Here is a 57,671-nt window from a genome sequence, read left to right as displayed (position 1 = left end):
ATTGCTACCACAAAAAGGATCGTAAAAGGACACTAAAATGATTAAACAACCGGAATCAACAATTGACTGATGATCATGAAGGAAGAAATTATAATTACGGTAAAGGATCAGGATGGAAATATCCATGAGCTGATCTGTCCACTGGAAATGGGGCTAAGCCTGAAAGACATGTGTAAAGCTTATGAGCTGCCTATGGAAGCGATGTGTGGAGGAATGGCGATGTGTGCTACCTGTCACTGTTATATTTTGAATGAAACTTCGGTGCTGCCGGAAAAAGGAGATGTTGAAGAGGCTCTTCTATCTGAACTCTTTACGACTCTGCCTTCCAGCAGGCTGGCTTGCCAAATTCAGCTGACGGCAGCAATGGATGGTCTATCTATAGAAATTGCACACGATTAATTCCCAAAAAATAAAAAAAAGCTGCCTGAGTGATGAACCGATCAATGCTGGCAGCCCAATGTTTTTTTCATTTAAGTTATGTTTAGACGGAGGGATTTCCGAAACCATCAAAGGTTGAAAGAAATCCCTTTTTTGAATCAAATTTCTCAAACTACAATAAGTATGGCTATTACAATAACAGATGACTGCATCAACTGTGGAGCGTGTGAACCTGAATGCCCTAATTCAGCAATCTATGAAGGCGCTGTTGACTGGCGCTGGCAGGATAAAACCAAGCTTTCCGGCAAGGTTATTTTTCCGGATGGGACTGAGGCTGATGCCGGAGCGTATCAACAGGCTTATGCTGATGATGTATATTATATTGTTCCCGGAAAATGCACGGAATGTAAAGGTTTCCATGAAGAACCTCAATGTAAAACCGTATGTCCTGTAGACTGTTGTGTGGACGATCCGGAACATCGGGAAACTGATGATATTTTATTCGGACGGCAGGAGTTTTTACACACTTAAGTGATCTTGGTTTTTAAACAGTACTCCATCAAATATTTTGCAAAAACGATCACAAATTGGTCTCCAAAATCTTTGAGAATATTTTGCTGATGGTTAAAATTAGAAGAGGCGGATTAAAAATCCGCCTCTTCTGTAAAATTTTTGTTCTGGCTTTTCCAAAAACTATTTTGCTTTTACCTCGTTATACATCTTCTGGGTAAATGGAGTTTCCAGCCCCAGTTCTTTCCCGAAATTCAAAACAGCACCGCCCAATAGTTCGAGTTCGTTGTTTTCTTTTGCGGAATTAACATCCAGTTGCAGAGAGGTAGGCGTTTCAAAAGGAAATGCAGACGCTTTTTCAAATGTTTTTTCAATAATATCTTCGTCTAAAGTGATCCCTTTCTTGTCAGCAATCATTTTTATTTCTTTCATGATTTCTGAGGCTTCGTGTTTTTGTTCATCATTATCACATACCGTTCCGATGGAAGAATTATGTTTGGCCGTTACCAATCCGAAACTGGCGATGAAAATATATTTGGTCCAGATGTCTGTCAGAGAATTATCTTTAAACTCAAAGTCAATTTTACTTTCTTTCAGCAGATCTGCAATCCAGTCCACTTCAGCAGAGAAATGCTGAGGGTCTCTGCCTGCAATCATTTTTCCCGCCTTTCCTTTATGCCCTACAATACCTTTTTCCTTGATATGGGAAGCGACATACAGACAGGTGGGAAGTATAACGTTATCAGGAATTATTTTTCTGATTCTTTCATAAATATCGGCACCGTTCATCATGGGAAGCAGCACGGTTTCAGTGCTGATCACCTCTTTGAGCTGTCTGCAAATGTTTTCAAGATCATATTCTTTGACACAGATCAATACTACGTCTGCATTTTTCACATCGCTGATATTCTGCTCTACAGCATCGGGGCGCGTATGATCCACAGGATGTTCGGGTGAGATAAGAACCAGTCCGTTTTCTTTTACCTTGTGATACGTTTCTCCTCTTGCTACGAAACTGACTTTATATTTTTGGGAGGACTCATTTTCCTGGTTGATTTTAAAACCGAAATATCCGCCTACTCCACCCAATCCAACCACAACAACGTGCTTCTTAGTCATAAATTTATTTTTTAACAAAGATGAGATTGAAATTCGATACTATCACTTGACAAATGCGAAGAAATTAGCTGTAAGATTTCAGAGACCAGACCTGAGACTTTTATTGATGTTAGATTCGAGATTCGAGAGCCAAAATGCAAGGCTCAGATTTCAGACTAAGGTTGAGGCAAAGGTTTAGACTGCGATTAAGAATATTTTACACCACGAACCAGCTACCGGTAGCAACAATTTAATTAGCAATGTTATTTTAACCCATAACTCAATACCACTTGTATCTCAAAACCCAAAAACACTCCAACTCTCAAACAATTACGGTTACATTTTATTAATATCCCTTCTGATACGGCTCAATGAACTGTCTTTGATTCCTAAGTAGGACGCAATAATTTTCAAAGGAACGTGCTGGAAAATTTCCGGATGCTTTTTCATCAGATTACAATATCTCGTAGAAGCTTTCTGGCTGGCCATTTCTATCAGCCGGTCGTGAATGCTGTAGTAATTAAGAACAAAAAGAAGCCTGCTGAACTCCCTGAATTCAGGAATATTATGAAAATTGTGCTGTACATTGTCTAGTCCTGTTTCCCAAAAAGAACAGGCCGTTATGGTTTGGTAGGTTTCCTTGGCGGGCTGCTGTCTGAAGAAGGACAGAAAGTCATTGACAAAACAGGGGGCGACATAAATATTAGTCGTGATTTCTTCATTGTCCTCATTCAGAATAAAGGAACGGACGTAGCCTTTTTCCAGAAAAAAAGTTCTGGTACTGACCTCATCTTTATGCAAGACAATTTCGTTCGCTTTGAGCTCGAAGGAACTAAAGGTTTCTGTGATTTTTCCAACTACCTCTTCTTTGATGTCAAATAAAGAATGGAAGTAGTGATTAATTGAAGACTTATTCATGATCATAAAAGGGTCGCAACGAGAATCAAAATTAAGGAAAATCCCGAACACTTTCCTTTATTAATCGGTTTTATCAATAATGACCATCGAAACAATATGCGCAACCGCTTAAAAAAAATGAAGAGATTTGTATTGTTAAACAATTTATCATTTCAAAAATCATCTATATTGAAAACCCAGCCCGTCATTGCAGTTCTTTTCCCCGGAGATATGGGAACCCAGATAGCCAAAGCACTTATACACCATAACTTTAAAGTCATCACTGCGGGAGAAGGAAGGTCGGTGCGAACTTTAGATAATATACGAAATTCAGGAATTACCGATACGCATTCTCTTCAGAATACTGTTGAGCAGGCGGATGTTATTCTTTCGCTTACCAGCCCGGAAGGAAGCCTGACAATGGCGGAACGTATCATTTCATGTTTGAAAACAACCCCCAACCGTCCTCTTTATGTGGATTTAAATTCTAATACTCCTGCCCTTTCATTATCCATGGAAGAATTATTTTCGGACCTGGATGTTCCTTTTGTCAACGGAGCAGTAATGGGAGCTTCCAAGGATGTTCCAGACCATGCTGTTTTGGTTGTGAGTGGTAGATACAGACCTCTTTTTATTAAGTTGTTCTCACCCGTTTTTAAAATTAAGGATGCAGGGGAAAAAACAGAGGCGGCATCAGCATACAAACTTTTGTTTTCGATGGTAAATAAAGGGATGAATGCTCTTTTCTTTGAAACCATGACCGCAGCAGCTCATTTCGGAATTCTGGATGAACTGAATGAAAGTCTTCAGGAATTTCTTCCCGGAACTTATCAGGATCTCATAAAAACAACCCCCACCTATCCGCAGCACATTTTGAGAAGAATTGATGAAATGAAAGGTCTTGCCGATATGCTGAAAAGTGAAAACCTCCCTCATATCATCGCTTCCGGAACCGCTGAAACCTTTGAAAGAGTTTCAAAGTCTGGTATTTTTGAGAATGAAAACCCTGAAGGAGTTATAGAAACCTTACAGAATTTTAAAAAACTATCTGATAAAAAGTAATCAGCGATTTCAATTGATCTAAAATGAATAACAAGTAAAAAAGGAGATCAAGTTCACTTATTTTATCATATTATACCTGAATGTTCGCCTTGGTTATAATTAATTCAGAGCCTCCGTGTTTAAAATTCTTCCCAGCCTTCATTTTGCGGATCATACTTTGCAAATTCCCCGGTATCGGTAAATTCAGAGGCCGTCATTCCTACTTCAAAGATGGAGCTTTCACTCAAACTTGCATTGAAATAAAGGCCTTTATCTGTTAGTAAAGCACTTCCAAAATCTTCATCAGGATGATTGAAATGAAGTCCTGTCTCATCTTCACTTACCAAGTTGTATTTGTATTTTAACAGACGTTCTTTTAATCCTGAAACCTGCCCCTGTGTGAAGGGAATAAGATTTTCTTCACGATCAAAAAAGCTGTCGTCATCGGCGGCTTTCTCTTTTTCTTTCGTTTCAGTACTGAATATCTGGATATTATAGCTCATGAGGGAATGGTATTATAAGTTGGCCAATATAATACTTTTATTGATCCAAAACTTGTCATCCTAAAGAAAGTGGCAAAAACTGTTAAAATACAGCCACCCAACCAGGTCAATCATTAGCATTAATTTATATCTTGTCAGGAAATATCGGGTATGAGGAAGATTCATCATCTTAACTGCGTAAAAATCGTTACGCCTTTCAATAATAATGTAACCGGACACTGTCTTTTAATCGAAGAAGATGCGGGCCTTGTGCTGATTGATACAGGATTGGGAATACAGGACATTGAACATCCGGACGACCGCCTTGGAAACGAGTTGATAAAAGCAGTAGGATTCCAGCTCGATCATCAATTAACAGCTTTTCATCAGATGAAAACACTGGGATTAGATCCTTCTCGGGTAAAGCACTGTGTCATAAGCCATCTGGATCCTGATCATACAGGCGGACTGGCCGATTTTCCTAATGCGAAGGTGCATGTTTCCAAAGAAGAGCTGATGAATTTCAACAGCGGAAATCCCCGCTACCTACCCCAGCATCTGGACCATCATCCTGAAATAGAAGTTTATGGTGTTTCAACTGAGATTTGGTTTGGAATGGAAGCCAGAAGAGTCCCTACTGATTTTGAAACTGAAATACTGTTGATTCCTTTATTTGGACATACTGCAGGACATTGCGGAGTAGCCATACGTTGGGAAGAAAAGTGGATACTTTATGTAGGAGATGCGTATTATATCCGAGCAGAACTGGAAGATGACAATCATCCGGCAGGACATCTTGCGGAGGCTAGAGCAGATCATAATACGTTACGTCTTGAATCGATGGAAAAGATAAAAAAACTGATCAAGGATCATCCTGAAATCAAAATTTTCGGTTATCATGATCACACAGAATTTTCCGGCTGGTAAGAATCTTCACTTCCCTGATCAGGATCTCTTTATTGATTGGCAGTGATGACCCTTTTATAAGTATTAAGGCGGTCTGTTTCTTTGTACATATTGCAGAGAATCAATAATTCATCTGTATGATATTCCGCAGCTTTTTCCCCGAGTCTCGCTGAGATATTTCCGGGAGTGTCTGCAATGATATGGCCGAGGATCTTAAAGAATTCTTCCTCATCTTCACTTCCCAATATTCTCTGTTCAATGGTTTCTGCGGGCAGAAGTGCTTCCGGCGACTGAATATGTCTTGCCTGCAAAAACTGATAAGCCATCCCATAGGCATTATGTTGAGCTGATTTCAAATCTTCTGCTACGGATACGGCAACGGCCACTTGCAGTGAAGGCGCCGGACTGTATTGATTTCTGTCAAATTTGCTTAAATACGTTTCGGTGCTTTCAGTTGCATGATCATTTCTCATAAAATCGGCATACGAATAGCCTAAGCCATGTTGAGCCGCTTCCGTGGCAGATTGAACTCCGGAGCCTAGCCAAAGGATTTCAGGAAGGTGAATGAGATTTGTAGGTTGGGCAATAAGTCCTTCGTAGATTCCTTTTTCTTCTTTGATGTATCGGATGATCTCTTCCAATTTCGTTTCCTGGCTGGCTAAAATTACAGGTCTGTGATTATTCAGTGCGGATACTGCATCTTTTAATCCTCCGGGAGCTTTCCCTAGACCAAGAATAAAACGTCCGGGGTAAAGACTTTCCAGCATTTTGGCCCATTCTGCGATCTTGTAGGCTGAATAATTTTTCATCATGATTCCTCCGGTTCCTACTTTGATGCGCAGGGTTTTGCTTAACACAACGGCAGACAGAATTTCAGGACTTGAACTTCCATAGGCTTCCACTCCATGATGTTCCGAATAAACCACCCTATGAAACCCTGCTTTATCAGCAAATACAGCAAGATCAATACTGTTATTCAATGCCTGTAAAGCACTTCCTCCCTCAATGGCCGGAGACTGATCCAGAATGCCTAATTTCAATTTCATACCAGTAATTTTACCTTAGTGTAAAACTAAAATAATTTATTGAGCTAAAGAGCTATATTTTTTGATGTGAGCGCTTTAATTCTTTCTTTTCTATCTTCAGGATCAATATTTTGCAGATATTAGGCAGCCTCAGCATAGCGCTGGGTTTCATTAAAAATTTAAATAGGTTTTAATGAAACCTTATCATCTTAAGGAATCCTCGTGATCTCATAACAATTTTTTGTAATTTTCTCTTTTGAAATATAAGATTACATTTTTATGGAACACGAATTCTACTGTCAATTCATTAAGCCGGATCCGTCACTGGATCTCTTCGTAGAAAATATCGGAATGTTTCATAACCCTTCTGACAAAGCAAAAGAAGTTGTTGTCATGCCGGATGGAAGAGTTGATCTGTTTTTCATGCAAAATGGAAAGGATGATCCTTTCGCCACTTTTCTCATCGGATTGGAAACTGAACCTGAGCAGAGAACCATTCCATCCGGCACCCTTGCCTTTGTCGTCAGCTTCCGACCTTTAGCCGTTGAATATATTCTGCATACTTCTATTGCAGACCTTCTGAATACAGCACGGGCTCTTCCTGATGATTTTTGGAATCTTTCCGTTAATGACCTTACCCATCTTGACCTATTTGCTAAAAAAATAACACAAAAAATAACGCAACTTTTGCCTGAAACAGTTGATGAAAGAAAACGAAAGCTTTTCGACCTCATCTACTCCTCCAACGGCGAGATGAGCGTGAAGGAACTCTCAGAACGCACAGGCTGGAGCAGCAGGCAGATCAACCGCTACTTCAATCAGCAGTTCGGACTTTCTCTAAAGGCCTATTGCACTATTCTCCGTTTCAGAGAATCATTGAAGCATATCGCAGAGGGCCAATTATTTCCCGAGCTTAATTTTACGGATCAGACTCATTTCATCAAAGAAATAAAAAAATTTTCAGGCGTTCCTCCGAAAGAATTATCCCAAAATAAAAATGACCGATTTATACTATTATCAGTATTGAAACAAAAATAATTTTGCATCAGTAAAATAAATTACGATGTTAACAGATCATCAATCGATAGCAATAATAGGGGGCGGTCCCGGAGGACTGACACTGGCAAGACTTTTACAACTTCGTCACGCAGAGGTAAAAGTATATGAAAGAGATTTTAATCAATATGCAAGAGTACAGGGGTCTCCTCTTGATATGCATGAAGGATCGGGCATGGATGCATTGCGGGCTGCAGATCTGCTGGATGAGTTTAAAAAGAATTACCGTCCCGGTGCAGACAAGACCCTCATCGTTAATGAACAGGCAGTGATCGTATACAGTGATCATGAAACAAAACCTGATGAAGATTTCGGGAATGAACATTTCCGTCCTGAAATAGACCGTGGCCCGTTGAGAAATATGCTGCTGGACTCTTTAGCGCCTGAAACTGTAGTCTGGGACCGCCATTTTATTTCGATGGAAGCCCAAAACAGCGGCTGGCTGCTTCATTTTAAAAACGGATCTTCGGCTTACGCAGATATTGTGATTGCCGCAGATGGAGCCAACTCAAAGATCCGGTCTTATCTTACTGATCTGAAACCAATCTATTCCGGAATTTTAATGCTTGAAGGGAATGTTTCCAACGCCGAAAAAACAGCTCCTCATATCAAAGAACTGATCAGAGACGGTAAAATCATGGCGTTTGGAAATGACAAAAACCTTCTTATGGGCCAGAAAGGAAGTGGTGATCTTGGATTTTATGCCAGTTTCAGGACCGATGAAAACTGGGCAACGAAGAGTGGTCTGGATTTTTCTGACCGAAAACAGATCCTGGAGTGGTTTAAAAAAGAATATTCTGAATGGAGTACGATCTGGTATGAGCTGTTTGAAAATGCCACTGTTCCTTTTATTCCCCGTCCCATTTATTCTATGCCTTTGGATCAGGGATGGGAAACTCAGCCTCATCTGACTTTGCTGGGTGATGCCGCTCATGTAATGCCTCCTTTTGCCGGAGAAGGTGCCAATATGGCGATGCTTGATGCTCTGGAACTCAGCCAATGTCTCACTTCTGACCGTTTCAGCACCCTTCATGAAGCAATTTCCCATTATGAAACTCAGATGCGCCAAAGAGCGGCCAAAGCCACTAAAGAGTCTTTGGAAAATGGGGATAAGATGCATTCTGAAACAGCTTTAGCCACTATGCTTGAATTTTTCAGCAGTCATTAAGTTTCACAGAAAAATAAACTTAAGGTCTTTGTTGACTAGATCGTTTCATCTGAAAAAGTACAGGATATAAGCGTGAGACTCTAACTGAGCTGAAAGTTATGGAATATAAGAGTTAGAGATTTAAAGTTGCTGGTCATCATCTGTTAGTTAAATACAATTGCCGATTCTTAATGATACAATTAATACATTATCAGCTGATGACCGGACTCTTACAAGTTAAAATTAATCATTCATTTACAAAACAAAATTTACCATTGCCCTCTTCTCACATCCATCTCAATCTTACCTAAAAGTCTCACGTCTGAAATCTTATGTCTTATGTCTTAGTATGCCGAAAGATCCAGTTCATCAAAATCTTTAATTTCTGAGAGGGTCAGGAGTTTTCTTGTCTTCAGTTTTTTCCATGAATCTTTAAATACTTCATCGCCACTTTCTGCTTCTTCATTGACGTTGGTTTTATCAAGCTGTTTTCCGGTTAGGAAATTAATGCTGGTTGTACTGTTGACTCTTGGACCTGTATTTGAGCTGTCATCATATCCGATCAGATCAAAATCTGAACTTCCATACCTGAAGGTGTAGGTCCAATAGCCATATCGGCCATGAGCATAATGAATATACAGTTTTCCCTTTTCGGCATAAACATCCAGTTCAGGGGCATAATACACCCCCTCCTTCCTCATTTTCTGAGGAAAAACAGCTGTAGTTTCTGGATGCCAGCTCATAGCCGTTATTTTTCTTAAAAAGAATGATCAGGCCCCGACGGTTACGGTCAAGTTTTCCTCTGTATTCGTCGGTAATGATATTACTGGGATCTACTTTTTTAATGATGAGAATACAATCTTCTGCTCCGTCATTGTTTAGATCTCCAAAAGACTTTTCAAAAACCGTATACCCTTCCGGTACAAAGTCTGCGGGATCTTTTTTAGTTTCAATCACAGGTTCAGCTTTTTCTGCCTCTATAACTCCTGAAGTGCCAGTGGTATTCTTTTCCTTTACTATCTGCTTTTTTTCTTCTTTTGAACAGCTACAGACCAGAATAAGAAGTAAGACAAGCCCATTAAATGTAAGGAAGCGCATTTTTTTCATAAGTAATCAGGTTAATCCATACGGGAAAAACTCAAATGTAAGCATTTCAGAAAATTCGGACAAAATATCTTTGTGAATCAGCTCAATCTAAATCCTGCCCTGAATTCCAAGGGAGCCATTCTTGTTTTCTTTTTAAATAAAGTACTGAAAGACTGGGCATGCTCGAATCCCAAACTGTAGGCAATTTCACCGACTGACAATTCAGTGGCGGAAAGTTTTTCTTTAGCCTTGGTGATCAATTTTTCATGAATGTGCTGCTGGGTATTCATTCCTGTGTGGAACCGTAAAAGATCGCTTAAATAATTAGGAGAAAGATGCATGGCGTCTGCAATAAGATGAACGGTTAAAAGTCCTTTTTCTGAAGACTGTTCCCGATCATAATAATCATTTACAAATTTTTCAAATCTGGCCAGCAGTTGTTGATTGTTGCTTTTCCGGGTAATGAACTGCCGCTCGTAGAAACGGTTGGAATAATTAAGCAAAAGATCAATCTGCGACAGAATAATTTCCTGGGTATGTTTGTCGATATGTTGACATTCCTTATCTATTTTATGAAATATTTCAATAAGGTTCGTTTCTTCATCTTCAGACAAATGCAAAGCTTCATTTACAGCATATGAAAAGAATCCATAACCGGAAATAATATGAGCTAAAGGATGTTTTAATATAAAATCTTCATGAAAGATGAGCAGATATCCCGCCCCACATTCCACAGTATGAAGGTCAAGATACTGCACCTGGTTGGGTGCAGTAAAACTCAGAACTCCTTTGTCATAATCATAGTGCTGCTGACCATATCGTATTTTGCCTGTTGCCTCTCTTTTTAAAGCGACACAGTAAAATCTGTTCACAAAACCCTTCCATACTTCGTCCTCCAGAAATACACTTTCGGATAAATTGATGACGCTTACGAGCGGATGTTTGGGCTCAGGTAATGACAGTAACCGGTGAAAAGCGGAAACAGACTGGATGGTATTCATAGCTTGCGATTTAAAGATTAATCCAAGAGTCCCATGCTGAACTCATCGTACGGAGCACCCGTATCAGTTCCTAAAGGTACAATACTTTCCAGTTTTAAAAGGTCAGCTTCCTGTAAATGAATTTTGGTGGCATCAATATTCTGTTCAACATATTTTCTGCGTTTGGTTCCGGGAATCGGAACGATGCCTTTACTGATGATCCAGGCCAGCGCCAGTTGTGAAGACGTTACGTTCTTTTCTTCAGCCATGCTTTCAATAGCTTTCACCAGCTCAATATTTTTATCAAAATAGGCTTCCTGAAAACGGGGAATCGCTCTTCGGAAGTCATTCTCCGGCAGGTCATTGATGGAACGGATCTGACCTGATAAAAATCCTCTTCCCAGCGGTGAATAAGCAACAAAACCAATTCCCAGCTCCTTCAGTGTTGCCAGAACTCCTTTTTCTTCTGCTGTTCTTTCAAATAAAGAATATTCACTCTGTACAGCGGTTACAGGATGTACAGTATTGGCCCTTCTTACTGTTTCGGAAGATACTTCTGATAAACCGATGTACCCTACTTTTCCTTCTTTGACCAGATCACTCATCGCACCCACGGTTTCTTCAACCGGGGTATTTTTATCAAGGCGGTGCATATAGTAAAGATCGATATAGTCCGTTTTTAAATTTTTAAGGGATCTCTCTACTGCTTTTTTTACATAGTCTTTGGTCCCGTTGATCGCCCAGGTCACCTTATCATGATCATCTATTTCCCATCCGAATTTTGTTGCAATGATATATTGATCCCGGCTATTCCCTATAGCTTTGGCGATCAGCTGTTCATTTTTAAAAGGTCCGTAAAGATCCGCAGTATCGAGAAAGTTACCTCCCAGTTCCAGGGAACGGTGGATGGTAGCAATGACTTCTTTTTCATCTGCTTCGCCATACATATGAGCATCTTCAAAACCTGTCATTCCCATGCATCCCAAACCTATATTGGGGATGATCAAGCCCTGGCTTCCTAATTTTATCTGATTCAAATTCATATCGTTGATTTTTATAGGTACAAAATTCAGAAGAAATGATGAAGCCGGTGTATGCAGAATGATGAATGTTGTATGCAAATCACGGAATTGTATTTTTCGCAGGATAACCGCCCATATTCAAGTAAAAATGATATCAAGACCATGAGAAAAGCTGATCATTTAAAATGAAAAGAATATTCTGATGAAAAGTTTTACATATATTTGAAATCAGACGGAAGTGCTGTTGAACTCCGTGATACAACTTTGTATTCTAACGATAAAAAAATAGACATGAAAAAAGTAACAGGAATTGGAGGTATCCTTTTCAAATCAAAAGATCCCGGTGCCATGAATGAATGGTATAAAACTCATTTGGGTCTTGAAACGAGCCCATACGGAACAAGTTTCGAGTGGCGCGAAAGTGAAGACCCCACCAAAAAAGGACTGACGCAGTGGGCTCCTTTTGCTGAAAATACACAATATTTTGAACCTTCATCCAAAGATTTTATGATCAATTACAGAGTGGAAAATCTGGAGGCATTGGTAGAGGAGCTAAAAAAGGAAAACGTTACAATTCTGGACGAAATTGAAACCTATGATTATGGAAAGTTCCTTCATATTCTGGATCTTGAAGGAAACAAGATTCAGCTGTGGGAACCGATTGGATAGAAAGTTAAAAAATAGAAAGAGCCCGGAATATCCGGGCTCTTTCCTCACAAACGGTACCATGAAAACTGATTTCCATCTCAGAACAGATCAATGATCTGCCTTTGAATGTAAAGCATCTCATTATTGATATTACCACACATCACACCTTTCATCGCTTGATCTGATTATCAGTGCATCCGGATCGTAAGAATTTTTTTAAGAGAATAAAACTATTACTTTCCTGCCAAAATCATATAAAAATAACATACTATTCAGATACTTCCAGAAATTAGAATACTGAATTACAAATAATTAAATTTCAATTATTTTTTTTCCTTTATTTAACATCATTTGATCATTTCCGGAATAAAAACATAGTATTCTCATGAAATAGAATGAAATAAATGAAAATATCATTAGACTTTACCTTTTGAATGAAAACCATCATTAAGCAAAAAAACAGGAACCCCAAAAACCCTGTGAAATAAAAAGCTGCCTGACAAAGCCGGGCAGCTATTCCTAATTTTTACTAACGAACACTATTGAAACATTATCTTTTTCAAAGTTCCTCTATAAAAAATTTACCAGCAAAAATTCGCCTTCTACTTATATACTACTTCGAATATGAAGTATTTAACTCCTAAAAAGTAAAAAAATGATTGATCCGATGTAGTAATTCATCAAATCATCACATCATTATGGAAGGCACAATCTAACCACAGCTTTAAAGCTCTAAAAATCAAAAACATACACAATAACAAGCCAGCTCAACCTTGATTTTTAATATTAAATAGAAATTGATAAATATTGAAAAAATCACGATGTAGTACCTGTGTAGTAGAACGTTTCTTCTCATCTTCTTATAAAAAGTCCAAATTTGAAACTATAAACCACAATTGGTGAAATCGGATTTTCAGTGATGATGGAAAAAAAAATTTCGAGGGCTGTCTGATATGATCAGGCAGTTTTTTTGTTTACAAATGTCTTGTGTTTTGAAAGGTCGGAATACCCTCAACATATCAGATAAGGCTGTCAAAAAACTGATAGGTATCTGTCTCCGTTGGAATATTCAGTTTTTTCCGGAGCCTGTATTTTTTTTGCTGGATAGACCTGGGCTGTACAAAAGTGTAGTTGGCAATCTCCTTGGAAGTAAAATGCAGTTTCAGCATGGCGCAAAACACCAGATCGGAATTTTCAAGATCCGGATTGACGCCCAGTACCTTTTCAATAAAGCCGGGATAAGCCTTCTTAAAAATATCTAAAAACGAGGCATCATTTTTTCTTGCGAGCTCCATCACTTTTTCCTGGCTGGTATTGTATATTTTATTTTCCAGCTCTTTCGTTTCATCTCTAAGCTGTTTTTTTCTGTTTCTCAGCTTTTTTATGATTTTCCAAGCATAGATTCCAAAGAGGACGAAAACCAATGTAGAAACAATGATCATCATCAGAATATTATTTCGATGATTTTTCGCATCTCTTTCCGTTGCTACAATAAACTTGTTCATGTCATCATTGATCGCTTCCAGCAAAGCAGTATCGGACCTGCTCCTCTCATAGGTGTAGGCTTGTAAATACCTGAGGGCTTTTTCTTTATTCCCTTTACGTTCATACAGCGATTTAAGATCTGTATAAATGTATTGGGTATATTGGGCAAAGACAAATTTTGTTTTATTATTGATTTCCAATGCTTTTAACAATGCTTTTTCTGCTTTATCGTACTGCCTGGTGATCAAATAGTATTCTCCCAGAACCGTATTGGCATTAAGAGCCACCCCATCCGTTATTCCTTGCCTGTTGCATGATTCCGCAATAGCAGACAGATAAATCCGGGCTGAGTCCATATTTTTGAATCCATATAAATAAAGATCTCCGATCGCACATTCTGTTCTTCCCGAATGGTCTAATTTTCCGGCTTTACGAAAATAGTCGAGCGCCGGAGCATACTGCTTTTTACGGTAAAAATAATCGCCCCGCTTATAGTAAATCTTAAAGAGAACATCATTCCGGAAAGGAGATTCTTTGGTATTCTCTATATAATTCATCGCTAATGTATTGTACTCAAAAGACTTGTCCAGCCTTTTAAGATAGACTTGAAAATTACCGTAATCATTATTGAATTTGGCTTTATGGATATTATTTTTTGAATCCTTGAGTATTTTGTTTGCTTTACTAAAAAAGAACTCTGCTCTCTTATAATTTTCCAGAGGCATATTGACATTGGCTAAGTTCAGAAAGCATAATGCTTTTCCTTCACTATATCCTATTTTTTCTGCTTTTTCATAATACCTTTTGTTTAGTTTTACGAGAGAATCGTAATCGCCGGAAAGACGGAATTTTTCATTTTGCGTGAGTAAAGGAGAATCAAAATCATTTTCATACTTATTATGAAAATCATTTGTACATGAAGTCAAAATCAAGAGCAAAATGAAGATAAAACAGCGTATCATGTACGTTTTATATTATATTAATTTATATATTTTTCAATGTGAATGAACATTTCAAAGCCTGCTGCTAAATATAAGGCTTATTTATAAATTCATTCATTGGAGTTTTTTCCTACAAGATCAAAGAATTCATAGATATCCTGATCTCCTTCTATATTCAGTTTTTTTCTTATCCTATACTTTTTCTGCTGAATGGATTTATGCTGAACAAAGGTGTAATCTGCAATTTCTTTAGAGGTAAAATGAAGTTTCAATAAGGCACAAAAGGCCAGCTCAGAGTTCTCAAGATCCGGATTGATGATCAGCAGATTTTTGATAAATTCAGGATTCAGTTCTTTAAATTTCATCAGAAATGAAGAATCATTTTTTTGGGCCAGCTCCATGACTTCCAGAAGTTTCTTTTCATAGACGTGGCTTTTCAAAGTATTCGTTTCTGTTTTTAGGCTTTTTTTCTTCTGCTTTAAAAGCTGTATTTCTTTCCGGGCATATAATCCGGATACAGAGAGGGTTACAAAAGAGAGTATTCCCAGGATCCATAAATCATTTTTCCTTTGATCCGCTTCTTTTTTGGCTTCTGATATAAAACGGTCTGTTGTTTTATTGATCGCTGCAAATCGGGATTCATTTAGTCTGTTATCTTCCTGCAGGTACCTGGATAAATAGTCGTATGATTTTTCATCATCTTTTTTCATCGTATACACTTCTGATAAAGCTTTATAGATGTCTTTTATCTGGAAAGAATAGGTCAGTCGGGTTTTGACACTCATCTCCAATGCTTTTTTCAACATTTTTTCGGCCTCGTTACTGTGCCTGATTTCCTTATTGTAGTATCCTATCGTATAGTAAATCCATAATTTTTCAATATCTGGTGTTTTCTGACGATTCATCATCTGTTCTGCTCGCAAAGCATAGATTCCTGCTGAGTCCAGCCCGTCGGTATAGAGGTAATACTGGGCAATCATACAGGTAGAATAAGCTGATTGTTCTAAAGCATTTCCTTTATGAAAATTTTTCAATGAATTTCCCAGCTGGCCTTTCCATGCAAAATAGGTTCCTCTGTTGGTATAAATTCTTGGGAGAAGCTTTTTTTTAAGATCGGAATCCGGCGCTTTTTTTAAAGCATACAATGCTGAATCACTATAAATGATGGCCTTATTATACTGTTTAAGATGGGAATAATAGTGGGCATAGCTGTCATAAAATTTGGCTCGGTGAAAGCTGTTTTCTGAATGTTTAAGACTTTCTCCTGCTTTATCTAAAAGGAGGTGTGCTCTTTCGTAGTTTCCTTCTGTAGAATTCACATTGGCAATATTAAGAAGACAAAGCCCTCTACCTTCTTCATATCCTAACTTTTCTGCTTTTTTAAAATAGGCTCCGTTGAGTTGAACAAGGGCTTCAAAATTACCTGAAGAATTCAATTCATTACTCTGCTCGATCAAAGGCTGATCAAAATCTTTTGTATGACTATAAGGAGAAGTCTGAGTGCATGAAACAATAATAAATAATATAACCATCCGTAGAATACGGACTATCAACTTTTTCATAATACGATGGTGTTCATATATAATTTATCGGTTATTTCCTGTGGTGTATATTGATTTTTGTATGCTGCCTGTAAGTTTTTACTGAACAGGATTAATCAACATTGAATATATTAACGAAATAGTTGTTAGTTTGTTATAAATATACACAAATTACACGATTAAGTTGAATAAAGAACAGAAAAACAGTTCATCCCTTAGAAACATTCTTCTTAATGGTCTTAACTGAAAAAGGCATGAATTCATTTCATTAAAAAGAATGGTTTTATTTCAAAAATATTTTCGCAATTTTAATAATTATAACGAAAAATACTAATTCAAATTTTATTTTATATGAATATTGACTACCGTATTCTCATGCCTCATGAAAGCAGAAATTACAGGATCATCAGGCTTGAAAGTCTGGAAAAATTTCCTGAATCCTTTGGAGCGGATTATCAGGAAGCCCTGAAAATTGAAAAATTCCGGCTGGAAAGTGATATCGACGAACAGAATCATAACAGATTCGTCCTTGGAGCATTTACGAATGAAGACCTGGTTGGAATCTGCGCTTTTGTGATGGATGAAAATGGTCAAGGTCATATCTATCAGATGTACATCAAAGAAAATTTCCAGGGGAAAAATATAGGTTTTGGACTTATTCAGGCGGTTATTGAAGAGGCTCAGAAAAGATTTAAGGGCATCGATATTTTTCTGGAAGTAACCGATAAAAATGAAAAAGCATATCGTCTGTACAGAAAAATAGGATTTAAGGAAGTAACTGGCCAGGCAGGACAAAAAGAAGGCGATGGAAATACACAACTTTCTCTTAATACGAATGATTTTCTCCATCCATAAAATTGCATCTGGTCCATATAACAGAATTTTTTAGCTAGCTTTTCTGATTATAAAAATATCAAGTGACCCGTCTGCCATGACAAACAATATAACGGTTCGGCCAAAATTCGGCTATGTCTTTGGCTGGAATTTAAACTAAAAAGGCTCCAAATTATGATTTGGAGCCTTTAAGCTCTATTGTATTTATAATTTATTGTGTCACTTTAATCATTGCTCTGGTAATCTGATCTTCTTTCTTTTTAGAATAAGTAGAATCAAAAGGCTTCATCACATCAAATAAATATTGGTAAAAAGGAGTGATTTTCTGTATATTCTCCGACTCTTTTACCGCCTTTTCTTTACCCATTTGCTGAAGTGCTGTGATGAAAACATTGAATTTTTTATCAACAGGCTCTATGGATTTAATCAGGTATTCATAAGCTTTCTCGTTCTGTCCCAATTTTTTATAAGCATCCGTAACTGCAGATACCACGAGAGAATATTCCATAGGTTTCACTCTCATCTGTCTTGCCGATTGTTTCTGGAATGCCGGGGAAAGACTCAGGTAATAATCATATTCTTCAAAGATCTCTTTTTTGAGAATTTCAGCCAGCTGAAGTCCTTTCTTCTCCTGACCTGCTATGATATACCCTGTTACCATCGAACTTAATGAACGTGGATCATTGTATTTTTCAGCCGGAATTTCTTTTGAAACAAGATCCAGTATCTCTACCGCTTTTCCTTTTTGTCCGCTTAATGCCAATGCAGAAGCGGCTCTGCTGGCAGTCATTCTATAGCCCATAATATTGGAAGTAGCAGCTTCATCATAATGAATACTGAGATCTTTAAAATTTCCCCATCTGAAGTTTTTCACTACATTATACAGAGCATTGGTATCTACCCTGCCCATGTCACCGTCTGTCCCGGGAGCGGTGTGGATAGGCACCAATTTGTAGCTGAAGCCTTCAAACTGAAGATACTCATCCAGGTAGAAAATATTTTCACTGTCATACACGCCTCCAGATGAAAAGTTAATCGGACGCTTCCAGTCAAAATTAGCGAGCATATCCAGCATCATCAGGTTATTTTTGTAAAGGGTATTTCCTTTATAAGTAATCATGATCTGGTTGACCACATTGGGCAGATCTGCCTGGGTGATGATTCCTGCTTTTAAAGCATTCTCTTTATTCACCGGAAGAATGAATTTGGTCACCGGAAGAATATTGTATTCTGCATATTTTTCTTCACCGAAGTACATTTTCAGAAGTTCATCTTTTTCAGGAGACTTGAACTTTAAAAAGCTCACCGCCTCCTTCAGAGTCAGAGAATCCTGGGTGAGAAATTTTTTGAAGGCCTGGAATTCCGTATCAGGAACGCCCTGCTCTTTTAGCATAGAGAAAAAGCCTTCCCAGTCTTCTTTCTTCATCATGTAGATCTGATCATTCACTCCATCTCTGTAATCATCGTGGGTCAACTGGGTAGGAATACCTGTCGCCTGATAGGTTTTTCTTTTGACCTGATCGATGTACCATGGCGTAGCTAAAAGAGTAAAATTCACCGTTTTCACATCATCGCGGAAGCGTTCGGTCTCCTGGATGGCCCATACGGGAAAAGTATCGTTGTCTCCGTAGATGAAAATAATATCATCTTTCGGCAGTGATTTGAGGAATGAGTATGCATAGTCACGCGCTGCCGATTTTTTGCTGCGGTCATGCGGGGTATAATTCTGGAAGCCCATCATCAAAGGAACGCCTAATAAAATTACGCCTAAAGCGATATTCGCTCCATTAGATTTTACTTTAGACTGAACAAACCATAAGATAGCGCCAGCTCCCATTCCGATCCAGATGGCAAAGGCATAGAAAGAACCCACCATTGCATAATCTCTTTCTCTTACTTCAAAAGGTTTTACTCCTGTATAAAAAACAATCCCTAAACTTGTTAAAACAAACAGTGAAAGTAATGCATAGAATCTTCCAAAGTCTCTGTTTAACTGGAAAAAGAAACCAATTAATCCTAAGATCAATGGCAAAAAGAAGAATGTCACCGTACTATCATTCCTGAACTTCGCAGGTATTTTGTCCTGATTTCCAAGTAAAGCATTGTCAATAAAAGAAATCCCGGAGATCCAGTTTCCTCTCGTATTCTCCATTTTTCCCTCAAGATCGTTCTGTCTTCCCACGAAGTTCCACATCAGGTACCTAACAAAATAATAGCCGTTTTGAAAGGTAATAAAATAGTCCATATTCTGCGCCAGTGAAGGCTTCTGAACATTGATCAGGTTGTATGGCTTCACTTTCAGATAATCGGCTGCGGTGATCGATTGATCTTCATATTTCCCTCTTAATTCCTCAAAGATCTGTTTGGCCTGGGGATTATCTGCCACCTCTTCGTTATCGTAATTAAAGGTAAAATCGGGAGCTCCGTACATTGAAATATAGTTGGCCATGACCTCTTTATCCTGATTGAACATTCTTGGCATCAGACTCACCTGGGATTTACTGAAAACATAACGGAATCGGTCTCCGGTTTTTCTGTAGGTTCCGGTTTTCTCATCCTTTTCAAAGGTTTCTCCTGTTTTTTCAGTCTTAAAACTTCCGTCTTCATTCTTCTCCATTCCGTTTGCATCAAGAAAAGCGGTATAGTTTTGACCGTAGATGGTAGGCCAGTCTCCGTATTGCTCTCTGTTGTAGTAATCCAGCATACCAATCGCGGTATCAGGATCGTTAAGATTCATGGGTGGATTGGCATTGGCTCTTACGGGAATCACCATCCAGCATGAAAAACCGATCATCATATATACAACTGATAATGCGATGGTCTGATATAGTTTTCTTTTGGCTTTTCGGGCATATGTAATGATAAAATAAGAAGCTCCTGTCATCAGAATAAATGCCGCGATCGTTCCGGAGTGGAAAGGAAGCCCAAGTCCGTTCACAAAGAATATTTCCAGTCTTCCGAACATGGTCATGATCAGTGGGAAAATAATTTTGAATACGATAATTAAAATTCCCAGAGTGATCGCGTTTGCCCAGATAAAGCTTTTCCAGGTAAATTTGTAATTTCTGGCATAATAAACCAGACAGACAGCCGGAACTGCCAGCATACACATCATGTGAACTCCAACGGAAAGTCCAAGGATAAAGAAAATAAGGATGATCCATCTTTCGTTATCTGCTGCTTTGTATTCGTTTTCCCATTTGGTAACCAGCCATACCAGCAGTGCAATAAACATGGAAGCCATAGAATACACTTCTCCTTCTACTGCAGAGAACCAAAAGGTATCCGAGAAAGTAAAACATAATGCTCCTATCGCTCCCGCAAAAAGAATAGAGATTTCCTGGTGCTTTGTTATTTCTTCAAAGTCTTTGTTTAAAAGTCTTCTCACAAAATGAGTGATCGTCCAGAACAGAAACAAAATGGTGAAGGCACTGAATAAAGAAGACATTGCATTGATCACAATGGCATAATTCTCTTCATTTCCAAAGGCCAATATACTGGCCACAGAGCCCACAATCTGGAATAATGCTGCTCCGGGAGCGTGGGTTACTTCAAGCTTTACGGCTGAAGAAATGTATTCGCCACAGTCCCAAAAACTGAGAGAATGCTCCATGGTGGAGAAATAAGTAATCAGGGCAATCAGGAACATCACCCATCCTGCAACGGTGTTCCATTTTTTAAAAGACCAGTTCTTCATATACAATGTAATTTCAATACATAGTAAGACAACTAACTTCAGGGAATTATTACATCAACCTGTAAAAAACATCATTTTACTTTAAATTTTTTATTTTTACAGTCTACAATCAATGTATGATTCAGGAAAAGCTTGTTGCCAATCATTCCCTGCATTCCGGAAGTTTTCATCAGAAGATTCTGCATCTTTGAAGTTCCTTCTACATAAGTCACTTCTGAAAGTTGAAGCTTGCTGTTTCCTATTGTTACGGTCTGATCGGCGGTCGCAGAATTCACGGTTAATACATTTCCCCAGGAATTTCCCTTTTCTTTTTTGATGCTCCCGTCCGGCCTTCTGTACTTTTGCCATTCTTCTCTGTTGGTAAGGAGTTCGTAACCACTGGTGCCTGAATCATACAACAGTTTCAGTTTCTCACTGGCAATGGTTCCCGGGAACATGATCTTCCGTTTTTTAAATTCAAATGTTTCAAAACCCTTTTCATCGGTATTTTCTACGAAGGAGCATCTTTCATTTTTAAAATCAAGAATGACAATGCGTTTTTCAAACAAATCGGTTCCGATGGTTCCAATGATATTGTTGGCCACCGTATTTTTAAAATCTACCCTATTTCCATAATTCAACAGTTTGAAATCGGAAGTTACCGTCATATTTCCTAAGCTGAATTGTGCTGACATCGTATTCAGTTTTTCATTAATTCTGATTTTATCGTGAAATTTAGTACGGATGGATTCCAATGATTTTTTATAGAACATAGTAGTTGGAGAACCTGAATCGAGCTGCATAAAAAAAACGTTGTCAATTCCTTTGATCTTCACAGGTAAAAGGACCGCAGCGTGAGAATTCTCTTCAGTATGATCCCAGCCCAGAGTTGTATTTTCTGCAATTCCAGCGACGTTCAGATTATTTTCCGGCGGCGTGAATTTTTGATCAAAATAAAGGTAACCACCAATCAGAGAAAGTGCTATAAATATGGCAGCAGATCCCATCAATTTCTTAAAGATTTTCATATCAAAATTTTCTGCAAGATTCAGCATAATGATCTGATTTTCCTGAAAAAACAATACGACATCTTTACGTCATTAGTATGACTTTAGTTATAAAAAACTGGTTTTCAATTTAATATATAAATCTCCGTTTTTATTGAGACCGATCCCGTTTCTGATAATAATGAATAGTTTCACAGATATAAAAGCGATTAAAAAGACAAGAAAAAGAGGGATTTTTAGAGATAATGCCTTTTGAATAAACGGGCTGGTGATCATTAAAACAGAAACAATACCCGCTAGAATAATTTGAATACTCACCAGATTTCTCCCAAGTTCTTTATTGAAAGGATCTCTGGTTTTATAGGTTAAAATCAAGGGAAATATTACTCCGCCATAGGGAACAATAAGCCCAATGAGAGCCGAGAGATTAATTAATTTTGCCCGGTCAACATTGATGACTTCATCAGTGGCAGAGATCAGGTTTTCAGGTTCTGTTTCTAAAGTCCGGGCAATCGCTTTCAGGGTAAATCCTTTTGGAATATTTCCTGCTTCAATTCGCTGAACGGTTCGCAAAGAAACTCCTGAACTTTCTGCAAGCTCAGTCTGGGTCATATTCTTTTTCTCTCTTAAAACTTTAACCGCATTTTTCATTTCTTAAGGCTATCCATCAGATTTATTCTTTATTTACTTCTTAATTCACCTATTTCTTCTACAAGCTTCGGATACTTGGTATGCAAGTCAGCTCCTCCTTTGGGTTCTCTGCTCATGCTTCTATTCATACCGTCGTAATCGTTTTCAGGGTATAATTCATACACTGTATCTTTGATAATGGATTCTTCATCTTCATGATTCTGGGCATATGCATCATCCGCCACATAAAGCAGTCCTTCTGCCCAGCAGTCTGCTATATCAAAACTGTATTTTCCGCTTACAAATGATTGAATATCCGCCTTTAGATCTTCAAAAAATTCTTTTCCTTTGAGTAACAGCCAGCATCGGAAATAAATAAATCCGTCATCGGAAAGATAATCATCAAAGATATAGACTCCATTTTCCTTTTTAAAATCACATTCAAGAATGATGGAGAGTTCTGCAATTTCAGCGGTATACAATTCCCCTAATTTTTCCTGAAGCGTTTTTTCGAAAAGGATCATTCTTTCTTTGCCAAATCTGGACAAATGATCGGTCAGATTTTCGAGGTGTTCATCAATATCATATTCGCTCCAATGGGCGTTTTTATACTTATTGGATTTTTCGATGGCATCCCAAAAATAAATCTCTGCTTTTTCATTCTCGGAAAGTTCGACCTTTTGGGGAATCTCATCATTTTCATGAATTTCAGTATATCCCTTTTTAATTTTCTGATTGATCAGTTTTTCGGATTCTAGAATACATTCTTTTTCATCTGCATATTCTTTAACTGTTTCCCGGCCTTTGGTTCCGGTTTTTCCAAAAGATATCGTCTGTATTTTCCCGGAGCACTCAATATTCCAGAATTTGTCGGACAGTTCTTTTTGGTTGATAAAGTTTCTTTTCATAGTGGATTGTGATGGTATTTTTATTAAAAGAAAGTGAAACTACGAAAAAACTTTGGAACCGAAAAGAAGGAATGCCCTAAGGATAGAGGTTTTTGATTGATTTTCACTTTATTTCATCTACTCCATTTTAATCTGATCATTGAGAAAAAAATATGGTTCAACCCTAAATTTACTTTTTAAACGTAAAGTTTGAATATCATGATTCGTATTGTAGGAAGGCAAAGAAAAGAATCAATACAATTGATTCGATCAAGCGTATGGATACAGCGTTTGTTTATTCCGTGGTGTAGCCACGCTTCTTTGCTCGACTTGAAGCTATACCGTTACCATTAAAACTTTGCGTTTAAAAATGTTTAACCTATATAGAGGGATTTATCAACCATTTTATTTTTAGCACAAAACAAGGCTTAATCTGGCATGAATAATCCTGTGAATTAATACGTATTATTCAATCCTCCATCCAAAGGAATACTGGTTCCGGTAAGATAAGATGAATATTCTGATGCCAGGAAGGCTGCCAGATGACCATATTCTTCAGTTCTGCCGAGTCTTTTCATTGGAATTTTATTTTCCCTTGCTTTTTTGATTGCTTCCTCTGACTTTCCTGTTTGTTTTGATTCATGGCTGATCAGGTTTTGAATACGCTCGGTATCGAAATATCCTGTTAAGATATTATTGACTGTGATCTGATGCTGTGCCACTTCATTGGATAAGGTTTTCGCCCAGGCAATGACCGCCGATCGAATGGAATTTGAAAGGGATAAATTATTGATGGGTTCTTTGACTGATAAAGAAGAAACATTAATGATACGCCCGTTTTTCTTTTGTATCATGTGAGGTAAGGCAAGCAATGTCGTTTCACAGACTGTTTTAAAAAGGAGATCAAATGCTTTTTGATAATCTTCTGCATTTTTATCGAGCGCTAATCCCGGTTCCGGACCGTTTGTATTGTTGACCAGAATATCTATAGAATGATGACTGAAATAGTGGGAAATAATTTTTTTGTATTCTTCGAAATTGGAAAAATCCGCTACCAGATACTGATGTCTCTGATCAGGATGGACTACGGGTAATGTAGACACCACTTTTTTAAGTTTCGTTTCATTGCGGGCCATTATCGTGACGTTTGCTCCACATTTTGCCAGTTCCAGAGCGATTCCTAAACCTATTCCCTGGGTAGCGGCTCCCACTAAAGCATTTTTTGAAAAAAGCTGAATATTCATATCTTACTATTTATTGCTGATTAATTACAGATAAATGTAGCAAAAAAGCTTTACATTCCAGTCAATGAATGTTTAATAATTACAGAATGATACGTGTTATTTTACTGAGGCAATGCAGGGGGCAAAACTCTTTCCGGTTTCGAAGATAAGGTTCGCAAGAAGGCTTCCAGCTGGGCAATTTCTATATCAGTAAGATCCAGCAACCTTACAAAAGCTGATTTTTCGGAAGACAATGGGATCCCCTGATGAACGGTTGAGCGTTTTTGAGAATGTTCAGGGTTTCCTCTGCTATAAAACTGAATGACTTCCGTGAGGGTCGTCATAGAACCATTGTGCATCCATGGTCCTGTTCTTGTTACCTCACGCAATCCCGGCACACGGAACTTTCCGGCATCTTCCGGTTTTTTGGTCATCAGATAACGACCCAGGTCTTCTTCTTTTGATCCTAATAAAGAAGTTCCAATATTTTCAAACTGATTATTGGAAAAATACCCTGAACTGTGGCAGTTCATACATTGTGCTTTGGTTCGGAAAAGGTGCAGGCCCATAAGCTCATCATCCGTATAAACTTCTGCTTTTCCGTCAATGAACTGGTCAAATTTGGAAGTTCCGCTTCTAACGGTTCTTTCAAAAGCGGCTATTGCTTTGGAAATCCTGTCCTTGGAAACGGTTTTATTGCCAAAAGCTTTTTCAAATAATAATTCGTAGCCTTTTATTTTAGCGATTTTTCCGGCTGCCAGATCGATGTGCCCATTCATTTCTCTTTCATCCCGAATCGGCATTTCGGACTGTTCTTCGAGAGATGCCGCGCGTCCGTCCCAGAATAAAGAGGTGGTATAGGCTACATTCAGAATGCTCATGGCATTGCGAGTACCAATTTGCCTGTCGTGTCCAAAAGAAAAAGTCCTGTTATCACACCATCCTAGCTCCGGATCGTGGCAGGAGGCACAGGCAATCTGGTTGGATTTTGAAAGTCGGGGATCGAAAAAAAGTGTTTTTCCCAGCAATGCTTTGTCTTGGGAATATGGATTATCTGCTGGAAACTGAATTTCAGGAAGATGACCAATTTCGGAAAAGTAGGGTCTGGCATCGGGATCTAAGATCGGTTTAGGCCATGTTGAAGAATCCCCGGAAGAATATAATTTCCTCAATTCGGCAAGAAATGAGGCTTTCTCCCGGATTTCTTTCTGAACACTATTGCTGAAACAGTTATTCAAAAGGGAAACGGTGAGAAATGCAATTAATATCCAGCTTAAGACACTTTTCATGAATTATGAGTTTCCGCAAAAATAGGCAAACTGGCGCAATTCATTTACAACCGCTGATATTTATTTAAATGGTTATTCATGCCTTTATTTGAAAAGCAATAAAATATAAGTCTTCACCAACAAATCAGTGTGCAATCATATTTCAGAAAGGCATGCACTACCATTACAGTTTCAAATAATTTAATCTAAGGATTTATAACTTCCCGTTTTGAATCTCATCATACAATTCCCTGTACGACTCAACCAAAGCATCTAGTGTAAACCCACGGTTTAAACCACTGGTATTTGGCAAAACCCACACTCCGGAACCGCAAAACTCTTCTGCCTGATATCCCCACTTGATTTGTTTCTTTTTAGAAAAAGCCTGGTAGGCGGCTTTTCCAAGAAATACGATATATTTTGGCTGAAAACGGGTTATTTTTGTTTTAAAGAGCTCAAGGGAGTTGTCGAATTCTTCTTTTGAAAGCTCGTCAGCACGGGATGTTGCTCTTGCTACGGCAGTGGTGAGCCCATATCCGAAATCCAAAATACGGGTATCATTCTCCGCCCCGATCTGGTAGGGTGTAAATCCTGCCTGATGCATGACCTTCCAGAAGCGGTTGCTTCTTCCCGAAAAGTGATGTCCCTCTGCTGCAGATTTCAAACCGGGATTGATTCCGCAAAAAACAACGGTAAGGTCTTTGGCCATGATATCTTTTAACATAGGTAATTCAGGATTTTCTTTTGGGAACGGGCTACGGATCAAGTTCTTTACAGCAGCAATATAAATATTAATTTTAAAATATTCAGTAGACATATCTGCATTCCCAGAAATTAACCTCTTAAAAAATTATTAAAAGAATAACTATGGCATGAATATTAATGTATATCCTGTAAATACACCAAGATGGAAAATATGTTACAAAATATCGACCTGATCCATCGGTACTTATCAGTCAGTATTATAGATCAGTTTTGTTTGAATGTTGATTTGGAAGGCGAATATATCTTTACGCAGAACATTATTTCTAAAAAAATAATTATCGCGACAACGTTTACAGATCAGATCCTGTCTCATCCTCAGTTAAAATTATTTCTGTCTGCTTTGATTGCTGAAATCAACAGCGGGAGATGTACCGTAGATCTTCTCCGTCAAAGGATGAGACATTTTGAAGAAATGAGGCAGCAGCCTGTCAGAAGGATTATTTAAAAAGAAATCCCTACCCGTCACAGGTAAGGATCTTTTATAAATTTCGAAAAGCATGGATGCTTTTTACCGTACTTCTGCTATTTTAAATATTTAGCTACTTTATCTTCCAGATCATCCAGATTGAATGGTTTTGCTACATAATCGTCAGCCTGAGCTTCTTCCGCCAATCTCACGATATCATTGTTGGCCGTTACATAAATGACAGGAATAGATCTGAACTCTTCATGACTTTTTAAAAGTTTGGTGGCTTCTACTCCACCGATCTTTGGGATCCAGTTATCCATAAGAATAACATCCGGCTGAAATTTTGAAACTTTTTCCAGTATATCATGAGATGTTTCTGAAATTTCGACCTGATAACCATTCTCTTCGAAAATGATGGTAATTACCTCTAAAATAGTTGTATCATCATCAAAAATCAAAATTTTCTTTGTACTCATATTCGTTCTATTTAAATCTTAAGATTGTTTTTAATTTCTAATTCTATAATTGGTTGATGTAGTCGGCCAGATTATCGGGTTTAATAATCAAATCATAGTCAACTTCTTCTACTGCGTGTCTGGGCATATAATCTACTTCTGCCGTTTCAGGTTCCTGAATCCAGACTTTTCCTTTATTTTTTTTAATAAATCCCAAGCCTTCTACTCCATCAGCATTGGCCCCTGAAAGCAAAACGCCCACCAGGCTTTCCCCATACACTTCCGCTGCAGATTTGAATGTAACATCAATGGAGGGACGGGAATAGTTCATTTTTTCTGAGAAATCCAGCGACATCATCTTTTTATTTTCGAATAATAAGTGATAATCTGCAGGAACTACATAGAGTTTATTATTTTGAATTTCCGTTTTATCATCGATCTCAATCACTTCCATACTCACAAACTGCTGGAGTAAGGTTTGCAGAACGTTCGTTGACGAAGCTTTGCGATGCACCACGAGTAAAATCGGGAAACTGATCTCATTCTTTAATTTTTTAAGCATTTCCAGAATGACCTGCAGACTTCCTGCCGATCCTCCTATCACTACCAATTCGGTCTTTGTGTTTTTTATTTTCATCATCAATGGGTGTTACATATGCTCCGTTTTCTTCCAGATTCTCTGATCCTCAATCTGATGATAATTTTTATCTAATTTCGAAAATCTCAGCGTTTCTTTTGAACCTAAGGCAAGATAGCCCAGATTTTCAAGACTGTTATCAAAAAGCTTGAAAACACGTTCCTGCAATTCCCGGTCAAAATAGATCAGTACATTTCTGCAGATGATGAGCTGAAAACTATTGAAGGAACTGTCTGACACTAAATTATGAGTAGATAATATCAGCTTTTCCTTTAAACTCTTATCAAATTTTACACTGTCATAATTGGCGGTATAATAATCTGAAAAATCTTTTTTCCCTCCAGACAACATATAATTCTCTGAATAGAGCTTCATTTGCTGTAAAGGAAAAACGCCTGAGCGTGCCTTTTCCAAAACCGAAGGATTCAGATCCGTCCCATAAATCAGAGATTTGTGGTAGAGATTGGTTTCTTTGAGCAAAATAGCCATCGAATACGCTTCTTCTCCTGTAGAACACCCCGCCACCCATATTCTGATGAGCGGATAGGTTCCTAATTGTGGTAAAATTTTTTCTCTGAGCGCTTTGAAAAAATGCGGATCACGAAACATTTCGGTTACATTCACTGTAATTTCTTCTACAAAGCGTTTCAGGTATTCCGGATCATTGAGAACGGTATACCTCAGCTCTGCAAAACTGGTAAATCTGTCGATCAGACAAATTCTGTTTACCCGTCGTTTAAAAGAAGCCCTGCTATACTCTGAAAAGTCATACCCATACCTCTCATAAACATCTTTTATCAAGTATTCTACTTCTTCATCTTTTACGATACTTGGTTCCAGCATTTATATGAGTTTTTCAATAGCGATCATTAACAGGTCTACATCTACGGGCTTTGAGACATAGTCCTGAGCTCCTACATCCAGACATTTCTGACGGTCTTCCGGCATAGCCTGAGCTGTGACAGAGATCACAGGAATCTGGCTTATTGACGGTGTATTTCTAATCATCCTGATGGCTTCATAGCCATCCATTTCAGGCATCATCATGTCCATAAGCACGATGTCTATTGTATTTTCTTTTAAAATCTGAATGGCTTCCTGAGCCATTGTACAACTTTCAATCTGATAGCCTCTTGATTTCAGCGTCAGTTTAAGTGCAAATATATTCCGTGGATCATCGTCCACAATCAAAATCTTCTTATTCATCATTTAACTTTCATATAACCAGACACGCAGTAAGGATAACAACTGATCGATATCTACAGGTTTTGAGATATAATCTGACGCTCCTGCTTCTATACATTTTTCACGGTCTCCGATCATGGATTTTGCTGTAATGGCAATGATTGGGAGCCTTGCCAACGCAGGCATTTTTCTGATTTCCTGTATGGTCTCATAGCCATCCATTTCAGGCATCATCATATCCATCAGAATAACGTCTATGTCTTTATGTTCTTTGATCTGTTGCAGGGCATGTTTACCATCCATTGCTACAACAACTTCTACTTTATATTTTTCCAAGGCTTTGGTCAGAGAGAAGATATTCCGTACATCATCATCGGTAATCAATATTTTTTTTCCGCTCAAAACTTCAGTTAAGGAACCTAAAACCTTATTTCTTGCAGTCTCCACAGAATTGTTTTTTTCTTCCACCAAATGTAAGAATAAACCTACTTCATCTAAAATTCTTTCATAAGAATGAGCCGTTTTTACAACAATAGAGTCTGCATACTGCTTGATCTTCAATTCTTCAGATTTGGATAAACTGTGTTCTGTAAAAATGATGATGGGCAGGTTTTCGAGTCCTTCATAGCTTTTAATGGATTCAACGACCTTGTACTCACTGTTTCTTGAGTCTCCGATATCGAGAATGACACAGTCGATATGGTCGGAAGTTAAAGCTTTAACACTGTCTTCCACATTATTTTCTACGGATAAAGAAATGTTGAAATTGCTTAAATAGTAAGATAATGCTTTGGCATGCTTTGCATTATGTTCTACAATCAAAACTTTTTGCGGCGACATTTGAAGCGCATCTTCAATTTTCCTGAAGACGTCTGTCATTTGATCCAGAGCAAGCGGTTTATTAATGAAATCAATAGCACCTTTCATTAAACTTTCTTTTTCAAGCTGCAGGACAGACATCATATGTACCGGAATATGTTTGGTTGCAGAATTGGATTTAAGTTCATCCATCACTTTCCAGCCATCTTTTACAGGTAACTGAACATCTAATAAAATGGCCTGTGGATGGTACTGAACAGCTGCTGACAAAGCATAATCGCCTCTTACTACCACAACTCCCTTATAGTTATTCATCCGGGTATATTTGAGGAGTGCCTTGGCAAAATTGATGTCATCTTCTACAATTAAGATCACTTTATCCTCGGGAGTTATCCCGTCTCTGTCATCATCTACATCCTCAGGAATTTCCAGGGTCTCCAAATGCAGTGCTGTTTTTGCTTCGGCTTCTTCCAGAATATTCTGGATTTCTCCCACATCTTCACGAATGATATCTACCAGGTTCTGGTCGTTCTCAGGCTGAATGGTTTCAGATATCGCTTTTACAGGGATAATCAGACTAAATTCGCTTCCTTCATCCACTTTACTTTTCAGGCTGAGTTCTCCACCAAGTAATCTTGCAATTTCCCGGCTTATGGACAATCCTAATCCGGTACCGCCAAACCTGCGGCGTGTAGAGCCGTCTGCCTGTTGAAATGCTTCAAAAATAATGGCCTGTTTTTCTTCCGGAATTCCTATTCCTGTATCTTTCACACTGAAAACAATGAAATCTTTGTTTCCGGTATCTTTTCTAATATTTAAAGTGATGCTTCCTTCTGTTGTAAACTTGATCGCATTGGATAAAAGATTACGCAATACCTGATCTACGCGAAGTCTATCGGTTTCAATCGTTTTTTCTACTCCTTCTTCTATCTGGATATCAAAATTGATCTTCTTTTCCTGAATAATAGGGTTGAACAGGCTTCTTAAATCTCTGATCACATCATTCACAATAACCTCCTGATATTCAAGCGTCATTTTGCCGGATTCTATTTTGGCAAGATCCAAGATCTCATCAATAAGGGTCAGAAGGCTGCTTCCTGAACTCTGAATCACTTTTGCCGATTCTACCTGATCTTCATTCAGGTTTTCATCCGGGTTTTCTGCCATCAGTCTGGAAAGAAGTAAGATTGAGTTCAGCGGTGTTCTCAGCTCGTGAGACATATTGGCCAGGAATTCAGATTTGTATTTGGTGCTTAAAGCAAGTTCTTCTACTTTTTTCTGAATCTCACCGTTTCTCTGAGCGATCATGTGATTTCTTTCTTCCAGCAGTCTTGAGCGTTCTTCCAGTTCGGCATTGGCCTGCATCAGCTCTTCCTGCTGTACTTTCAGTTCTTCTTCTGAAGCCTGCAATTTTTGGGTCTGGGCTTCCAGTTCTGTATTCAGGTTTTCCAGTTCGGAATGTTGAACCTGTAGTTCTTCTGACTGAGCCTGAGTTTCTTCTAATAACTGCTGCTCTTTTTCACGGCCTTTTGCGGCATTTAAAGCAATTCCGATATTCCGGCTGCATTCAGCAAAATAATCCAGTCTGTCCTGATTAAAATCTGAAGTTGATCCCAGTTCTAATATGCCAATACAGTGACCATCCGCGTGAATCGGAATTAACAATATTCCGTTTATTTTTATTTTGCTGCTTGCAAAACTTACCATAAAATCTTCTTCATGAAGATTGTTGTACACCTGCATTTTTTCATTGGTAAAAGCCTGGCCAACCATTCCTTCTCCCGGTTCGAAAGTTTTTTTCATGGTATTTTCCAGACCGAAAGCGGTACTTAGCTTCAGTGTTCCTTCATCAAAAAGGTATAGCGCGCCATTGATGCATTTTCCGTACTCCACAAGCTGATTTAAAGAGACATTGGATACCTCTTTTACCGATTTATTTCCTACCAGAGATTCATTCAGTAAAGCGAGGCCTTTCTGTCGCCAGTCACTTTTATTGATTTTATCAAAAGATTTCTTCAGAGAATCGGTCATATGGTTTAATGATTCTACCAGGTCGCCAAGATCATCCTGTGAATGATCTACCGCCCTCTGGCTGTAATCCCCATTTGCCACTCTGTTGGCGATCTGCCGAATAGCATTTACACGTCTGCTTATTTCAAGATCTTTAGCACGTAACTCATTTTCCAGTTTTTCTCTGCGGATCAAATCTGCCCTTAGTTTGATATAGAAGAAGATGGTAACAACTACCGCTGCTATGGCAGAAACAATAATAAACATAACGGTAGTTCCGGAGGAACGGTTGAGATCTTTATTTTTAATTTCAAGCTGGGCTTCTTCGTACTGAACAAATTCCCGGACGATTCTACGGCAATTGTCCATATAACTCTTGCTTAGCATAATCTGCTCCTGAGTCATGACCACTCCTTTTCTTCTGTTTTGAACAAACTGCTTTAAATTGCCAATATTGCTGTTCACATTCTTTTCTAAAGCATTTAGGCGTTCCAGCTGATTTTTATCTGAAATACCTAAAGATCTTGCGCGTTCAAAAGCTTTTTTATATTCGTTTAAGCTCCTGTTATAAGGCTCCAGAAAGTTGTCTCTTCCTGTAAGCTGATATCCTCTGTTTCCTGTTTCTGCATCCAGTAAAGCGACAAGAACATCTTTTACGGCAGTTATTGACCGTCTGCTTTTAGACAAACTTTCACGGTGATCCATCTGTCTTTGAATACTGAGATAGGATGCAACTGAGCTGGCAATTAAGATCAGTAAAGATAACCCCACCCCAAACTGAAGATTTCTGATTATTTTCTTTGGCATGTGTCTTAGTTTAATGGTAAAGTGAAATAGAAAGTAGAACCTTCCTCTAGTTTACTGGATACCCCAATGGTTCCGTGATGCTGTTTAATAATTTCTGAACAGATAAACAATCCTATTCCCATTCCCTGAAATTGTAAAGAGGACTCTTCTACCCGGTAAAATTTGCGGAATACAGCATCCTGCTTGAAGTCTGGAATTCCTATTCCGAAGTCGGTAACACTCACTTTTACTTCCTGGTTTTCATCATCTACAAATGCAGTGATAATCACCTGGTTATTTTGAGGAGAATATTTGATGGCATTGGTCAGAAAATTAATCAGGACCTGTTCGATGCGTATTTCATCAAAAGGAATCAGGATTTCAGGATTTATACTCTGTCTTTTTATTTTGACTTTATTTTCGTCATGAGTCTGTATAATGGTTTCAACGGCATTGCTGATCACATTTTCGAGACTGGTAGGCTTTCTGTTGATCTTAAGTTTACCGTTTTCTATTTTAGAAACATCAAGAAGATCCGTAATGAGTGTATTTAATTTTTCTATCTGATCCTGAACTTTCCCCATAAAACCGGCTTCTGCACTTTGCTTATCAAGTTTTAATTTTCGGTCCAGTAGTTGAACATAAGCTTTGATACTGGTTAAAGGAGTCTTGAGCTCGTGGCTTGCAATACTAAGAAATTCATCTTTTTCCTTTTCGACTTTCTTCTGATCGTCCATGTCTGTAAAGGTCCCGACCCAGTTTTTCACTCCATTTCCTTCGTTCACTGGGGTTATCCGTAAAAGATGATAACGGTAATCTCCGGAATCGATATTTTTTATCCGGACCTCCAGCTCCAGGGCTCTGTTCTTTTTTCTGCAGCGTTCAAATTCTTCTCTGATATTAAGGTCGTCAGGATGAACTTCCGGAAAATCGGTATCTGTCTCTGAATATTGGTACCATTTAAGGTTGACAAACTCTATATTTCCTTCTTCATTGAGCGTAAATGCAATCTGTGGCAGCGATTCGAGCATTAACTGAAAGTGATCAATCTGCGACTTCATCGTCACCTGGGATTCTCTTCGTCCCTTGACTTCCAGCTCCAGACTCTGCTGGGTCTTCTTCATCGCAAGACTCTGCTCCTGAAGATTGTAAAAGGTTTTAACTTTAAGCAACAAAATTTCGGGATCTACAGGTTTTGTGACATAATCCTTTCCTCCTGAAGCATAACCACGGGTTATAAATTTTTTCTCAGTATTTACTGCTGATAAAAATATAATGGGCACTTCTTTTGTTTTGCTGTAGTCAGCCAGTGTTTCAGCAACTTCAAATCCATCCATCCCTGGCATTTGCACATCCAAAATAATCAATGCATAATTATTTTTTATGGCTTTGCCTAGTGCTTCTTCTCCTGAGTCGGCTGTATCTACCTGAAAATCTTTAGATTCCAGAAGTTTTTTTAATGAGTAAAGATTACTTTGGTTGTCATCAACAATTAAGATCATAAGGCGAATCAGTACTTGTGGTTTATATATTTTTAGTAGCGCCAAAAATACTCACAAAATTCCGAAAAACATTTATTTTTTCATCATTTTACACCTAGGTACCACACATATACACTTATAAATAAATTTTCAAAATAAATATTCCTAAATATTTTATTATACTTAAAAAAACAATTGATTTACTAAATAATCAACATTTAATCAGGGCACTGTTCGCTTTCAATATGATCTAAGAATGTAAAAACATTAACCATTCTTTCAATAAGTCCCTGATATCTGATAACGGAAAAGCATTGGGCTGTTCATCTATTATAAATTCCGGATAGTCCATTTTCAAATCAATATGCTCTAAAACCATCGAATCATAAGACATCCAGGCCGTATCCGGAGTCGTATTCAGATAGTCATTTATTTCTTTCAAAAGGAATTCGGTACGGGAGATATTTAAATAGTTTAAAAATTGCAGCAGATTGTTTTCGTCTACCATGCCATCCTTGCGGATACACTGGTGACCTACATTCTCACCTGCAGTGACCTTCAGAAATTCAAGTCCGTATTGATCTTTTGTGTTCATGGTTTGTTTTATTTTATATTTCGTTTAAGCTTCCTTTTTATTTTTTGCTTAAAAATAAGAACTGCCTTCAGGATATGAAAGCAGTTTATTTTTATAATGTTTTTAAAACTTTTGCAGCATTTTCATTTTTAGGATTGATTTCCAGAATTTTCCGGTAACTTTCTTTGGCTTTATCTTTCTGTCCGGCCTTCAGATAAGCTTCTCCCAAACTGTCGTAGACATTTTCACTTTTGGGATACAATGCAGTATTTACACGAAATACATCAATGGCTTTTGTGAATTCTTTATCGCCCAGCATTTTGTAGCCTACTCCGTTCAGATACCCTTCTGAGAGAAGATCGTATCCGGCATCTTCCGTTTTGGCTTTCTTATAAGCGTCAAGACCTTTATCGAAACTTCCGCCCAGCACCATTTCCAAAGGTGTTTGATCGTCTGTGCTCATCTGCGCATCCGTAGATTTGATTTTCCCGTTAGAATAAAGCTGTACCCTATCTGTTTTCCCGGTATCGGCATTTTTTACAAATTTCACTGTCAGATCCCAATCCCGAAATGCGTATTTATTTTCCCCAACTTTGAACATTTCTATTGGAGTTTCTGTATTATCAGCAGTCATCAACTTTCCGTTTTCGTTATAGACTTTGGAAAAGCCATATTTTCCATTTCTGTAACGTCCGATATTTTTAAAATCATTCTGATTCAACGGTAATATTTTATGGACAGACCCATTAAATAATGGCCAGTGATAGACTTCTGCTACAGAACGTACAAGTTCTTCTATAAATTCAGGTTTGTTGGTATTTGTTAGTACAACAATTCCATCACCGCTTGTTTTACTGGCTATAAATCTGCTGGAAAACCCCTCATTCCAGCCTCCGTGCTGAAAATACATATGGCCTCTTCTGTCTTCCAGAAAGATTCCCAGCCCCATAAAGGGATCAATAAAGGAAGTCGTAAACTGTTCCGCAGTCTTTTGTGAAATAATGGTATGGCTCTTCCCGCTCAGGGCATTCTGAATATCAATGACAAACTTGGCATAATCTTCCGCTGTAGTCCATAATCCGGCTGCGGCCTGTTCGGGGTACGTATGAGATTTCCCCACAACTTTTACCCCGTCCTGATTATAGGCTGTAGCGGCAAATTGTGACTGAACATCAGATAAAGGTTGTGAAAATGTACTGTTTTTCATGTCGAGTGGCAGAAGTACTTTCTCTTTCATAATGGTTGTAAAATCTTTCCCTTCCAAATCGATAAGCATCTGCTGCAGCACACAGTATCCTCCACCTGCATAACGAAATGGTGTTCCGGGAACTTTATCTACAAAAATAGCGGTGGTATTGGACGGACTCTGACCATTTAACACCTGAATTAAAGTGGGAACAGGCTTTCCTGCCTCATATCCGGGGAATCCGCTTACGGTAAAACCAGCGGTATGACTGACTATATTTTTAAAGGTGACTTTTTTTTCTTTTGTGAATTCATTTTCAGGGACTTTCCAGGATTTCAGGTATGAATTGACATCGGCATCCGGGTTGATTTTTCCGGCCTCCACTTCTGTTAATGCTGCATACGCAGTTACCGGCTTACTCATGGATGCTGCCTGAAAAAGCGTTTTGGAATTGACCGGATTTTTAGATTCTACATCTGCGAAACCGTAGGTCTTGCTCCAGATCACTTTTGAATTTTTGATGACAGCAATGCTAACTCCCGGCACATTGTAATGCTTCATTCTGGATTCGATCGTCCAAGTGGGTTCACCCTGAAAACGGACGGCAGGTATTAATCCTGCTTCTGCTTTGGAAATTTCGTTGTTTAATTGGGATTTTGTCTGTGCAGCCAGTGGAATGGAAGTCATTCCTATGATGATTGCAGCATAAAAGGGAGTTATGGTTCTCATTTATTTGTTGAAAATTAATTGGTCAAAAGTAGTTAAGTTTTAGCTTGTATTGAACAAGTTTATCAGCCTTTTTTAAAATTATAGGACTATTATTTATAAGACAATAATTACCCCTGCTATATTACATCCACACATCCTGTTTCGGATTCATTCCGATGGATTTCAGTACCGTTCTTCCGGATGCATTGATATTATCCGAAAAACTTACGCATGAAAGTTATGATTCACTTGAATCTGCTATTAAAAGCTATGAAGGAGAAATATTGATCCATGCCCGGAAAGCAACATTGGCATCATAAAGGAACGAAATTGACATGCGAAAGCCGGATTTTTCTGGTAAAGAAATAACAGAAAGTAAAATTCTCAGCGCGAAGTCTTCGACTTCGCGCTGAGAATTTCTGAATCATTTAAAGTTTACTTTTTTAGTAATATTCCGGATGCTGTTTTCATGTATCCGGCATCTGATAAATCCTTTAACTGTACCTGAGGCGAAAAGCCTTCTCCGATTTTGGAGTATTCTTTTTTATTCCTGTCTACGATGTTTCCTGTGGTCAAAACAAGAAATGCTCCATCAGAAAGTTTATATTCCTGGTTTCCTGAGGTAAGGCCCATTGTATTCTGCCCGATAACCGTTACGTTCTTCTGACCTGCGAAAGCAACTGTGCAAAATTCGCCTGAACTTGATGTTTTCTTATTGACCATCACTACAATCGGTTTCCTGATCTGCTGAGGAACTTTTTTGATATTAAAATGGTGGGCAATTGGCTTCCCTTCGTAGAGATCTCCTTTTGTATTATACTTAAAAATAGCATACTGCCCTTCTGCATCTATGGTCCCGATTACGTTTTGTTGATCCAGCATCGGTGACAGAGCCGCAAACATGGGATAAAACATTCCTCCTTCATTGTCTCTCAGATCCAATATCCAGCCTTTTGGTTTTTGAGCATTGAGCTCTTCCAGTTTTCTATAAAATGTGTTGACGAACTCATCCCATTCAGCAAAATGATAACAGGCAATACCGGGAAGTCTGATGTAAGCGATCTGGTCTTCAATCATTTTTGATTCAATAACAGGAAATTCCTGTCCAGTAGCTCTGTAGCCAAGAGTATAGGCCTGAACCATTTCTGGTGGGAAAAAATTGGAGTGCGCATCTTTCAGGGCTCCCAGGATATTTTTGATCAACGGATAAGTTTCCCTGATGGTATGAATATTTTCAGCTTTTTTGCGGGAATCTGCATACAGAGAATCCCAGTTGATCCGATGTTTGTTGACAGATTTAGCCTTCATAAGGTCAAGAGCGCTGACTACATAATTTTTAACACTGTCGGTCTGTGCATTGGCATTGATATGAATAAGGATAAGAACACCAGTGATCAGAAAATAAAATCGTTTCATTGTATATTTATCAATTGAGATGGAGTAAAGATAATCTTTTTGACAAATGAGCAGACAATAGATTAATAATTTTCGTAAAACACTCATGACATATAAATTAAATAATCCAATTGAGCTGCTGAGAAACTGATTAATTATTTAAATCTGTCAAAAAATGCCGGGCAGTTCTCTATTGTATCTCCCGGTTTAAAATAATTAATTCTTTATTTTTATTTTCTCCGTCAGCCAGCCCATAAAAGATAACGGCATAGCTATTTTCAGCTGTTTTGTTAATGCCGGAAATAATCAGATTGTCCTTATCTATTACTAAGACTTCATTTGTAAGCAGATTTTTATATCCTTTTTCATCTTTGCTGTACAATAATTCCAGAAGCGTATCATTCTTTATGGTCAGCCAGCCGTTCCCAAATTCTCCGTTGAAACTCATGACAAAAGTATTTTCGGCAATTCTTACGGGTGACCAGGTATTGAAAAATTCACTTCCGATATCTGCAAGATCTTTACTTGAACATTCAAGATCCGGTGATAGGGTTTCAATGGATATTTTTCCGTTTTCTTCGCAAAGCAGGTACGAGTTTTCGTCAAAAGATAAGCAGAGGATTTCCCAAAACCATTCTTTGCCGGAATCGATTGTTCTCTCGCGTTTCACATGTCCCAATTCATCAATCTGCCTGTGCAGCCAACCTTTTTTGTCCTTGGCCAATAAATGAATTTCGCCATTATTCATGAAGATTTTATTGTTTCTCGGAAGGTCAATTTTTATATTGTGTTTCTTTTTAATTCCATCATTTTTAAATTCGATAGAAAGCATTTTGTCGGGTTTGGTTTCCGACCAGATATCCACCTCATAAAAAACTGAAAACTGATGGGTTGTCCCAACAAATTTTCCTGTGAAAGGTCTGTTTCCTTTTGGCAATTCGACAAATGAACGGTTAAAAACAGGAATACTGACTTCTAATTCTTTGTCCGGGTGATAAGGAACCACCGAAACATAATTTTCGTGTCCGGGGCTTACAAATAAAGTTGGCAAAATTCCATCATCTTCGGCAAAACTTTCTTCATTTCCTTGGGTATCAATAATGGTGTAAACCAGTTTATAGGTTCCGTTTTTATCGTAAACATAGTTAGCTAAAAGTGTTTTTTCTCCGAATGAAATATTTCCATGGGTTGAAACTCCACTTTCTGCAACCAATGTTGTCAATATTCCCCATTCCGTTTTTTTAGTGATCGATTGATATCGATTTACTTTATCCGGGTTTTTCATATTTCTGCTATGTCCTGTATTTGTATACTATATGATACTGATTGATGTCTTCTTTACCGGGGTAATTTAGGAATAATTAAATGATTTGAAATATTTTCCTGAAGCCTCTTGTCCTTTCCTACTCAAATTTTAAAACTTCACGACAACTTTTCCGACGGTCCGCCCTGTTTCAATCTGCCGGTGGGCCTCAGCCATTTCGTCAAATTCAAATACATGAGACACATAAGGTTTCAATATCCCAGTTTCCAGCAAAGACGCAATCCTCTTCATATCTGATCCGTCAGAATAGACCGACATAAAATAACAGGCGTGCAGTTTTTTTTCGCAGGCTTTAAGTTCATCTTCTTCGGTATGTCCCGATGGCAAAGTGACAATGGTTCCAAATGGTTTTAATACCTGTACTGATTTTTGAAAGTTTTTACCTCCAATAGATTCAAGGACAAAATCAATATCCCGAAGTACTTCTTCAAAAGAAGTGGTATGGTAGTCCATATGCTCGTCAGCCCCTAGTTTTAAGATGAAATCACGATTGGACATTGAAGATGTTCCGATGACATATGCGCCCATGTATTTTGCAATCTGTACTGCAAAATGCCCTACACCACCTGAAGCAGCATGGATAAGAACCTGATCAGCCGGCCTCAGCTTACCGTAGCTGTTAAATGCCTGCCATGCCGTTAAAGCAGCGAGTGTAGTTGCAGCAGCTTCTATGTGAGTGATATTCTTTGGCTTTAAAGCGAGATGTTCAGCCGGAGCTGCAACATATTCTGCATATGCTTTGCCGTGACCTACGAAATTGACCATTCCAAACACTTCATCACCTATTTGAAATGGTGTGACCCCGCTTCCTGTTTCTACCACTTCTCCGGAAATATCCCACCCTAAAATCAACGGATTATATTTTGCAAGATCTTCTGCCAGCGGTGCCTGACGGCTTCGGACTTTAACATCTACGGGATTAATACTTACCGCTTTCACTTTAATTAGTACTTCACCTGCTTTTATTTCAGGTTTTTCAATGTCTTTGTAAATAAGACTTTCAACCCCTCCAAATTTTTCCAACACAATTACTTTCATAGGATGTATTTATTGTATTTATTTTACAAAAATAGACTGGTAAAATGAATAAAAACAGGTACATTTAAAGCTTATTCAGGTATCTTTACAGGATGGCAAAAGAGTGTTCATATAATTTTTCATAAGAACCGATCAGCTTTTCAACCAGTTTAAACATTCCGTAATCTGTCTTTTGCTGATAAATACGTCTGAGTTTATTTCCGGAGCAGGAGACAGTTTAAGCTCTATTTTCTGGCTTGAATGTTTGATGATCTCAACAATTGCATTTTTATTGATGATAAACTTGCGGTTGATTTTGAAAAACAGCTGTGGGTTCAGCTTATGGATGACGTCTTTGATGGTATCATCATAAATATAGGTCTGATGATCAATCGTTGTGAGAAAAAGGTATTTTCCTGAGGCGAAAAAGTAGGCGGCATTTCCTTCGTCTATTGATTTAAGTTTATTTCCATCCCGTACCATAAAACGTTTCATCACCTCCGGACCGTCGGCCTGGTGTAACGTAGACATCGACTTCAGAACAGGTTCCGGATCATAATTGGTCCGTATGGAGATAAATTTCTGCAATGCCTGATGTAAATCCTCTTCTTCAAAAGGTTTCAGAAGGTAATCTATTGTGAAATGCCTGAAAACCCTCATGGCATATTCATCAAAAGCAGTTATAAAAATGATGGGCGTAAAAAGCTCCACATATTCAAAAATCTCCAGACTCATTCCGTCACCGAGGTGAATATCCATAAAGATAAGATCTGCTGAATGGTTTTCGAAGAAGTCTATGGCCTGTTTTTTTGAACGGAGAACCACCGTCTCAGTCACAGGGACTATGCTTTGTTTATCCAAGAGATCTTTGAGATAATTAACAGCCAGCAACTCATCTTCTATAATGGCAATTTTCATAACATGACAAAAGTACAAAAAAACCGCTAAAACTATTAAGTTCAAGCGGTTTCAGGGGTTGTTAATATGAATGTTTATAAAAGGGGATTATTCTTCTTGGCACTCATTGGGAATTCTATGGTATATCTCACATCATTCTGCTGAAGAATATACTCTGTGCCGTTCACATGATGAATGATTTTTTTCTGATTGGCTCTTCTTAAATCAAACCAACGGTGTCCTTCCAATGCAAATTCTCTGAATCTTTCATCCAATATAAAAGTCATGAATTCTGTAGTATTCATAGAACTGATCTGGTTTTGAACTGCAGTGTATCCTTCCGGAGTGTATCTGTTTTTTAAAACTTTAAGCAATGTATCTTTCGCTTCACTCAGTCTGTTCAGTTTCAGTAATGCTTCAGATTTTATAAAATACATCTCCGCACTTCTGAAAGACACTCTGAAATCTGTGGTTCCTCCTTTGATCACTTTATATTTGCTGCCATTCTTTTCAAAATAAAGCGCAAACCTTTTGTCTGTCGCCGTATTATATTTTGACGTCAGTTCTGCAGAGGCAAAGGAAACATTCTGCACCGCGATGTTGAATGCATTATCCAAAGCCAGAATAGATTCTACTGAAGCATAATGATTAGGTGCAGTAGTCGCCGTATTTAAATTGCTTAAGTCTCCTTTTACGCTCATCACCTGCTCTGAAAAGTTTAAAGCCTTGTTCCAGTCGCCCTGGTAAAGAGCGGTTCTCGCCTGAAATGCTTTCAACGCGACTTTTGAGAATCTGTAATTGATGCCTGATGGCTGCTTCTCCTCTATCATAAGTCCTTCTGCCTTTGCAATATCAGCATTCACCTGGTTATAGACTTCCTGTACTGAAGAGGGTTTCAATACCTGTTCAAGATCAATTTCAAGACTGACCGGCACCCCTCTGTCCGTCGCTGCAGTTGCACTGTTATACGGTTTTCCGTAAAGGTTGACCATATCAAAGTATAAATAAGCACGAAGTGCATAGGCTTCTGCAAGAATCTGTTGTTTTTCAGGAGAATCTGCCATGGTCTTGCTTCCTTCATTGATGATCTGATTCAGGTAAAAATTCACGGAATAAAAACTTACCCACGGAAATTCTGCCGTCGCCTGATCTGTATTTGAATCTTTCCACATCGCAATTTCACGGTAGACATTAAATTCATTTACATTTTCATCGATATTCATCTCATCGGTACGCAGAGCGGTTAAAGATTTATGAACCGGATATTTTGAATAGGCTGATGTAAGTACTTTACGGTAATCTTCCACACTGACCGGAATAATTTTTCCTTCAGGCTGTATATCTAAAAAACGGTCACATCCGATGCTGGAAAGGCTTAGTGCTGCGATCGCAATGATTGTTGTAATTTTTCTCATTTTTCTCAAGTTTTAAAAAGAAACATTAAATCCGACTGTAACTGATTTTGCAATGGGCTGTGCATAGATATTTCCGTAGGTTTCCGGATCAAAGTATCCTTTGTATCCATTACTGAACACAAACAGGTTACGTCCTTCGATGCTCAATCTCAAACTGCTGATTCCCATCGGACTGGTGAACTCTTTAGGGAGTGTATACCCTAAACGAATGCTGCTGATTCTTACATAGCTGATCTCTTTTGCCCAAACATCCAGTAAGCTGTAGGCATTGGAACGGTTATCGGCAAACCACTTATTCGCCATCCATCCAGGATTGCTTTCCATATCAGGACTGGTGATTCCCGGAAGTGTAGTTCCGGCCTCGTAGATATCTTTGGTATAATTTCTTCCTCTGTCCAGATCCATTCCTCTGTAAGATGGCGACCTCATCACTGTCTGCTTGAAGTTGAAAGCCGCAGAAACAGTCATATCAAAGTTGCGTACTTTAAATGTATTGATAATTCCTCCTGTAAATTTAGGATCCCTGTCTCCTACATACGTGAAAAGATTTCTAAGCTCCTCGTTGGATAATTTGGTATCTACAAGCTGACCCGGAAGGAAATCTGCGTACACGTCATACAGTTTGAAAAAATCTTCGGCTGATATTTTTTCATTTCCTTTCCAGAACATTGGATTTCCGTTTGCATCCATTCCTGCAGTTTTCAAAGCAAAAACGGCATTTACAGGAAGCCCTTCTCTTGAAGGAAGTAAGGCATTGTTACGAGGCTGTTCGCTAAGAACGTTGCTCTTGTTGTGGGCAAAGTTAATCGTAGTGCTCCATTTGAAATTTTCTTTGTCGATGTTTCTTGTCGATAAAGCCAGTTCAAAACCTTTATTGGTCAAACTTCCCCAGTTCATCATCGTATATTCAAAACCGGTTTCAAGCGGTGTTTCTTTCATACTGATCATGTCTGTTCCTTTTCTGCTGTAGATATCCGCAGTAAAGCTGATCCGGTTATTTAGCATTCCCAGATCAAGACCAAAGTTGACATTGGTTGTTTTTTCCCAACGCAGTTTATCGTTTGGAGGGCTGATCACGTTGATGATATTCTCTTTAGATCCCGGAAGAATCGTTGCATCATAGTATTCACCGATAAAGAACGGAGATGTATTACGGTCTATATTTCCCTGAAGACCATAAGAAGCTCGTAGTCTAAGGTTAGAAATTGCCGTAAGATTCTTCATGAAGTTTTCTTTCGTTACCAGCCACGAACCTGAAACGGCCCATATCGGAAGGTACTTGTATTTTTTATTAACTCCGAATAAATTGGTCCCGTCATATCTTACACTTCCGAAAAAGGTATATTTCTGGTCAAAAGTATAGGAAGCTGTCGCAAACATGGATGCATATGCATTCTCAACTGGTGGCATTTCGCGGTAGGTTTCGTATCTTCTGTCCGAAGCATCGTTGGAATTCGGGAAAACGATGGCTGTTGCTTTTCTTGTTGTATCGTCATAACCGAAAGCCCTGGTTAATGTCGTATTGTCTTCCGTTTTACGGATTTCTGTTCCGGCCATCAAATCAATTTCATGTCTTGAATTGATTTTTGTGCTGTATGATCCCTGCAATTTCCAGTTGTACTGAAAAAAGTCGTTATCCCAGTTTTGTTTTACGCCACCGTCAGGGAGGAAATAGCGGAATGCCCCATCTTTGTAATAACGGGTTCCTTCTCTCATTTTTCTGGTGAAGTAGGTATTCTGAGCGGCAAATTTCTCTGTCTTGTTGCTGTCATACTGCATCCCGAGCTGAGAAGTAATTTTCAGATCTTTTGTTATTTTATATTCTAAATCGAATATGGCTTTTAAAGAACGGTTCTTCAGGGTATAACTTGTATTTTCTCTTTCTTCCAGGAAATTAAAAGGAATATACCGGTCAGAGAAACCATCAATATCCTGATCATATCTGTAGGTTCCGTCCGGATTGAACGGGCTCAGGTAAGGATTGGCGTTTCTTGAATAATTGATAGGGTTGATGGAGGCATCAGCATCGGTCACAAATGATTCACGCTCACTTTGTGTTCCGAAAACGGAGATTCCTGCACTTAGCTTATCACTTAGTTTATAATTGTTTTTTAAAGTCAGGTTATATCTTTTAAAACCAGTCCCGATGGTTGTTCCCTCTTCATCATAATATCCTAATGAGAAATAATAATCTGAACGGTCGCTTCCTCCTGAAATGCTTACTCCATACTGCTTATTGATCGCGTTTCTGTAAAGAAGTTTCCCCCAATCGGTATTGTTACTTCTTAAACCATCCAACTGCTGACGGGTAAACGTATTCAATGCTCCTAAACCTCCGTTTCTGTAAGCATCCAGCTGTCCGTTTTTCATTAGAATCCTCATCACTTCCCCTTTATCGGCACGATAGGTCAGGTCGGCACGGCTTGCAAGCATTAATTCCAGATCTACTTTTTCAGAAGCATTCAGAAGGTTAAGCTTGTTAAAATCCGGGCGGGATGTCACGAAAGTATCGGCTGAGAAATTGATTCTCATGGTTCCTTTCTTCCCTTTTTTAGTCGTAATAGAGATTACTCCATTGGCCGCTCTGGCTCCGTAAATAGCGGTAGCCGCAGCATCTTTTAAAATGGTGATATCCTCAATATCATTAGGGTTTAAACCTGCAACAGAAAAATTCTGAAGCTGGTCTATATTATCTTTATCACTAAAATTAGGGACATCATTTCCTTCTAACGGAAGACCGTCTACTACCCATAACGGATCCTGCGGACCTGAAAGAGAAGCGGTTCCTCTGATTCTGATCTTTGCCGGACCTCCGGGAGACCCTGTCTGAGGCGTCACCACAACCCCAGCCACCTGTCCCGAAAGCATCTGGTCTACACTGGCTACTCCAGCCTGGTTGATGTTATCCATTTTCACGGTAGCAACGGCGGAAGTCTGCTTTCGCTTTTCAATTTTCTGATATCCGGTAATGATAACTTCCTGGATCTTATTTTTGTCTGATACCTCAGGGATCAGTCTTACGGTATAGTTGGTCTGGCCTTCACTGATCTGAATGACTCTGGACTCATAGCCGGGATAGCTTACCAGCACAGACCTTGTGTCTGCAGGAATTTCCAGGATAAATTTCCCGTTACTGTCGGTTACTGTACCTACCGATACACTTTCAATAATTCCTACCAGGTCGGTCTTTGTAGAAACAGACTGTGTTTCTATCTTTACAGATGCTCCGGAAATCATAGCGGATGTATTTCCGTCTTCTATTTTTCCTGTAATGGTCTTCTTTTCCTGGGCAAATGCAATCTGAGCCGCCAAAAGAGGTAAAAGTACTAGAGTTTTTTTCATAGCTGATTATTTGTTTAAAGCCTCTTCTATCCGGATGATCAAGTCTGCATCATGAGCCCTGGAAGCTTCATCTCCTCTGTTTTTATTTCTATTTAATACGTTCAATATTTTCTGTAGTTCTGCTCTTTTATACGTAGTGACTTCAGATACTCTTTTCATGGATGAATAGTTGATATTCCTCAGACTGTGGTCTTCTTCATGGAAATTACAGATCATCGGAATATTCAGGGTATGCTCTACTTTTAAAGCTTTTACTGCTGTTTTTTCAAATAATTTATTGACGGAAACAATCAGAGCATCTACATAGTTTTTCTGTGTCATCTTTTCGAGAATCGTCAGGCTTCCTTTTTTATTGAAAACAGCGGTTCTCAACTGGTCAAACAGGTCCTCTACGGTATAAATCTGTTCTTTTGAACCTGATACCTCATGTTTTAACTGGTTTTCAATCATTCTGAGGAGTCTGTCATCCATCAGCAGGGAATAAATATTCGCATACTGCATTCCTCTAGCCAATGTGTACGGAGTCTGCTCGAAAGGTCCCATCGGGGAATTTTTCACAGAATACGTTTTCTCCGTAATCGGGTTAAAGAATAACCATTCCGGAAGATTAACTGAATTTTTAATCAGATAATCCACGGCTCTTTTCTGGATTTCGGCAGGTACCGCTTCATAGGCTTTCTTCTTGCTGCCAAAGACGGTATTATCCAGATAGATTCCGCCTACATTCGCCATCACATGACCCGTGTACAGATCCCATTGTCCGATAGCACCCATGTACAGTTTTCCTGCATCAGTATAGGTCTTTCCGTCTTCATACGTCCACTTCAGAAGGTTGTCTATAACGATTCTCAAGTTTTTCATTCCATATTCGCTGGCCTTCATGGCATCATCTCCCAAATCTTCAGACTGCGAACGCGGATCAATAGTTTCCAGATAGCTCTGCTGTTCCCCATAGAAATACAATGGGTCATCTTCATGTTTTTCGATCAGGTCTCTAAGCGCCTTTTTCTCTGATGCTGCATCAGGATACCAACGGTACCCCCATTCTATCGCATGTTTGTCGTAAATACCGATCTTCGGGGTGATGGCAGTAACTCCATCTTCCGGCTGCGCTACGTAGTTGTATCGTGCATAATCCATAATGGAAGGCGCAGTTCCCCCCATTTTATCTGTAAACTCTTTTGAACGGAGAGATTCTACAGGAAAGGCAAAGGAAGATCCCATATTATGTTTCAATCCAAAAGTGTGTCCTACTTCATGGGACGATACAAAACGGATCGCCTCGCCCATATGCTCATCGCTAAATACATTTCCTCTGGCTTTAGGATCTATTGGTCCTGTCTGAATTCTCATCCATTCCTGAAGAGAAGTCATTACGTTGTGCCACCAGATAATATCCGATTCAATGATTTCGCCGCTTCTCGGGTCTACCACTGAAGGTCCCATAGCATTCGATTTTGGTGATGCTACATAGGTGATTACCGAGTATCTTACATCATCAATATCAAAGTCTTTATCGTTCTCATCAGGCATTTTTGCGATCACTGCATTTTTAAAGCCCGCCTTTTCAAAAGCGGCCTGCCAGTCGAAAACTCCTGCAATGATTTTCTCCCGCCACTGGATAGGCGTTGCAGGGTCTATATAATAAATAATGGGCTTTTTGGGTTCTACCAGCTCGCCTCTTAAATACTTTTCTTTATCTTCATCTTTAGGTTCCAGACGCCATCTGGTGATGAACTGTTTTTCATCCATTTTCTGCTGACGGTCGTTGAATGCCCAGTGTTTTTCACTGAAAAAACCGACTCTTGCATCTCCAATTCTGGGCTGCATCGGTACCTGGGAAAGCAATACCAGATTGGTCGTGACTCCAAGGGTTACCGGCAGATCTACTCCTCCTTCATTCACGGATGTGGTCAGCTGGGATTTGACCACCAGGTTCTGAGGAAAGGTTTTTACGCCTTCGATGTAGGAAAGATTGGACTTTACAGATCCTCCAAGCCCTACATTGGCCAGAACATCATTAAAGCTTTTCTGATTTCCGTCAAAAATCTTATTTACTTTAATGGCTACAGACGTAGAATCATTGTTCTGGGCTTCAATATCAAAAACCTCGATCACAGATTCTGAAAAGTTGTCTTTTACAGATCTTGTGATGACATCGTTTTTAGGTGATGATACTTGTGGAACCAATGTTTTCACCCATACTTTTTTGGCTACTGCATCACGGTGAAAAGAAATGACTTTGTTTTCATAGTTCATTCCTTTGTTCAGCCCGGCTTCGTTCACCTGCATCGGTACCTGCGACAGTTTATTGACCACCAAAAACTGACGTCCCATTAAGCTGTCGGGAATTTCAAAATAAACATCGGTCTTCACCTGGATGGTATTGAAAAGTCCTTTTTTGTAGGTTCCTTTTTTAATCAGATCATCAATTTTCTTTGCTTTCTTTGATGAACCCTCCGTTTTTTCCGATTTTTCTTTATCTGTTTTTAATGTGTCTTTTTTCTGTGCGAGTACTGCCGGTGAGGCTAATGCCAATCCTAAGTACAATGCCAGTCTGTAGTTCTTCATTACCATAGTCCGATTCATTCCAAATTATTAGATATCTCAGTTTCAGCTCGCAAAACTATACGTAAAGAAATAATATCAACAGCATTAGGGAGTGAGAGGTAGTTTTTCGGGAGTGAATGGATTTCATTTTTTATTCTAATAATGGTAAAATGCATATGAAATATTCACCATCTACGGAAATATTAACAGAATTCTTTTTAAAATAATCATAAACCTGATTCAAATAGTCAATTCCGAATTTCGCTCCCTGAACATCTTCGTCCGTTTTAGGCTGCCAGGTATTCTTCACTGTAATTCCCTCATCGCCCACGGTGATGAGAATGTCCAGAGGATGATCGATGGTGGCGATATTGTGTTTTATAGCATTTTCCACTACCATCTGAAGAGACAGATACGGAATCCGCTTTTCCAGGCTTTTGGGATGATGAACGATCAGATCAAAGGTCAGCTCTTCATCAAACCGGCTTTTGAGAAGTTCCATATACTGCTGAATGAACTTGATTTCCCGGGCTACAGGGACGATATTTTCCTGTGGAGGTACGATAAGGTATCTGTAGATCCTGGAAAGATTCATGGTAAACCGCTGCGCATTATCTTTATTGATTCCTATGAGCATATAAAGGGAGTTCAATGAATTGAAGAGGAAGTGCGGATTGATATTGTTTTTAAGCTGCTGAAGCTGGTGCAGCGCTTCTACCCTATGCATTTTTTCATTCTCAACCAGCAGCAGGTTTTTTTCGGACTGTACCTTTTCTTTTTCTTTATAGGCCATGTTGGCAGCTCTGTGAAATAAGATAAAAACCGCTACAATAAGGAATAAAGCCGCCAGAAAAATATAGACGGTATACATTTTTGTACTGCTGACACTTTCATCGATCAGGAAATTCACATGGTTTACTACGGCATAGCCATCAAAATTATCTGTTTTCAATGGTTTCACGAAGCGGGTCACTTCCAGATTAAGATACTCGGAAATCCCGATTCCTTCTGTGTAGCCGGGTTTTGTGGTACTGCATAGGGTATCTTTCGGCTGAATATCTGTAAAATCAAAGATATTTCTTCCTAAATATTTCTTTTCCGGATGGGAAATGCAGATGCCTTCTTTGGTGAAAACATAGGCATAATTGTTCAGGCTTTTATCGATATTGGAGAAATATTCGTGAAGGTCGTTCAGGCTCACCGCCGAACCGTAATAGAGTATATTTTTCCTCGGCAGTACCAGTGAGTCGTAGCTTACCCAATAGGTAGTGTCTTTTCGTGTGGTCAGGAAATCTCTGAAATGTCCGGATCTGTTGTTTTCTATTTTGGTATACTTTACGTCTGCTGATTTCTTTGTCTGCATATCGGACAAATTACTGTTGCTCATCGATTTTCCGGAAGCTGCATCATAATACGAATACCAGCTGTAGGGCAACAGGCTTCCTTTCCTGTTCATATTATTCAGGACGGAAGAATATTCTTTGTAGTTTTTCAATCCGTCTTTCTGGATGAGGGCCCGCAACAGGTACTGGTATTCTTCTATATTTCTGAATTCTTTTTCCAGCGTTTCATATTTCTGGAAAAAGGTTTTCTTAGCAAATTCTTCATTGCTTTTCCGGCTGTCGCGGGTAATGAGAAAACTCAGCATCGCAAAGGCAACTACCGCAATGAAACAAGCCGACAAGGCTGCTATATAAATAGATTTCTGGGCGAGTATATGTTTAAAATTAGTCTTCATTTCTTTCCTTCTTCTTCATTATATTTAATGATCAATCTTTAAAATCTTGTCATAAGATTCTTCTTATGCATCTGGTGGATGCATTTTTTTTGGGTGTGATTTTGTAAGGTGTGTTTTTACAGGTTCTTTCTCTTGAAATCAAAGATTCGACGTAGTCAAACAAAAGACCCAAAAGTTCATGGCTGGAATCTTCCCGTTAACAGAATGCTTATTTTTTTTAACGCAAAGTTTGATTCCGATACTGTTTACTATATAAGGTTGCAAAGAGGGAATCAACTGCATGGATTCGATGAAGCGTGTGTTTTATACGTTGCTTCATCAGCCGTTTCACCGCTGTCCTTCCTTTTGTCCAGCTACAAAGCGTTTTAATAAACATTTGCATTAAAACAAATTTTACAACATGCTTTAAAGACAAAATACTTCCCAGATCTCCAGATTTTTGTGATTCCTAACGGATCTTATTTCCAAAAAGTTACATCCTGTGTCCGTGACTTTTTTCCATAAAAAAGTTCCATTAGCTTTCTAATGGAATTAGTTTTTTTCAGCGGAGATATGGAAAATTATTGCCGAGCACTTAATGCCCCTTTTATCTTTTTGCGATACCATTAAAAATAAGTTGCAAATATACCATTAAATATTGAAAGCATCTTGCAGTCATTGTTGCTAAAATCAAATAAAACGACTCCACAGGTCACCACAACCGATCATTACGACCTTTTCCTTCAACTTTCCGGCTTACCTCTCAGCGGAGGCAGCCATTCGCAATGCTTCTTGTCAGTGCTCTTTGATACTATTCCAAAATTACAATCAATTCACTTTTCTTAACATAAATAGCCATTATCATCTCCTAAGGAGAGTTCCCATGTTGTCCATTCCAATGGAATAAGTTATTATTGTCTGAGAAAATAATCTTTTGACCGCATAATTATTCAGATGATCAACATATACCGTAAAACAGCTTTAATTGAAGGTTTTTCCTATCTGATTCTCCTGTTCATTGCCATGCCTTTAAAATACTTTTTAAATATTCCGGAAGGAGTAAAATATTTCGGATGGATCCATGGGGTTTTGTTTCTTGTATTTATGGTAGCCCTCGTAGCCGCCGCAATACAATACAGATGGAGTTTTAAAAGAATTATGCTGTATTTAATAGCTTCTGTACTTCCATTTGTCCCATTGATCCTGGATAAAGGTCTCAAAAAAGAGTATTCTCAAAAAACGAAGTAGACTTCCCCCCCCTATTATTACCTTTTATCAGTCACCATTATTGATCATCATATTGAGTAGCCGTTTTCAGATCCTGAACGCTGCCTGATTTTCGTGACCATTATTTTAGAATTTTTACAGGTCCAGCAATTTAATTCAATATTAAATTCACTAAATAATGACATATATCATTTCTTTATTATTTTTTCACTGTCTGTTGAATATTATATTTGCCGAAAACTTTTAATAATATTATGAAAAAACAAATTTTATTCTGCGTCAGTAGTTTACTGATGCTTTTCATGAGTTCATGTTCTACAGAAGAGCTGAATACGGATGTAACTCCCGGCAGTCCGGAAGCAAAAGCCAATCGTTTATCGGCTTCCAAATTTGCAGGAGACGGAATTTATGATGTCTTAGGGCATGGTTATAATGTTGCCGGTGAATATGCCAATGCTACTGCAGCGGGTTTTAAAGTGATCGATATTGATCGTTTTAAAATAGAACAGGCGAACAGGTTAGTGAGCGAAAACACATTCTCACAGGAGTATGTTGAAGAATATGGTGAAAATGCAGAGTCGTATTCTAAAATGGTTTCTACCAAAGTAAATGTTACTGCGGGTATCCCATTGTTTAAGAAAACACTTTCAGTAGGATTCAATTCAGCAGTGACCACAAACAATAAGTTTGATGCAAAATACATCTACGGAAGTTATAATCTGACGATCAAACAGAAAAGATTAAGATTCAATGCAACAACAGATATGTTGGGAGATTATCTGACTCCTGAGTTTGTTCAGGATCTGCAGACAAAAACTCCACAACAGATTGTACAGGACTACGGAACTCACGTGGCCCTTGATATTTATACAGGTGCTAAACTGGACGTTCTGTTCCAGGCAGAAACAAGAAGCCAAAGCCGTGATCGTGCTGCAAGAATTGGGGTGAAAGTAGGAATGAAAGATATTTTTGATGTAGATGTTACCAATGATGTGAATACTGCTGAATCCTCCATGAACTATTCTAAAAAATTAGCTTATAAAACCAGAGGAGGAGATCCTTCAAAAGGATTGGTAGGAGATCTGAACCTTGATCAGACCAATCCTAAAATTAATATTTCCAACTGGCAGAACAGCTCTAATCCGAGCAATTCAGTTTTGGTAGATTTTGGAAACAACGGATTGGTGATTATTTACGATCTGGTGAAAGATGCGGCTAAAAAAGCTCAGCTTAAAGCTTATGTAGATCAATATCTTATCGACAATAAAGTTTATCTTGAATTCAATACTATTTCAATTTACAGATATTACAACGGATTAGATCATTATTATACAAAAACTCCGGGAAGCTATGGCGGGTATTCTTTTGAAGGGATAGAGTTCAATGCATTTTTATATAAAGCTCCAAACACTGTTCCTATTTACAGATATTATAACGGGAAAGATCACTATTATACAAAAACTCCAGGGTATTACCAGGGGTATGTAGAAGAAGGAATTGAGTTTAACGCATTTGCAACTCAGCAGCCTAACACTGTTCCTATTTACAGATATTGGAATGGTAAAGATCATTATTATTCAAGATCAAGTGTAAGACCGTCCGGTTATGCATCTGAAGGAGTTGAATTCTATGCCTATTAATTAAAATATATTGATATTTTATAAGCAAACCGTCTCATTTTTGGGACGGTTTTTTTGATGCTGTAACGAAGGAGTGTATTAACTTTTTTCCAGCATAATTCAACCATTTGTAAATGTAGTAAATATCTAATTAAAGTGTCTATGAGCCAAGTCACCAACATGCTTAACCAGTTGATTTACAGTTAATTTTACTGATTACTTTGACCATTAATTTGGAATTTAAAAATCGTCAAGAAGCCTAACATATTGTTTTTCCTTTATTTGAAGATTGTGACTCTACCAGACCGGTACATGTCAATTAGAAATAAAAGAGCCTTAGAAAACCTTATTCTAAGACTCTTTTTGCGGAGAGAGGGATTCTATAACCTCTCTTCATCTCTTTATTGATAAGCGTTTCGCGATAGCATTTTCTGAAAGGCCCTTTAAGTAGCCTTATGAAATGACGATATAGGATTGTAATTCCAATAGAATCATCTAATTTTCCAAAAGAGTTTAAAACAGAAATTTTCCCTGAACCACATCCAAAGACACCTTTTGATATGCAAAAGCTCTAATTTTTCATGTAGATTTTAAATTGGACCGTACAATTTTTACTGAGTAACTTAGACATCATAAAGCCATTGTGAGAAACATTATTTATATTTGAAGAACATTAGAAATCATCTATAATTTCAAAAACTATCTCTCATAAAAATGAAAATCATTATCGCAATTTTCCTCTTCATCTCAGGAGTTCTGTTTTCTCAAAATCAAAGATTTACTTATGAATATTCATTCAAGCTGGATTCATTAAATAAAGAAAATGTTGATAAGGAAATTATGAATCTTGATATCACAAAAGATGGTTCTTATTTTTATAGTGCTTTGCTGATTACGCGGGATTCTCTTTTCAAAGCTGAGGTTGAAAAAGGAAAGATTTCAAATTCCATCAGTATTGATTTTCGAAAAATCAAACATCCGAAAGCCAATTTTAGAGTTTCCAAAACCTATCCAAGCTTGGAAACAGTTTATCATACCTCACTTAATGCAAGTAATGTTGCAGTGAAAGAAACGAAAAAAATGAGTTGGACCATTCTTCCGGAAACAAAAAGTGTAGAAGGCTTCAAAGCTCAGAAAGCAACCACTCAATTTGGCGGAAGAAATTGGATGGCGTGGTTTACCAATGACATCCAAATCCAAGACGGACCTTATAAGTTTTGTGGTTTGCCTGGATTAATCTTAACTATCGAAGACGAAGGAAAAACTCATATTTTTAATTTAGTGGGGAGTCAAAAACTGGATGATACCCCTTCTCTTATAGATTCAAAAATGAAAGAGATCTTTATTACAAAGGAAAAATTCAATCAGCTTTGGAATGAATATATGAAAGACCCTGCAAAAAATATTAAAGTAATGCATAGTTCTTCGGAAATGTCGGAAACAATCTTATTTAACTCGAACACGGGAAGCCCAATGACAAAGCAGGAATTAATCAGAAATAAAGAAAATGGTGCGAAAAAATTCTTATCGAAATTCAATAATTTTATAGAGAAAGACCTCTACAATAAGGAATAAAAGTGTAGATGAGATTCTATTTTCACCTATTAGTTATCTCATATTAGTTATCTTATCAAATATTTGCTTTTTCCTGTTTTCTAATGTTCCGCTTACTTCCAGAATTTCATTGCTAAAATCTCCAATCCAGTCTTCTAAAATATCATTTACTTCCTGTCTTAGATTCGGCAAATCAGATTCTTGACACGATATTAAATCCACTTTTTCTATTGGAATAAAAACTAAAAGGTCAATCTCAGCAATTGCCGTGGTCATTTCTTCGTAGAGCGAGGATATATTTTTCTTTTTGCTTACTGCATAAATGTAAGCCAATAAGTCTAATGGACAACGGTCAAAAATCGTATTGCCATCACTATTTTGCAGTTGTTCTACAGAAAAATTGAATTGCTCCATATAATCTTCCAACGTTGGTATCTCTGAAAACAAATATCCTTCTTCCTCAAGTTGTAAGTAAGGCTCATTTATAAATTCATAATCAGGTAAACTTTCAGCAATCTCTTCCGCCAAAGTTGTTTTTCCGACTCTATGGGAACCCGTAAAAGCTATTCGCATAATTAATTAGTTTCTATTATTAATCGGTACTCTTTCAAAAAATATTTGGATGTTTTTTACTTTTCTTTGTGACCTTATACAGCTTGCTAGGCAAAGTAATTCCCTCAACAAATTGGAGGAAATTTTTTATCTTGATATGTCTTGTAATAACATAAAGCCAATATCTTTACATATTAATGAATTGATTACCAGTTATTTGCCAAAAACAAAAGGCAGCTTGGGTTTTTAGCTAAAAAACATACTATTTTTACTCCTCAACGAAGCTCTGGGCTGACTTTACAACGGATATTTTACCACCGATGGAGCACTGGCACGTAGAGTTATCTAATAGTTCTTTTTTACCCTCAATTTCAAAATCAGAGGTATTGTCCCATTTAATTGGTGAAGGAGTACAGGAAGATCTTAAAACACGACACATCCCAAAAGGCTTAATGTTAATATCAGGCTGTTTGTCCTCTTCTGTGGCCTGTGGTTTTCCATCAATGCTCATAAAGGATTGACTGGTTACTGTGAGCGGAGTTGGTGAAGCTCCTTTGTCACATTTTAGCTGGGTGGTATCTGTGATGCATTTTGGCATATTGTCATTTTTTTGAAGTTTTCTTTTTTGTTGTCACTCCAATAAGCTTTCTTATATAATTATTCAACTCCTTAGATTCATAGAAGTCCATACAATGCCAAAAGATATAGTTAGCTTTACTATCCTCAAGATTTTCCGTAATTCCCATTTTATAGTAATCTGAAGTAGTTTCCTCTATATGCTTATCTAACAAATTGAGTTTATTATAGTCTGCATTTTTAATTTGGAACATATAGGATGCTGAATAATCATGACTGATAAATGAAGGGTCAGCACTTTTGTAATTATCTGACAAACACTTATGTAAAGCATATTTTTTAAGAATTACACTTTCAGTTTGTGCTGTTATTATTGTACTAAAAAATACACATAAAGCTGTACTAATCATTTTAATTCCCATACTCTTATTCTATTAGTCTGAACAAAGTCAAGTTCATTTTTTTTATTAATTTTTAAATAAAGCATACTGAAATAATATTTTGCATTTGTAGGGTCATCATGCTGTGCATCTCCAGGATATATTAAATGCCGGGTATCCCATAGGGTGAAGTGTCCAGTTGCATCATCCCATCCAGAAACATCAAATACTATGACACCTTTTGTTTTTCTTAGGTTGGTCCATTCAGCAGGGCTTATTACTTTTTTCATTGCTTTTAATTGTTGCCACTCAGTAGGGTTTACAGAATTTCTTTTTTTATATGCATCGGGCATTTTTATTTGGTCTAACTTAATATCTATTTCAGGTTTACCCAAGTGCTCCGCAAGATACGGACTTAACTCTCTAACTCTTAGCCAATAAGAAAGATTGTTATCTCCACTCATTACTCCACCTTTCGTTCCATAGCCTGAATTGCTTTTAGGTAATTTAAAACCACTTAAATTTAGTCCTCTACTCATCCGTATAGCACAAGAATTTGCCAAATAAGAGTTTAATAATTCCTCATCAGTCTTAAATTTTGGAAAATTGCCACCAATATCACTATATAACTCTTTTGATTTAATAGAGCTGTTAGGGTAATTTTTAATCATATCTCTCCAACTTGGCCTTAAAACCTGAATGGGTCTTGTCTGTTGATTCCCACACGTGGCACAAAAACGTCTTGGTTCCTCAAGTAATACAGGGATAAATTTATTAATATTCATAATAGTATATTTATGTGTTTTCTGCTTCTTCCGTCATAAGCTCAAGAGTGTGTGCTTTTAATGGCTCTTTAAAGATTGCTATCCCATCTTTATCTACTGTCCCTGATAAGGTTAATTCATTTAGTCCCTCTGCTAATGGCTTCCCATCCTCGGATTTTATAGTAACATCAATACTTTCTCCTTCTTCATAGTTTCTTGTCTGAACAATGAGATTCATATCTACAAAAAACTTGGAATCATCCATCAGAGAAGTATTCTCCTCTTCATAAGCCCAATACATTGATGCTATTTGTTTCTCTCTTGTATACTCAAACTCCCCATTTTGAGGTAGTTTGTTCATCTGAGGGGCTTTATACTCAATTTTGTCTTTAGCTGTTAATAATGAGTTTGCTCCATAGACATGCATTCTGTCTTTTGCTCCAAACTCTGTCTGTCCATCGGTGTAACCTATGAATTTTTCTTTACCATAAAGGTCCAGGTGGGCTTTTGCTGATATTTCAGTATTGGTTCCAGCAGAAATAATAGTTCTCTTCCCACT

At 38.1% G+C, this 57,671-nt stretch carries 51 protein-coding genes and 1 pseudogene (1 of these 52 running past the window's edge); 14 read left to right on the top strand and 38 right to left on the bottom strand.

The annotated features are described in order from the left end of the window. The 3 genes from BW964_RS21555 to BW964_RS21545 all read left to right on the top strand — a co-directional run. Nucleotides 1–36, top strand: the 3' portion of a protein-coding gene (locus BW964_RS21555; protein WP_076510550.1) for an NADPH-dependent FMN reductase. 522 nt of this gene lie to the left of the window's left edge; the window shows 36 of its 558 coding nt (coding positions 523–558); its start codon lies beyond the left edge, outside the window; its stop codon occupies nucleotides 34–36. A 39-nt stretch (nucleotides 37–75) separates the two neighbouring features. Next, the gene (locus tag BW964_RS21550) at nucleotides 76–399 is read left to right on the top strand and encodes a 2Fe-2S iron-sulfur cluster-binding protein (protein ID WP_076510601.1); all 324 of its coding nucleotides are present in this window, start codon (nucleotides 76–78) and stop codon (nucleotides 397–399) included. Between the two features lie 162 nt (nucleotides 400–561). Beyond that, the gene (locus tag BW964_RS21545; protein WP_076510548.1) at nucleotides 562–909 is read left to right on the top strand and encodes a 4Fe-4S dicluster domain-containing protein; all 348 of its coding nucleotides are present in this window, start codon (nucleotides 562–564) and stop codon (nucleotides 907–909) included. 162 nt (nucleotides 910–1,071) lie between these two features. On the opposite strand, the gene BW964_RS21540 is transcribed toward BW964_RS21545, so the two are convergent. Together BW964_RS21540 and BW964_RS21535 are read right to left on the bottom strand one after the other, a co-directional pair. Next, nucleotides 1,072–2,007 carry a ketopantoate reductase family protein gene (locus BW964_RS21540; protein ID WP_076510546.1) on the bottom strand — a complete coding sequence of 312 codons (936 nt, stop codon included), beginning with the start codon at nucleotides 2,005–2,007 and terminating at the stop codon, nucleotides 1,072–1,074. A gap of 315 nt (nucleotides 2,008–2,322) precedes the next feature. Next, the gene (locus BW964_RS21535) at nucleotides 2,323–2,904 is read right to left on the bottom strand and encodes a Crp/Fnr family transcriptional regulator (RefSeq protein ID WP_076510599.1); all 582 of its coding nucleotides are present in this window, start codon (nucleotides 2,902–2,904) and stop codon (nucleotides 2,323–2,325) included. Between the two features lie 117 nt (nucleotides 2,905–3,021). Between BW964_RS21535 and BW964_RS21530 the strand changes: the two genes are divergently transcribed. Then, complete coding sequence (locus tag BW964_RS21530) at nucleotides 3,022–3,945, top strand: NAD(P)-dependent oxidoreductase (protein ID WP_165789206.1); 924 nt, start codon at nucleotides 3,022–3,024, stop codon at nucleotides 3,943–3,945. A gap of 119 nt (nucleotides 3,946–4,064) precedes the next feature. Here the strand turns inward: BW964_RS21530 and BW964_RS21525 are convergent, their stop codons facing one another. Then, complete coding sequence (locus BW964_RS21525) at nucleotides 4,065–4,427, bottom strand: hypothetical protein (RefSeq protein ID WP_076510542.1); 363 nt, start codon at nucleotides 4,425–4,427, stop codon at nucleotides 4,065–4,067. A 150-nt stretch (nucleotides 4,428–4,577) separates the two neighbouring features. On the opposite strand from BW964_RS21525, the gene BW964_RS21520 reads away from it, so the two are divergent. Further along, the gene (locus BW964_RS21520; RefSeq protein WP_076510540.1) at nucleotides 4,578–5,333 is read left to right on the top strand and encodes an MBL fold metallo-hydrolase; all 756 of its coding nucleotides are present in this window, start codon (nucleotides 4,578–4,580) and stop codon (nucleotides 5,331–5,333) included. 29 nt (nucleotides 5,334–5,362) lie between these two features. On the opposite strand, the gene BW964_RS21515 is transcribed toward BW964_RS21520, so the two are convergent. Beyond that, nucleotides 5,363–6,358: an MsnO8 family LLM class oxidoreductase gene (locus tag BW964_RS21515; RefSeq protein WP_076510537.1), complete on the bottom strand. Its 996-nt coding sequence runs from the start codon at nucleotides 6,356–6,358 to the stop codon at nucleotides 5,363–5,365. A gap of 258 nt (nucleotides 6,359–6,616) precedes the next feature. On the opposite strand from BW964_RS21515, the gene BW964_RS21510 reads away from it, so the two are divergent. Together BW964_RS21510 and BW964_RS21505 are read left to right on the top strand one after the other, a co-directional pair. Continuing rightward, nucleotides 6,617–7,375 carry a helix-turn-helix domain-containing protein gene (locus BW964_RS21510; RefSeq protein WP_076510534.1) on the top strand — a complete coding sequence of 253 codons (759 nt, stop codon included), beginning with the start codon at nucleotides 6,617–6,619 and terminating at the stop codon, nucleotides 7,373–7,375. Between the two features lie 25 nt (nucleotides 7,376–7,400). Next, the gene (locus BW964_RS21505) at nucleotides 7,401–8,561 is read left to right on the top strand and encodes an FAD-dependent oxidoreductase (protein ID WP_076510532.1); all 1,161 of its coding nucleotides are present in this window, start codon (nucleotides 7,401–7,403) and stop codon (nucleotides 8,559–8,561) included. 323 nt (nucleotides 8,562–8,884) lie between these two features. On the opposite strand, the gene BW964_RS22775 is transcribed toward BW964_RS21505, so the two are convergent. The 4 genes from BW964_RS22775 to BW964_RS21490 form a co-directional block, all read right to left on the bottom strand. Next, nucleotides 8,885–9,241 carry a hypothetical protein gene (locus tag BW964_RS22775; RefSeq protein WP_228432120.1) on the bottom strand — a complete coding sequence of 119 codons (357 nt, stop codon included), beginning with the start codon at nucleotides 9,239–9,241 and terminating at the stop codon, nucleotides 8,885–8,887. Next, nucleotides 9,210–9,647 (bottom strand): hypothetical protein, encoded by a 438-nt coding sequence (locus BW964_RS22770; protein WP_228432118.1) that lies wholly within the window; start codon nucleotides 9,645–9,647, stop codon nucleotides 9,210–9,212. Before BW964_RS22770 ends, BW964_RS22775 begins: the two co-directional genes overlap by 32 nt. Nucleotides 9,648–9,724: 77 nt before the next feature. Beyond that, entirely contained in the window at nucleotides 9,725–10,627 is a 903-nt protein-coding gene (locus BW964_RS21495; RefSeq protein WP_076510530.1) for a helix-turn-helix domain-containing protein, read from the bottom strand. Nucleotides 10,628–10,644: 17 nt separating this feature from the next. Further along, nucleotides 10,645–11,649 carry an aldo/keto reductase gene (locus BW964_RS21490; protein WP_076510528.1) on the bottom strand — a complete coding sequence of 335 codons (1,005 nt, stop codon included), beginning with the start codon at nucleotides 11,647–11,649 and terminating at the stop codon, nucleotides 10,645–10,647. A gap of 270 nt (nucleotides 11,650–11,919) precedes the next feature. Here BW964_RS21490 and BW964_RS21485 point away from each other — a divergent pair, with 270 nt between their 5' ends. Continuing rightward, nucleotides 11,920–12,297 carry a VOC family protein gene (locus BW964_RS21485; protein WP_076510597.1) on the top strand — a complete coding sequence of 126 codons (378 nt, stop codon included), beginning with the start codon at nucleotides 11,920–11,922 and terminating at the stop codon, nucleotides 12,295–12,297. A gap of 998 nt (nucleotides 12,298–13,295) precedes the next feature. Here BW964_RS21485 and BW964_RS22245 read toward each other — a convergent pair. Together BW964_RS22245 and BW964_RS22240 are read right to left on the bottom strand one after the other, a co-directional pair. Continuing rightward, complete coding sequence (locus BW964_RS22245; protein WP_123912009.1) at nucleotides 13,296–14,723, bottom strand: tetratricopeptide repeat protein; 1,428 nt, start codon at nucleotides 14,721–14,723, stop codon at nucleotides 13,296–13,298. 89 nt (nucleotides 14,724–14,812) lie between these two features. Further along, a complete protein-coding gene (locus BW964_RS22240; protein ID WP_123912008.1) occupies nucleotides 14,813–16,264 on the bottom strand; it encodes a tetratricopeptide repeat protein in 1,452 nt (483 codons plus the stop codon). Nucleotides 16,265–16,594: 330 nt separating this feature from the next. Between BW964_RS22240 and BW964_RS21465 the strand changes: the two genes are divergently transcribed. Further along, on the top strand, nucleotides 16,595–17,098 hold the full coding sequence (locus BW964_RS21465; protein WP_084176102.1) for a GNAT family N-acetyltransferase: 504 nt from the start codon (nucleotides 16,595–16,597) through the stop codon (nucleotides 17,096–17,098). A 190-nt stretch (nucleotides 17,099–17,288) separates the two neighbouring features. Here the strand turns inward: BW964_RS21465 and BW964_RS21460 are convergent, their stop codons facing one another. The 7 genes from BW964_RS21460 to mug all read right to left on the bottom strand — a co-directional run bounded on the left by BW964_RS21460 (nucleotide 17,289) and on the right by mug (nucleotide 26,492). Next, a complete protein-coding gene (locus BW964_RS21460; RefSeq protein ID WP_076510523.1) occupies nucleotides 17,289–20,774 on the bottom strand; it encodes a glycosyltransferase family 117 protein in 3,486 nt (1,161 codons plus the stop codon). Between the two features lie 71 nt (nucleotides 20,775–20,845). Continuing rightward, nucleotides 20,846–21,808: a hypothetical protein gene (locus BW964_RS21455; RefSeq protein ID WP_228432116.1), complete on the bottom strand. Its 963-nt coding sequence runs from the start codon at nucleotides 21,806–21,808 to the stop codon at nucleotides 20,846–20,848. A 60-nt stretch (nucleotides 21,809–21,868) separates the two neighbouring features. After that, complete coding sequence (locus BW964_RS21450; protein WP_076510520.1) at nucleotides 21,869–22,411, bottom strand: helix-turn-helix domain-containing protein; 543 nt, start codon at nucleotides 22,409–22,411, stop codon at nucleotides 21,869–21,871. A gap of 29 nt (nucleotides 22,412–22,440) precedes the next feature. Continuing rightward, nucleotides 22,441–23,298 carry a DUF4240 domain-containing protein gene (locus tag BW964_RS21445; RefSeq protein WP_076510517.1) on the bottom strand — a complete coding sequence of 286 codons (858 nt, stop codon included), beginning with the start codon at nucleotides 23,296–23,298 and terminating at the stop codon, nucleotides 22,441–22,443. Between the two features lie 434 nt (nucleotides 23,299–23,732). Then, entirely contained in the window at nucleotides 23,733–24,521 is a 789-nt protein-coding gene (locus BW964_RS21440) for an SDR family oxidoreductase (protein WP_076510514.1), read from the bottom strand. Between the two features lie 101 nt (nucleotides 24,522–24,622). Next, a complete protein-coding gene (locus BW964_RS21435) occupies nucleotides 24,623–25,789 on the bottom strand; it encodes a cytochrome-c peroxidase (RefSeq protein WP_076510511.1) in 1,167 nt (388 codons plus the stop codon). A 193-nt stretch (nucleotides 25,790–25,982) separates the two neighbouring features. Continuing rightward, nucleotides 25,983–26,492, bottom strand: coding sequence for a G/U mismatch-specific DNA glycosylase (mug, locus tag BW964_RS21430; protein WP_076510589.1), 510 nt, complete (start codon nucleotides 26,490–26,492; stop codon nucleotides 25,983–25,985). 183 nt (nucleotides 26,493–26,675) lie between these two features. On the opposite strand from mug, the gene BW964_RS21425 reads away from it, so the two are divergent. Continuing rightward, a complete protein-coding gene (locus tag BW964_RS21425) occupies nucleotides 26,676–26,978 on the top strand; it encodes a hypothetical protein (RefSeq protein WP_123912007.1) in 303 nt (100 codons plus the stop codon). Between the two features lie 77 nt (nucleotides 26,979–27,055). On the opposite strand, the gene BW964_RS21420 is transcribed toward BW964_RS21425, so the two are convergent. From BW964_RS21420 to BW964_RS21385, 8 genes are all read right to left on the bottom strand, one after another. Further along, a complete protein-coding gene (locus BW964_RS21420; protein ID WP_073334882.1) occupies nucleotides 27,056–27,418 on the bottom strand; it encodes a response regulator in 363 nt (120 codons plus the stop codon). A 43-nt stretch (nucleotides 27,419–27,461) separates the two neighbouring features. After that, entirely contained in the window at nucleotides 27,462–28,037 is a 576-nt protein-coding gene (locus BW964_RS21415) for a chemotaxis protein CheB (RefSeq protein ID WP_076510507.1), read from the bottom strand. A 9-nt stretch (nucleotides 28,038–28,046) separates the two neighbouring features. Continuing rightward, nucleotides 28,047–28,877 (bottom strand): CheR family methyltransferase, encoded by an 831-nt coding sequence (locus BW964_RS21410; RefSeq protein ID WP_076510505.1) that lies wholly within the window; start codon nucleotides 28,875–28,877, stop codon nucleotides 28,047–28,049. Then, nucleotides 28,878–29,240 (bottom strand): response regulator, encoded by a 363-nt coding sequence (locus BW964_RS21405; protein WP_084176113.1) that lies wholly within the window; start codon nucleotides 29,238–29,240, stop codon nucleotides 28,878–28,880. A 3-nt stretch (nucleotides 29,241–29,243) separates the two neighbouring features. Continuing rightward, nucleotides 29,244–32,855, bottom strand: coding sequence for a response regulator (locus BW964_RS21400; RefSeq protein WP_076510501.1), 3,612 nt, complete (start codon nucleotides 32,853–32,855; stop codon nucleotides 29,244–29,246). 5 nt (nucleotides 32,856–32,860) lie between these two features. Continuing rightward, a complete protein-coding gene (locus BW964_RS21395) occupies nucleotides 32,861–34,336 on the bottom strand; it encodes a sensor histidine kinase (RefSeq protein ID WP_076510499.1) in 1,476 nt (491 codons plus the stop codon). A gap of 229 nt (nucleotides 34,337–34,565) precedes the next feature. Next, nucleotides 34,566–34,910, bottom strand: coding sequence for a hypothetical protein (locus BW964_RS21390; RefSeq protein ID WP_076510497.1), 345 nt, complete (start codon nucleotides 34,908–34,910; stop codon nucleotides 34,566–34,568). 91 nt (nucleotides 34,911–35,001) lie between these two features. Next, entirely contained in the window at nucleotides 35,002–36,804 is a 1,803-nt protein-coding gene (locus tag BW964_RS21385) for a serine hydrolase domain-containing protein (RefSeq protein ID WP_076510495.1), read from the bottom strand. Between the two features lie 155 nt (nucleotides 36,805–36,959). Between BW964_RS21385 and BW964_RS22650 the strand changes: the two genes are divergently transcribed. After that, nucleotides 36,960–37,103 carry a hypothetical protein gene (locus tag BW964_RS22650; protein ID WP_165789205.1) on the top strand — a complete coding sequence of 48 codons (144 nt, stop codon included), beginning with the start codon at nucleotides 36,960–36,962 and terminating at the stop codon, nucleotides 37,101–37,103. Nucleotides 37,104–37,218: 115 nt separating this feature from the next. On the opposite strand, the gene BW964_RS21380 is transcribed toward BW964_RS22650, so the two are convergent. From BW964_RS21380 to BW964_RS21345, 8 genes are all read right to left on the bottom strand, one after another. After that, on the bottom strand, nucleotides 37,219–38,199 hold the full coding sequence (locus tag BW964_RS21380) for a S41 family peptidase (RefSeq protein ID WP_076510493.1): 981 nt from the start codon (nucleotides 38,197–38,199) through the stop codon (nucleotides 37,219–37,221). Nucleotides 38,200–38,368: 169 nt separating this feature from the next. Further along, on the bottom strand, nucleotides 38,369–39,463 hold the full coding sequence (locus tag BW964_RS21375) for a hypothetical protein (protein WP_076510491.1): 1,095 nt from the start codon (nucleotides 39,461–39,463) through the stop codon (nucleotides 38,369–38,371). 129 nt (nucleotides 39,464–39,592) lie between these two features. After that, on the bottom strand, nucleotides 39,593–40,540 hold the full coding sequence (locus BW964_RS21370) for an NADP-dependent oxidoreductase (RefSeq protein WP_076510489.1): 948 nt from the start codon (nucleotides 40,538–40,540) through the stop codon (nucleotides 39,593–39,595). 132 nt (nucleotides 40,541–40,672) lie between these two features. Next, a complete protein-coding gene (locus BW964_RS21365; RefSeq protein WP_076510487.1) occupies nucleotides 40,673–41,437 on the bottom strand; it encodes a LytR/AlgR family response regulator transcription factor in 765 nt (254 codons plus the stop codon). A 74-nt stretch (nucleotides 41,438–41,511) separates the two neighbouring features. Next, nucleotides 41,512–42,831: a RagB/SusD family nutrient uptake outer membrane protein gene (locus tag BW964_RS21360; RefSeq protein WP_076510485.1), complete on the bottom strand. Its 1,320-nt coding sequence runs from the start codon at nucleotides 42,829–42,831 to the stop codon at nucleotides 41,512–41,514. 12 nt (nucleotides 42,832–42,843) lie between these two features. After that, on the bottom strand, nucleotides 42,844–46,173 hold the full coding sequence (locus tag BW964_RS21355) for a SusC/RagA family TonB-linked outer membrane protein (RefSeq protein WP_076510483.1): 3,330 nt from the start codon (nucleotides 46,171–46,173) through the stop codon (nucleotides 42,844–42,846). Nucleotides 46,174–46,179: 6 nt separating this feature from the next. Further along, a complete protein-coding gene (locus BW964_RS21350) occupies nucleotides 46,180–48,762 on the bottom strand; it encodes a zinc-dependent metalloprotease (protein WP_076510481.1) in 2,583 nt (860 codons plus the stop codon). 112 nt (nucleotides 48,763–48,874) lie between these two features. Then, the gene (locus tag BW964_RS21345; protein WP_076510479.1) at nucleotides 48,875–50,461 is read right to left on the bottom strand and encodes a histidine kinase; all 1,587 of its coding nucleotides are present in this window, start codon (nucleotides 50,459–50,461) and stop codon (nucleotides 48,875–48,877) included. Between the two features lie 933 nt (nucleotides 50,462–51,394). Between BW964_RS21345 and BW964_RS21340 the strand changes: the two genes are divergently transcribed. The 3 genes from BW964_RS21340 to BW964_RS21330 all read left to right on the top strand — a co-directional run bounded on the left by BW964_RS21340 (nucleotide 51,395) and on the right by BW964_RS21330 (nucleotide 54,861). Beyond that, nucleotides 51,395–51,688, top strand: a complete 294-nt coding sequence (locus tag BW964_RS21340; RefSeq protein WP_076510477.1) for a DUF3817 domain-containing protein — start codon at nucleotides 51,395–51,397, stop codon at nucleotides 51,686–51,688. 233 nt (nucleotides 51,689–51,921) lie between these two features. After that, nucleotides 51,922–53,307, top strand: coding sequence for an MAC/perforin domain-containing protein (locus BW964_RS21335; protein ID WP_076510475.1), 1,386 nt, complete (start codon nucleotides 51,922–51,924; stop codon nucleotides 53,305–53,307). 693 nt (nucleotides 53,308–54,000) lie between these two features. Next, complete coding sequence (locus BW964_RS21330; RefSeq protein ID WP_084176096.1) at nucleotides 54,001–54,861, top strand: GLPGLI family protein; 861 nt, start codon at nucleotides 54,001–54,003, stop codon at nucleotides 54,859–54,861. Between the two features lie 33 nt (nucleotides 54,862–54,894). On the opposite strand, the gene BW964_RS21325 is transcribed toward BW964_RS21330, so the two are convergent. The 5 genes and pseudogenes from BW964_RS21325 to BW964_RS22645 form a co-directional block, all read right to left on the bottom strand. Then, on the bottom strand, nucleotides 54,895–55,413 hold the full coding sequence (locus BW964_RS21325) for an AAA family ATPase (protein ID WP_076510471.1): 519 nt from the start codon (nucleotides 55,411–55,413) through the stop codon (nucleotides 54,895–54,897). A gap of 247 nt (nucleotides 55,414–55,660) precedes the next feature. Beyond that, complete coding sequence (locus BW964_RS21320) at nucleotides 55,661–55,990, bottom strand: DUF4280 domain-containing protein (RefSeq protein WP_076510469.1); 330 nt, start codon at nucleotides 55,988–55,990, stop codon at nucleotides 55,661–55,663. A 4-nt stretch (nucleotides 55,991–55,994) separates the two neighbouring features. Next, on the bottom strand, nucleotides 55,995–56,390 hold the full coding sequence (locus BW964_RS21315) for a hypothetical protein (RefSeq protein WP_076510467.1): 396 nt from the start codon (nucleotides 56,388–56,390) through the stop codon (nucleotides 55,995–55,997). Further along, nucleotides 56,375–57,133: a T6SS effector amidase Tae4 family protein gene (locus BW964_RS21310; RefSeq protein ID WP_084176093.1), complete on the bottom strand. Its 759-nt coding sequence runs from the start codon at nucleotides 57,131–57,133 to the stop codon at nucleotides 56,375–56,377. Before BW964_RS21310 ends, BW964_RS21315 begins: the two co-directional genes overlap by 16 nt. A gap of 10 nt (nucleotides 57,134–57,143) precedes the next feature. After that, nucleotides 57,144–57,671 (bottom strand): annotated as a pseudogene (locus tag BW964_RS22645) (type VI secretion system Vgr family protein); the annotation flags it as partial.

It is taken from the genome of Chryseobacterium shigense, assembly GCF_900156575.1.
In the GTDB taxonomy this organism is placed as follows: Bacteria; Bacteroidota; Bacteroidia; order Flavobacteriales; family Weeksellaceae; genus Chryseobacterium; species Chryseobacterium shigense.
Note: the sequence above shows the minus strand (reverse complement) of the source record. Positions and strands in the feature narration are given on the sequence as shown.

Excerpts from the sequence above, each read along its gene's own strand:
- BW964_RS21550 (WP_076510601.1), top strand. The coding sequence starts at position 76 with ATGAAGGAAGAAATTATAATTACGGTAAAGGATCAGGATGGAAATATC.
- BW964_RS21545 (WP_076510548.1), top strand. The coding sequence starts at position 562 with ATGGCTATTACAATAACAGATGACTGCATCAACTGTGGAGCGTGTGAA.
- BW964_RS21540 (WP_076510546.1), bottom strand. The coding sequence starts at position 2,007 with ATGACTAAGAAGCACGTTGTTGTGGTTGGATTGGGTGGAGTAGGCGGA.
- BW964_RS21535 (WP_076510599.1), bottom strand. The coding sequence starts at position 2,904 with ATGAATAAGTCTTCAATTAATCACTACTTCCATTCTTTATTTGACATC.
- BW964_RS21530 (WP_165789206.1), top strand. The coding sequence starts at position 3,022 with ATGAAGAGATTTGTATTGTTAAACAATTTATCATTTCAAAAATCATCT.
- BW964_RS21525 (WP_076510542.1), bottom strand. The coding sequence starts at position 4,427 with ATGAGCTATAATATCCAGATATTCAGTACTGAAACGAAAGAAAAAGAG.
- BW964_RS21520 (WP_076510540.1), top strand. The coding sequence starts at position 4,578 with ATGAGGAAGATTCATCATCTTAACTGCGTAAAAATCGTTACGCCTTTC.
- BW964_RS21515 (WP_076510537.1), bottom strand. The coding sequence starts at position 6,358 with ATGAAATTGAAATTAGGCATTCTGGATCAGTCTCCGGCCATTGAGGGA.
- BW964_RS21510 (WP_076510534.1), top strand. The coding sequence starts at position 6,617 with ATGGAACACGAATTCTACTGTCAATTCATTAAGCCGGATCCGTCACTG.
- BW964_RS21505 (WP_076510532.1), top strand. The coding sequence starts at position 7,401 with ATGTTAACAGATCATCAATCGATAGCAATAATAGGGGGCGGTCCCGGA.
- BW964_RS22775 (WP_228432120.1), bottom strand. The coding sequence starts at position 9,241 with ATGAGGAAGGAGGGGGTGTATTATGCCCCTGAACTGGATGTTTATGCC.
- BW964_RS22770 (WP_228432118.1), bottom strand. The coding sequence starts at position 9,647 with ATGAAAAAAATGCGCTTCCTTACATTTAATGGGCTTGTCTTACTTCTT.
- BW964_RS21495 (WP_076510530.1), bottom strand. The coding sequence starts at position 10,627 with ATGAATACCATCCAGTCTGTTTCCGCTTTTCACCGGTTACTGTCATTA.
- BW964_RS21490 (WP_076510528.1), bottom strand. The coding sequence starts at position 11,649 with ATGAATTTGAATCAGATAAAATTAGGAAGCCAGGGCTTGATCATCCCC.
- BW964_RS21485 (WP_076510597.1), top strand. The coding sequence starts at position 11,920 with ATGAAAAAAGTAACAGGAATTGGAGGTATCCTTTTCAAATCAAAAGAT.
- BW964_RS22245 (WP_123912009.1), bottom strand. The coding sequence starts at position 14,723 with ATGATACGCTGTTTTATCTTCATTTTGCTCTTGATTTTGACTTCATGT.
- BW964_RS22240 (WP_123912008.1), bottom strand. The coding sequence starts at position 16,264 with ATGAAAAAGTTGATAGTCCGTATTCTACGGATGGTTATATTATTTATT.
- BW964_RS21465 (WP_084176102.1), top strand. The coding sequence starts at position 16,595 with ATGAATATTGACTACCGTATTCTCATGCCTCATGAAAGCAGAAATTAC.
- BW964_RS21460 (WP_076510523.1), bottom strand. The coding sequence starts at position 20,774 with ATGAAGAACTGGTCTTTTAAAAAATGGAACACCGTTGCAGGATGGGTG.
- BW964_RS21455 (WP_228432116.1), bottom strand. The coding sequence starts at position 21,808 with ATGCTGAATCTTGCAGAAAATTTTGATATGAAAATCTTTAAGAAATTG.
- BW964_RS21450 (WP_076510520.1), bottom strand. The coding sequence starts at position 22,411 with ATGAAAAATGCGGTTAAAGTTTTAAGAGAGAAAAAGAATATGACCCAG.
- BW964_RS21445 (WP_076510517.1), bottom strand. The coding sequence starts at position 23,298 with ATGAAAAGAAACTTTATCAACCAAAAAGAACTGTCCGACAAATTCTGG.
- BW964_RS21440 (WP_076510514.1), bottom strand. The coding sequence starts at position 24,521 with ATGAATATTCAGCTTTTTTCAAAAAATGCTTTAGTGGGAGCCGCTACC.
- BW964_RS21435 (WP_076510511.1), bottom strand. The coding sequence starts at position 25,789 with ATGAAAAGTGTCTTAAGCTGGATATTAATTGCATTTCTCACCGTTTCC.
- mug (WP_076510589.1), bottom strand. The coding sequence starts at position 26,492 with ATGTTAAAAGATATCATGGCCAAAGACCTTACCGTTGTTTTTTGCGGA.
- BW964_RS21425 (WP_123912007.1), top strand. The coding sequence starts at position 26,676 with ATGGAAAATATGTTACAAAATATCGACCTGATCCATCGGTACTTATCA.
- BW964_RS21420 (WP_073334882.1), bottom strand. The coding sequence starts at position 27,418 with ATGAGTACAAAGAAAATTTTGATTTTTGATGATGATACAACTATTTTA.
- BW964_RS21415 (WP_076510507.1), bottom strand. The coding sequence starts at position 28,037 with ATGATGAAAATAAAAAACACAAAGACCGAATTGGTAGTGATAGGAGGA.
- BW964_RS21410 (WP_076510505.1), bottom strand. The coding sequence starts at position 28,877 with ATGCTGGAACCAAGTATCGTAAAAGATGAAGAAGTAGAATACTTGATA.
- BW964_RS21405 (WP_084176113.1), bottom strand. The coding sequence starts at position 29,240 with ATGAATAAGAAGATTTTGATTGTGGACGATGATCCACGGAATATATTT.
- BW964_RS21400 (WP_076510501.1), bottom strand. The coding sequence starts at position 32,855 with ATGCCAAAGAAAATAATCAGAAATCTTCAGTTTGGGGTGGGGTTATCT.
- BW964_RS21395 (WP_076510499.1), bottom strand. The coding sequence starts at position 34,336 with ATGATCTTAATTGTTGATGACAACCAAAGTAATCTTTACTCATTAAAA.
- BW964_RS21390 (WP_076510497.1), bottom strand. The coding sequence starts at position 34,910 with ATGAACACAAAAGATCAATACGGACTTGAATTTCTGAAGGTCACTGCA.
- BW964_RS21385 (WP_076510495.1), bottom strand. The coding sequence starts at position 36,804 with ATGAGAACCATAACTCCCTTTTATGCTGCAATCATCATAGGAATGACT.
- BW964_RS22650 (WP_165789205.1), top strand. The coding sequence starts at position 36,960 with ATGGATTTCAGTACCGTTCTTCCGGATGCATTGATATTATCCGAAAAA.
- BW964_RS21380 (WP_076510493.1), bottom strand. The coding sequence starts at position 38,199 with ATGAAACGATTTTATTTTCTGATCACTGGTGTTCTTATCCTTATTCAT.
- BW964_RS21375 (WP_076510491.1), bottom strand. The coding sequence starts at position 39,463 with ATGAAAAACCCGGATAAAGTAAATCGATATCAATCGATCACTAAAAAA.
- BW964_RS21370 (WP_076510489.1), bottom strand. The coding sequence starts at position 40,540 with ATGAAAGTAATTGTGTTGGAAAAATTTGGAGGGGTTGAAAGTCTTATT.
- BW964_RS21365 (WP_076510487.1), bottom strand. The coding sequence starts at position 41,437 with ATGAAAATTGCCATTATAGAAGATGAGTTGCTGGCTGTTAATTATCTC.
- BW964_RS21360 (WP_076510485.1), bottom strand. The coding sequence starts at position 42,831 with ATGAGAAAAATTACAACAATCATTGCGATCGCAGCACTAAGCCTTTCC.
- BW964_RS21355 (WP_076510483.1), bottom strand. The coding sequence starts at position 46,173 with ATGAAAAAAACTCTAGTACTTTTACCTCTTTTGGCGGCTCAGATTGCA.
- BW964_RS21350 (WP_076510481.1), bottom strand. The coding sequence starts at position 48,762 with ATGAATCGGACTATGGTAATGAAGAACTACAGACTGGCATTGTACTTA.
- BW964_RS21345 (WP_076510479.1), bottom strand. The coding sequence starts at position 50,461 with ATGAAGACTAATTTTAAACATATACTCGCCCAGAAATCTATTTATATA.
- BW964_RS21340 (WP_076510477.1), top strand. The coding sequence starts at position 51,395 with ATGATCAACATATACCGTAAAACAGCTTTAATTGAAGGTTTTTCCTAT.
- BW964_RS21335 (WP_076510475.1), top strand. The coding sequence starts at position 51,922 with ATGAAAAAACAAATTTTATTCTGCGTCAGTAGTTTACTGATGCTTTTC.
- BW964_RS21330 (WP_084176096.1), top strand. The coding sequence starts at position 54,001 with ATGAAAATCATTATCGCAATTTTCCTCTTCATCTCAGGAGTTCTGTTT.
- BW964_RS21325 (WP_076510471.1), bottom strand. The coding sequence starts at position 55,413 with ATGCGAATAGCTTTTACGGGTTCCCATAGAGTCGGAAAAACAACTTTG.
- BW964_RS21320 (WP_076510469.1), bottom strand. The coding sequence starts at position 55,990 with ATGCCAAAATGCATCACAGATACCACCCAGCTAAAATGTGACAAAGGA.
- BW964_RS21315 (WP_076510467.1), bottom strand. The coding sequence starts at position 56,390 with ATGGGAATTAAAATGATTAGTACAGCTTTATGTGTATTTTTTAGTACA.
- BW964_RS21310 (WP_084176093.1), bottom strand. The coding sequence starts at position 57,133 with ATGAATATTAATAAATTTATCCCTGTATTACTTGAGGAACCAAGACGT.